General features: G+C 71.0%; 56 protein-coding genes, 1 other RNA gene, 1 pseudogene and 2 riboswitches (2 of these 60 only partly in view). Of the genes and pseudogenes, 35 read left to right on the top strand and 23 right to left on the bottom strand.

Going from position 1 to position 54,619, the window contains the following annotated elements:
* Positions 1-998 carry the 5' portion of a prenyltransferase/squalene oxidase repeat-containing protein gene (locus tag ACIRF9_RS07705; RefSeq protein WP_403817878.1) on the bottom strand. The gene continues 265 nt to the left of window position 1, outside the view, so the window shows 998 of its 1,263 coding nt (coding positions 1-998); it begins with the start codon at positions 996-998; its stop codon lies off the left edge, out of view.
* 123 nt (positions 999-1,121) lie between these two features.
* Positions 1,122-1,251: riboswitch (cobalamin riboswitch) on the bottom strand.
* A gap of 180 nt (positions 1,252-1,431) precedes the next feature.
* Between ACIRF9_RS07705 and ACIRF9_RS07700 the strand changes: the two genes are divergently transcribed.
* On the top strand, positions 1,432-2,004 hold the full coding sequence (locus ACIRF9_RS07700) for a phosphotransferase family protein (protein ID WP_403817875.1): 573 nt from the start codon (positions 1,432-1,434) through the stop codon (positions 2,002-2,004).
* Here ACIRF9_RS07700 and ACIRF9_RS07695 read toward each other — a convergent pair.
* The 5 genes from ACIRF9_RS07695 to ACIRF9_RS07675 all read right to left on the bottom strand — a co-directional run bounded on the left by ACIRF9_RS07695 (position 2,001) and on the right by ACIRF9_RS07675 (position 7,235).
* Positions 2,001-2,432, bottom strand: a complete 432-nt coding sequence (locus ACIRF9_RS07695; protein ID WP_403817872.1) for a nuclear transport factor 2 family protein — start codon at positions 2,430-2,432, stop codon at positions 2,001-2,003. The genes ACIRF9_RS07700 and ACIRF9_RS07695 overlap by 4 nt on opposite strands.
* A gap of 157 nt (positions 2,433-2,589) precedes the next feature.
* The gene (locus ACIRF9_RS07690; RefSeq protein ID WP_403817869.1) at positions 2,590-3,615 is read right to left on the bottom strand and encodes an MBL fold metallo-hydrolase; all 1,026 of its coding nucleotides are present in this window, start codon (positions 3,613-3,615) and stop codon (positions 2,590-2,592) included.
* Between the two features lie 240 nt (positions 3,616-3,855).
* Positions 3,856-5,610 (bottom strand): ATP-dependent nuclease, encoded by a 1,755-nt coding sequence (locus ACIRF9_RS07685; protein ID WP_403817866.1) that lies wholly within the window; start codon positions 5,608-5,610, stop codon positions 3,856-3,858.
* A gap of 324 nt (positions 5,611-5,934) precedes the next feature.
* Complete coding sequence (locus tag ACIRF9_RS07680) at positions 5,935-6,480, bottom strand: AAA family ATPase (protein ID WP_403817864.1); 546 nt, start codon at positions 6,478-6,480, stop codon at positions 5,935-5,937.
* On the bottom strand, positions 6,477-7,235 hold the full coding sequence (locus ACIRF9_RS07675; protein ID WP_403817861.1) for a GntR family transcriptional regulator: 759 nt from the start codon (positions 7,233-7,235) through the stop codon (positions 6,477-6,479). Before ACIRF9_RS07675 ends, ACIRF9_RS07680 begins: the two co-directional genes overlap by 4 nt.
* 414 nt (positions 7,236-7,649) lie before the next feature.
* Between ACIRF9_RS07675 and ACIRF9_RS07670 the strand changes: the two genes are divergently transcribed.
* The 16 genes from ACIRF9_RS07670 (at position 7,650) to ACIRF9_RS07595 (ending at position 21,257) form a co-directional block, all read left to right on the top strand.
* Positions 7,650-8,033 (top strand): ATPase, encoded by a 384-nt coding sequence (locus ACIRF9_RS07670; protein ID WP_403817858.1) that lies wholly within the window; start codon positions 7,650-7,652, stop codon positions 8,031-8,033.
* Positions 8,034-8,115: 82 nt separating this feature from the next.
* Positions 8,116-8,304, top strand: a complete 189-nt coding sequence (locus ACIRF9_RS07665) for a hypothetical protein (RefSeq protein WP_403817855.1) — start codon at positions 8,116-8,118, stop codon at positions 8,302-8,304.
* A 299-nt stretch (positions 8,305-8,603) separates the two neighbouring features.
* Entirely contained in the window at positions 8,604-8,873 is a 270-nt protein-coding gene (locus ACIRF9_RS07660; protein WP_403817852.1) for a DUF6284 family protein, read from the top strand.
* Positions 8,870-9,724, top strand: coding sequence for a protein spdB (locus ACIRF9_RS07655; RefSeq protein WP_403817850.1), 855 nt, complete (start codon positions 8,870-8,872; stop codon positions 9,722-9,724). Before ACIRF9_RS07660 ends, ACIRF9_RS07655 begins: the two co-directional genes overlap by 4 nt.
* A gap of 255 nt (positions 9,725-9,979) precedes the next feature.
* On the top strand, positions 9,980-10,297 hold the full coding sequence (locus ACIRF9_RS07650; RefSeq protein WP_403817847.1) for a hypothetical protein: 318 nt from the start codon (positions 9,980-9,982) through the stop codon (positions 10,295-10,297).
* A gap of 117 nt (positions 10,298-10,414) precedes the next feature.
* A complete protein-coding gene (locus tag ACIRF9_RS07645; protein WP_403817844.1) occupies positions 10,415-12,532 on the top strand; it encodes an ATP-binding protein in 2,118 nt (705 codons plus the stop codon).
* Between the two features lie 204 nt (positions 12,533-12,736).
* Entirely contained in the window at positions 12,737-13,204 is a 468-nt protein-coding gene (locus ACIRF9_RS07640; RefSeq protein ID WP_403817841.1) for a hypothetical protein, read from the top strand.
* A gap of 171 nt (positions 13,205-13,375) precedes the next feature.
* A complete protein-coding gene (locus ACIRF9_RS07635) occupies positions 13,376-14,179 on the top strand; it encodes a hypothetical protein (protein WP_403817838.1) in 804 nt (267 codons plus the stop codon).
* The gene (locus tag ACIRF9_RS07630; protein WP_403817836.1) at positions 14,176-15,072 is read left to right on the top strand and encodes a bifunctional DNA primase/polymerase; all 897 of its coding nucleotides are present in this window, start codon (positions 14,176-14,178) and stop codon (positions 15,070-15,072) included. The genes ACIRF9_RS07635 and ACIRF9_RS07630 overlap by 4 nt, the downstream gene beginning before the upstream one ends.
* Positions 15,069-15,461: a hypothetical protein gene (locus ACIRF9_RS07625; protein ID WP_403817833.1), complete on the top strand. Its 393-nt coding sequence runs from the start codon at positions 15,069-15,071 to the stop codon at positions 15,459-15,461. The genes ACIRF9_RS07630 and ACIRF9_RS07625 overlap by 4 nt, the downstream gene beginning before the upstream one ends.
* On the top strand, positions 15,458-16,867 hold the full coding sequence (locus ACIRF9_RS07620) for a phage/plasmid primase, P4 family (RefSeq protein ID WP_403817830.1): 1,410 nt from the start codon (positions 15,458-15,460) through the stop codon (positions 16,865-16,867). Before ACIRF9_RS07625 ends, ACIRF9_RS07620 begins: the two co-directional genes overlap by 4 nt.
* Positions 16,868-16,929: 62 nt before the next feature.
* Positions 16,930-17,202, top strand: coding sequence for a helix-turn-helix domain-containing protein (locus ACIRF9_RS07615; RefSeq protein WP_403817827.1), 273 nt, complete (start codon positions 16,930-16,932; stop codon positions 17,200-17,202).
* Between the two features lie 75 nt (positions 17,203-17,277).
* A complete protein-coding gene (locus ACIRF9_RS07610; protein ID WP_403817824.1) occupies positions 17,278-18,543 on the top strand; it encodes a tyrosine-type recombinase/integrase in 1,266 nt (421 codons plus the stop codon).
* A 128-nt stretch (positions 18,544-18,671) separates the two neighbouring features.
* Positions 18,672-20,129, top strand: a complete 1,458-nt coding sequence (locus ACIRF9_RS07605) for an aldehyde dehydrogenase (RefSeq protein WP_403817976.1) — start codon at positions 18,672-18,674, stop codon at positions 20,127-20,129.
* 7 nt (positions 20,130-20,136) lie between these two features.
* Complete coding sequence (locus ACIRF9_RS07600) at positions 20,137-20,370, top strand: ferredoxin (protein WP_403817821.1); 234 nt, start codon at positions 20,137-20,139, stop codon at positions 20,368-20,370.
* 88 nt (positions 20,371-20,458) lie between these two features.
* Positions 20,459-20,634: riboswitch (TPP riboswitch) on the top strand.
* 32 nt (positions 20,635-20,666) lie between these two features.
* Positions 20,667-21,257: a hypothetical protein gene (locus ACIRF9_RS07595; protein WP_403817819.1), complete on the top strand. Its 591-nt coding sequence runs from the start codon at positions 20,667-20,669 to the stop codon at positions 21,255-21,257.
* Here the strand turns inward: ACIRF9_RS07595 and ACIRF9_RS07590 are convergent, their stop codons facing one another.
* Entirely contained in the window at positions 21,258-21,920 is a 663-nt protein-coding gene (locus tag ACIRF9_RS07590; RefSeq protein WP_403817817.1) for a TetR family transcriptional regulator, read from the bottom strand.
* A gap of 210 nt (positions 21,921-22,130) precedes the next feature.
* On the opposite strand from ACIRF9_RS07590, the gene ACIRF9_RS07585 reads away from it, so the two are divergent.
* From ACIRF9_RS07585 to ACIRF9_RS07575, 3 genes are read left to right on the top strand one after another with little or no spacing between them, the layout of a single operon-like run.
* Positions 22,131-23,588, top strand: coding sequence for a glycosyltransferase family 4 protein (locus ACIRF9_RS07585; protein WP_403817815.1), 1,458 nt, complete (start codon positions 22,131-22,133; stop codon positions 23,586-23,588).
* Complete coding sequence (locus ACIRF9_RS07580) at positions 23,582-24,316, top strand: class I SAM-dependent methyltransferase (RefSeq protein ID WP_403817812.1); 735 nt, start codon at positions 23,582-23,584, stop codon at positions 24,314-24,316. The genes ACIRF9_RS07585 and ACIRF9_RS07580 overlap by 7 nt, the downstream gene beginning before the upstream one ends.
* Positions 24,313-25,383, top strand: a complete 1,071-nt coding sequence (locus ACIRF9_RS07575) for a prenyltransferase (protein WP_403817809.1) — start codon at positions 24,313-24,315, stop codon at positions 25,381-25,383. Before ACIRF9_RS07580 ends, ACIRF9_RS07575 begins: the two co-directional genes overlap by 4 nt.
* Before the next feature lie 130 nt (positions 25,384-25,513).
* Here the strand turns inward: ACIRF9_RS07575 and ACIRF9_RS07570 are convergent, their stop codons facing one another.
* The 7 genes from ACIRF9_RS07570 to ACIRF9_RS07540 form a co-directional block, all read right to left on the bottom strand.
* A complete protein-coding gene (locus tag ACIRF9_RS07570; RefSeq protein ID WP_030797962.1) occupies positions 25,514-25,807 on the bottom strand; it encodes a hypothetical protein in 294 nt (97 codons plus the stop codon).
* Between the two features lie 249 nt (positions 25,808-26,056).
* Positions 26,057-27,067, bottom strand: a complete 1,011-nt coding sequence (locus ACIRF9_RS07565; protein WP_403817805.1) for an LLM class F420-dependent oxidoreductase — start codon at positions 27,065-27,067, stop codon at positions 26,057-26,059.
* 108 nt (positions 27,068-27,175) lie between these two features.
* A complete protein-coding gene (locus ACIRF9_RS07560; RefSeq protein ID WP_403817802.1) occupies positions 27,176-27,985 on the bottom strand; it encodes a DUF5336 domain-containing protein in 810 nt (269 codons plus the stop codon).
* Positions 27,986-28,154: 169 nt separating this feature from the next.
* Positions 28,155-29,153, bottom strand: a complete 999-nt coding sequence (locus tag ACIRF9_RS07555) for an N-acetylmuramoyl-L-alanine amidase (protein ID WP_403817799.1) — start codon at positions 29,151-29,153, stop codon at positions 28,155-28,157.
* A 103-nt stretch (positions 29,154-29,256) separates the two neighbouring features.
* Complete coding sequence (locus ACIRF9_RS07550; protein WP_403817796.1) at positions 29,257-30,084, bottom strand: hypothetical protein; 828 nt, start codon at positions 30,082-30,084, stop codon at positions 29,257-29,259.
* Positions 30,084-30,626: a SigE family RNA polymerase sigma factor gene (locus ACIRF9_RS07545; protein ID WP_403817793.1), complete on the bottom strand. Its 543-nt coding sequence runs from the start codon at positions 30,624-30,626 to the stop codon at positions 30,084-30,086. The genes ACIRF9_RS07550 and ACIRF9_RS07545 overlap by 1 nt, the downstream gene beginning before the upstream one ends.
* Before the next feature lie 155 nt (positions 30,627-30,781).
* Positions 30,782-32,227 carry an MFS transporter gene (locus ACIRF9_RS07540; protein ID WP_403817790.1) on the bottom strand — a complete coding sequence of 482 codons (1,446 nt, stop codon included), beginning with the start codon at positions 32,225-32,227 and terminating at the stop codon, positions 30,782-30,784.
* A gap of 192 nt (positions 32,228-32,419) precedes the next feature.
* Between ACIRF9_RS07540 and ACIRF9_RS07535 the strand changes: the two genes are divergently transcribed.
* Entirely contained in the window at positions 32,420-34,135 is a 1,716-nt protein-coding gene (locus tag ACIRF9_RS07535; protein ID WP_403817787.1) for an MFS transporter, read from the top strand.
* 228 nt (positions 34,136-34,363) lie between these two features.
* A complete protein-coding gene (locus ACIRF9_RS07530) occupies positions 34,364-35,026 on the top strand; it encodes a class I SAM-dependent methyltransferase (protein WP_403817785.1) in 663 nt (220 codons plus the stop codon).
* A 25-nt stretch (positions 35,027-35,051) separates the two neighbouring features.
* Here the strand turns inward: ACIRF9_RS07530 and ACIRF9_RS07525 are convergent, their stop codons facing one another.
* Both ACIRF9_RS07525 and ACIRF9_RS07520 read right to left on the bottom strand, forming a co-directional pair.
* Complete coding sequence (locus ACIRF9_RS07525; RefSeq protein ID WP_403817973.1) at positions 35,052-35,684, bottom strand: response regulator; 633 nt, start codon at positions 35,682-35,684, stop codon at positions 35,052-35,054.
* Positions 35,685-35,716: 32 nt separating this feature from the next.
* On the bottom strand, positions 35,717-37,057 hold the full coding sequence (locus ACIRF9_RS07520; RefSeq protein WP_403817782.1) for a sensor histidine kinase: 1,341 nt from the start codon (positions 37,055-37,057) through the stop codon (positions 35,717-35,719).
* Positions 37,058-37,473: 416 nt separating this feature from the next.
* On the opposite strand from ACIRF9_RS07520, the gene ACIRF9_RS07515 reads away from it, so the two are divergent.
* The 3 genes from ACIRF9_RS07515 to ACIRF9_RS07505 are packed head-to-tail and all read left to right on the top strand — an operon-like array spanning position 37,474 to position 40,416.
* On the top strand, positions 37,474-38,331 hold the full coding sequence (locus ACIRF9_RS07515; RefSeq protein ID WP_403817779.1) for a MaoC/PaaZ C-terminal domain-containing protein: 858 nt from the start codon (positions 37,474-37,476) through the stop codon (positions 38,329-38,331).
* Between the two features lie 55 nt (positions 38,332-38,386).
* Positions 38,387-39,463, top strand: coding sequence for a Zn-dependent alcohol dehydrogenase (locus tag ACIRF9_RS07510; RefSeq protein WP_403817777.1), 1,077 nt, complete (start codon positions 38,387-38,389; stop codon positions 39,461-39,463).
* A gap of 14 nt (positions 39,464-39,477) precedes the next feature.
* Positions 39,478-40,416 carry a 3-oxoacyl-ACP reductase gene (locus ACIRF9_RS07505; RefSeq protein ID WP_403817774.1) on the top strand — a complete coding sequence of 313 codons (939 nt, stop codon included), beginning with the start codon at positions 39,478-39,480 and terminating at the stop codon, positions 40,414-40,416.
* 114 nt (positions 40,417-40,530) lie between these two features.
* Here ACIRF9_RS07505 and ACIRF9_RS07500 read toward each other — a convergent pair whose 3' ends face one another.
* Positions 40,531-40,689 (bottom strand): hypothetical protein, encoded by a 159-nt coding sequence (locus ACIRF9_RS07500; protein ID WP_403817771.1) that lies wholly within the window; start codon positions 40,687-40,689, stop codon positions 40,531-40,533.
* 96 nt (positions 40,690-40,785) lie between these two features.
* Positions 40,786-42,000, bottom strand: a complete 1,215-nt coding sequence (locus ACIRF9_RS07495) for a hypothetical protein (protein WP_403817768.1) — start codon at positions 41,998-42,000, stop codon at positions 40,786-40,788.
* 210 nt (positions 42,001-42,210) lie between these two features.
* Between ACIRF9_RS07495 and ACIRF9_RS07490 the strand changes: the two genes are divergently transcribed.
* From ACIRF9_RS07490 to ACIRF9_RS07480, 3 genes are read left to right on the top strand one after another with little or no spacing between them, the layout of a single operon-like run.
* Complete coding sequence (locus tag ACIRF9_RS07490; RefSeq protein WP_403817765.1) at positions 42,211-43,068, top strand: Nif3-like dinuclear metal center hexameric protein; 858 nt, start codon at positions 42,211-42,213, stop codon at positions 43,066-43,068.
* Positions 43,065-43,808, top strand: coding sequence for a zinc ribbon domain-containing protein (locus ACIRF9_RS07485; RefSeq protein ID WP_403817970.1), 744 nt, complete (start codon positions 43,065-43,067; stop codon positions 43,806-43,808). The genes ACIRF9_RS07490 and ACIRF9_RS07485 overlap by 4 nt, the downstream gene beginning before the upstream one ends.
* Before the next feature lie 11 nt (positions 43,809-43,819).
* Positions 43,820-45,172 (top strand): bifunctional RNase H/acid phosphatase, encoded by a 1,353-nt coding sequence (locus ACIRF9_RS07480; protein WP_403817762.1) that lies wholly within the window; start codon positions 43,820-43,822, stop codon positions 45,170-45,172.
* Here the strand turns inward: ACIRF9_RS07480 and eda are convergent.
* Entirely contained in the window at positions 45,144-45,806 is a 663-nt protein-coding gene (gene eda, locus ACIRF9_RS07475) for a bifunctional 4-hydroxy-2-oxoglutarate aldolase/2-dehydro-3-deoxy-phosphogluconate aldolase (protein ID WP_403817759.1), read from the bottom strand. The two genes, ACIRF9_RS07480 and eda, sit on opposite strands and share 29 nt — an antisense overlap.
* A gap of 85 nt (positions 45,807-45,891) precedes the next feature.
* Positions 45,892-46,674, bottom strand: coding sequence for a peroxide stress protein YaaA (gene yaaA / locus ACIRF9_RS07470; RefSeq protein WP_403817756.1), 783 nt, complete (start codon positions 46,672-46,674; stop codon positions 45,892-45,894).
* Between the two features lie 73 nt (positions 46,675-46,747).
* Here yaaA and ACIRF9_RS07465 point away from each other — a divergent pair, with 73 nt between their 5' ends.
* Positions 46,748-48,184, top strand: a complete 1,437-nt coding sequence (locus ACIRF9_RS07465) for an RNB domain-containing ribonuclease (RefSeq protein ID WP_403817753.1) — start codon at positions 46,748-46,750, stop codon at positions 48,182-48,184.
* Here ACIRF9_RS07465 and ACIRF9_RS07460 read toward each other — a convergent pair.
* The gene (locus ACIRF9_RS07460; protein ID WP_403817750.1) at positions 48,171-48,656 is read right to left on the bottom strand and encodes a hypothetical protein; all 486 of its coding nucleotides are present in this window, start codon (positions 48,654-48,656) and stop codon (positions 48,171-48,173) included. The genes ACIRF9_RS07465 and ACIRF9_RS07460 overlap by 14 nt on opposite strands.
* Positions 48,657-48,830: 174 nt before the next feature.
* On the opposite strand from ACIRF9_RS07460, the gene ACIRF9_RS07455 reads away from it, so the two are divergent.
* The 6 genes and pseudogenes from ACIRF9_RS07455 to ACIRF9_RS07430 all read left to right on the top strand — a co-directional run bounded on the left by ACIRF9_RS07455 (position 48,831) and on the right by ACIRF9_RS07430 (position 53,686).
* Positions 48,831-49,409 (top strand): Uma2 family endonuclease, encoded by a 579-nt coding sequence (locus tag ACIRF9_RS07455; RefSeq protein ID WP_403817747.1) that lies wholly within the window; start codon positions 48,831-48,833, stop codon positions 49,407-49,409.
* Positions 49,410-49,449: 40 nt separating this feature from the next.
* Complete coding sequence (locus tag ACIRF9_RS07450; protein ID WP_403817744.1) at positions 49,450-50,271, top strand: AraC family transcriptional regulator; 822 nt, start codon at positions 49,450-49,452, stop codon at positions 50,269-50,271.
* A 19-nt stretch (positions 50,272-50,290) separates the two neighbouring features.
* Positions 50,291-51,070, top strand: a pseudogene (locus tag ACIRF9_RS07445) (DMT family transporter); the annotation flags it as partial.
* Positions 51,071-51,185: 115 nt separating this feature from the next.
* Positions 51,186-51,590, top strand: an RNA gene (gene rnpB / locus ACIRF9_RS07440) — RNase P RNA component class A.
* 358 nt (positions 51,591-51,948) lie between these two features.
* Positions 51,949-52,446 (top strand): pyridoxamine 5'-phosphate oxidase family protein, encoded by a 498-nt coding sequence (locus tag ACIRF9_RS07435; RefSeq protein WP_403817742.1) that lies wholly within the window; start codon positions 51,949-51,951, stop codon positions 52,444-52,446.
* 529 nt (positions 52,447-52,975) lie between these two features.
* Entirely contained in the window at positions 52,976-53,686 is a 711-nt protein-coding gene (locus ACIRF9_RS07430; protein ID WP_403817740.1) for a hypothetical protein, read from the top strand.
* 418 nt (positions 53,687-54,104) lie between these two features.
* On the opposite strand, the gene ACIRF9_RS07425 is transcribed toward ACIRF9_RS07430, so the two are convergent.
* Together ACIRF9_RS07425 and ACIRF9_RS07420 are read right to left on the bottom strand one after the other, a co-directional pair.
* Positions 54,105-54,461: a MazG-like family protein gene (locus ACIRF9_RS07425; RefSeq protein WP_403817737.1), complete on the bottom strand. Its 357-nt coding sequence runs from the start codon at positions 54,459-54,461 to the stop codon at positions 54,105-54,107.
* A 100-nt stretch (positions 54,462-54,561) separates the two neighbouring features.
* Positions 54,562-54,619 carry the final stretch of a DoxX family protein gene (locus ACIRF9_RS07420; protein WP_403817735.1) on the bottom strand. The gene runs 512 nt beyond the window's last position, so the window shows 58 of its 570 coding nt (coding positions 513-570); its start codon lies off the right edge, out of view; its stop codon occupies positions 54,562-54,564.

Raw genomic sequence — 54,619 nt, 5'->3', positions numbered from 1 at the left:
TGGGCGTAGGCGGCGGGGCCGCTCTGCTTCGCCCAGGACGCGGAGTTCCGCTCCAGCCACCGCAGCGGCTTCTCCGCCCGCGCGGCCCCGCCCTGCGCGGCGAGCGCGACCACCGCGTCGGCGGTGTTGCCGTAGTCGGGCTGGTCCTCGGCTCCAGGCAGGACGGACTTCAGATACCCGTCCTCGGTGAGGGCCCCCGCGAGGTAGGAGGCGCCGTTGGCGGCGGCCTGCTGCGGGGTCGGGTAGCCGGCGTCGGCGCAGGTCGCGGCGGCCTGCTTGCCGCCCTTCACCACCAGCCCCTTGCCGAGCGCGCCCACCACGCCCGCCGCCGTGGCGTCCGCGTTGGCGGCGAGCCCGCCCTTCTTGTCCGGCTGGTAGGCGAACGCGCCCGCCCCGTCGCCCTTGCACGGCAGGGCGAGCTTCACCAGGGCGTCGTACGGGGACCGGTCGTCCTTGCGGACCTTGCCGGGCTGCTCTCCCACGGCGGTCAGCGCGCCGACGACGACGGACGTCGAGTTGGTGTCGCTGGCCCCGCCGGGGGAGTAGCCCCAGCCGCCGTCCTCGTTCTGCACGGACTTCAGCCAGGCGACGGCCTTGTCGGTCACGGCGTCGTACCCGCCGAGGGCGGCCAGGGCCTGGACGGCGGCGGCCGTGCTGTTGGTGTCGGTCAGGAGCTTGGCGTCGCAGGACTTGGCGGCGTCGGCGCGGAACGGTGCGAACGCGCCGTCGGCGCACTGCTGCCCCGCCAGCCACTCCACCGCCTTGTCGGCCGGGGTCACGCCCACCGTGTCCTGCGCCAGCAGCGCGAGCGACTGGCGCCACACGCCGTCGTACGTGGGGTCGGCGGTGCCGTACAGGCCGTCGGGTAGCGCGACCGGCGCGGAGGGCGAGGGGGTGGCGGCGACGGAGGGGACGGCGGCACCCAGGACGACGGCGGTGCCGGCGGCCACGACGGTGGTGGTGGCGGCCAGGGCCGTGGCGCTGCGGCGGAACTTCATGATCGGCGGGTGCCTCTCCCGGTCGGGAGATCCGGGGAGCCGGGCAGCACGGGACGCCCCGGCGGCTCGGCTCCGTAGACCTCGACGGTGCCGTGCGACGGCGGGTTGCCGTGCACGTGAGCCGGTCAACGTCCCGTACGGGGCAGTCCGGCTCGCCACCGGCGTGGTGGCTCACGGTTGCGGGGTCAGCGCCGGAATTGCACCGGCTTCCCCCTGTACGGGTGTGATGACGACCCGGTCACTCTACCCGCAGGTAGCCAAGCGCCTGAGGGGTGGCTGTGAGGGTGACTCCGGGGCCGGTCGGGGCCCGCTATGTTCTGGCCATGACCATCAGGGGGAAGGTGCCCGGCCCGGGCCGACTGCTCGGCTCCGGCCGTACGGCCGACGTGTACGAGATCGACGAGGGGTGGGTGCTGCGCCGCGACCGGGAGGGGTGGTTCGACGCCGCGGCGGAGGCGGCGGTGATCGCGCACGTACGGCGGCACGGCTACCCCGCGCCCGCGGTCCGTCCCGCCGGCTCGCGCACCGACCTGGTGATGGAACGTCTGGACGGGCCGACCATGCTCCAGGCGTTCGGGCCGGCACGCTCGGCCCGCAGGAGGCAGGCGCCGTCCTCGCCCGGCTGCTGCGTGAGCTGCACGCCGTCCCCGGGCGTCTCCCGGACGCGCCCGGCCTGCGCGTCCTGCACCTCGACCTCCACCCCGACAACGTCATCCTCACCGCCGACGGCCCCCGGGTCATCGACTGGGGCACCGCTGAGGACGGCGAGCCGGGCCTGGACTGGGGCATGTCCTCGGTGATCCTCGCCCAGGTCGCCGTCTCCGCCGACCCGGTCGCCGCACCGGCCCACGCGATCCTGGCCTCCCTGCTCGCGGACCCGTCCCGGCTCACCGAGGAGGGCCTCGCGGAGGCGCTGCGGCGGCGCGCGGCCAACCCGACGATGAGCCGGGAGGAGGTCGGACTCCTCGGCGCGGCCGGGGAGTTGATCCGGTCGTTCGCGAGCTAGAGCCGGGGCGTCGGGCCGTCGCAGGGCAGGCGCAGGGTGCGGGCCGCGAGCAGCCAGGAGCCGTCGGGGCCGCGGCGGAGGGTGTCCTCGTAGTGGCCGATCCCGACCGGGGCGGCCGTGACCGGTGCCGGGTCCACCCGGTACGTCGTGAAGTACGAGGTCGCCCTCGCCGTGTCCGGGGACGTCACCTCGACGCGGACGTCGGCCATCAGCCGGCGGGCGTGGCGGTCGGCGGGGTGGGAACCGAAGTGGGCGCGCAGGGCGGCGCGGCCCTTGACCAGGCGGTCGCCCTCGGGCCAGGCCCATGTGCCGTCCTCGGTGAACAGTTCGGCCACGGAGCCGGGTTCGCCGAGGTCGAGACGGCGGACGAGGTCGAGGAGCAGGCGCTGGCAGGCGCGTTCGGCGAGGAGCTGCGCGATCGGGTCCATGGGTGGTGCCCCCAGGGGGAATCCGGGAGGGGTGTGGGGAGCACCGTAGAGCCGGGTCGTGAACGGCGTGGTTCCCTTCCGTGAACGGCACCGCTCACAGCGGACCTTCACGTAACGCTCCGTGAGACCCCCTCCACCTCACCGCGCCTCGCGCCCGTCACACCGCCACGTACCTCACCGGATCGCTTCCCGTCACCGCCTCCGCCCGCCCCAGCTTCACCAGTCGCCGCAGATGGGCCTCCGCCTCCGAGACGGCGATGTTCCGCGACCCGTAGGGGATCTGGTCCCAGGGGCGGTTCCACTCCATGCGTTCGGCGAGCTGCCAGGCGGTGAGCGGGGTGGCGAGCAGGGCGTGGAGGTCGGTGAGACGGGTCTCGTGGTGGGTGAGCAGCTCCTGTACGCGGGACGGGGCGTCGGTGAAGGCGTACTGGTGGGCCGGGAGGATCTCGGCGGGGGCGAGGCGGCCGACGCGTTCGAGGGAGTCGAGGTAGTCGCCGAGGGGGTCGGTGACGGTGGTGTCGTCGGGGTCCTCGTAGAGGCCGATGTGGGGGGTGATCTCGGGCAGGAGGTGGTCGCCGGAGAACAGCCGTCCGTGCCCGGGGAGCCGGGCCGGGTGGTCCTCCTCCAGGTGGAGGCAGACATGGCCGGGGGTGTGGCCCGGCGTCCAGATCGCGCGCAGCCGGCGGCCGGGCAGGTCGAGGAGTTCGCCGGGGGTGATCTCGCGGTCGGGGAGGGCGGGGGAGAGCCCGGGGAAGGTGCGGCGCCGGGCCGTGCGCAGGGGTGCGATGTGCTCGTCGGGGGCGCCGGCGGCGGCCAGCTTGTCCGCCATGTACGTGTACCAGCGCTCGGCTCGGGTCTCCCGGGTCCGCCGCACGATCGACGCGTCCGCCGCGTGCATCGCGATCCACGCCCCGGAGGCCTCCCGCACCTTGCCGCAGAGGCCGTGGTGGTCGGGGTGGTGGTGGGTGACGACCACCCCGTGCACCTCCGACACCGCCGTACCGCACGCCGTGAGACCCGCGGCGAGGGAGTCCAGGGACGTCGGATCGTCCCACCCGGTGTCGATCAGCACGGGCCCCCGGTCGGTGTCGACGACGTACACGAGAGTGAACCCGAGCGGGTTGTCCGGGATGGGGACCCGCAGGGACCGCACACCCCCGCCATGATCGAACGTCCTCGTCATCTGCCCTCCGTTCCACGGCCATTGCCCACTATAACTAGAACTGATGAAGTGTCAGATTGGCCAGGGGGGAGGCCTGAGCGGGGCGCTGTGACCAGCCGTGGAGCGGCCGTTGTCTGTCGTTATTGGTCGTTGTCGGCCGCCCTGGGACGGCCCAGGGGCGGCCCGGCTAGCGCCCACTGCGCTGTGCGCGCTTCGGTGCCGTTTGGGTGGGGGAGGGCTCCACGTTCGAGTGATGTCCTGTCAGTTGGATGGCAGCGCGCGTCCGTTTCGCGGGGGCAGTACCAGCCTCTTCAGGTGATCCTGCGCCGCCTCCTTTCGGTGGTAGCCGTCTTTAATGGCCGCAGGAACCCACTCGGGTCCTTTCCTGACATTGAGTGTGGGTGCAAATTTCTCAAGCTCACCAACACGCACTGCCACGATTCCGAGGGAATCCAGTTTATTCAAAAGAGTGGTAGCTGCTTGGGCTGCAGCTGGATTCTCATTCCACGCTGCAACCCCATACCTCTTCAAAGCTCTCCACGGACTTTCCTTTGCGCGCACCAAAGTGCGAAAGTCTTCTGCGACCGCCGCGTCGAAGGTGTCGTTGAGGCGATCTCTAAAGAATTCATTCAAGGATTTCAGGACTACCGATACCTGGAACTTGTCTCGTGGCTGCCTAAAGGGTTGAGTGGCTTGATCGTAGAGTTTTTCGAACGCTGCCCAGTCCCCACCGAATGAAGAGATAAGACGTTTTACAAAGTCCTTGTCGTCGAGGAAGTCCAGATCTGGACTAGCGACAATAGGAACACTGGCGGAAGACAGGACGTCGATCAGTAGCGGAAGTCCTCCTTTGCCGCCGGATGGCACAAAGAGAACGTCGGACGGAGACAGGGGAAGTTTCTGCTGCGTGTCGAGGTGCTCCAGAGTGGCGTTGAAGAATGTGCAGTCTCGATCCCCTTCGGCCAAAACTGTCAGTTTGTGAAACAGGCCCTCTAGCACGTTCGTGTGACGCAATACGGGATCAGCCCAAATGCGCTTCAGGTTTGGAACGCTCAACTGGTGTGCAGTTGTGGCATTATCAGAGGTTCTATCCAGTCGAACAATCGAGATGTCGGCTTCAGATTGCAGCAGGCCGGAAAGTACGTTCTTGTCATGGGTCGCCATGATCACCTGCACTTTTTTCTGCCGTGCCAAATCCCCCAGGATCTTACCTAGTTGCGTGGCCTGAGGGGGGTGCAGGAATGCCTCTGGCTCATCAATCATGATGATCTGATAACTTGCCGTAATGAGCGGTAGCATCAATCCGATGAAACTGCGCATGCCGTCCCCTTGGTTTTCGAGGCGCGGCAGATCTGAAAGTGCTGTCCTGTATTCTTGTGTGACTTGATCCACGGGGGGAGCTTCAACGGTAGGCTTGCCTACTCGAATGTTCATGCTTTTGCTCAACGTGTCCAGTGTTAGTGGGCGCTGAAAGACTCGTTCACATAGCTCGCTCAACTCCGAGAATAGACCAGTGTCGTCCTGAAGGGCATGGATTGCGTGTGCGGGGGGCTGTTCGATCATGTCCCGCATTTCTGTGGGTCCTACGGAGCTGAGTCTATTCCATGGATCGCCGTAGAAAACGACGAAAGTCTGAAGGCTCCCTAGTCCTCGGTTGTTTTTCGCGCCTGAGAGAAAGTAAGGAACTTGTTCACTGCGCAACTGTGGGCTATTCGGCTTATTGAAAGTCTCGAGATCGTTTTCTCCCAGCGACCGGGAGTGCTGTCGAAGCCACGAACGGGCATCGTCGATTCCCCCGGAAATCTGGAGGGTCATTCCTTCTACGAGTCTAGGTGCGTCACCCGCATGCCCTTGGACGCTCGTGGCGATCATTTGTCGCAGTACGGTTGATTTTCCCACGTTGTTTGGTCCTACGAAAACGGTGACACCTGGCGAAGGGAGGGTGATCGTTTGTCCCGTCGGAATGGTGACATCGGTAAAACTGACTGCGAACTCCTCCGAGTTGGCAACGTGCATTTCGTGAGCTTCCAAGGCGCACCCCCTGCATGGACGGGTCTGAGCCCGCATATCTCATGACTTGGGGCACATCATGCCGCACCACCCGCAGCCTGTGGGGCGTTCAGTAGAACTCAGCAGCGCGGGTTATCGTGCCCGTGAGCCATCGCGCGGAGGGGCGCACCCTGGGCCCGGAATCTTCATGAAGGGTGGCGTTCGTTGCTTGCCGACCTTGAAGGAGTGGTCTATCCCCTGACTGGGTCCCTACTTGCCGAGCCGCTGCCACGGCGGTGGAAGCGCTGTGTCGGAGTTGCCAGGAGGGCGCGCGGGCGCCGGTTGCACCTCCTATCTCTCTTGCAGGGACTTCAGTACCGACTTGGGGTCCCCGTCGTAGACGAGGTGCGGTTCGTCCGGCCCGGGAGGCATGAACCGGGTCCTGTAGCGCAGCAGGTCACTTTCGGCGAAGTAGATCGAGTTTGGATCGGCTTCATGCTGGGCATTACGCCTGCTCACGCGGGACCAGAGTTCTTCGTGACTCGCTTCCAAGTAGACCAGCACCGTGCTCGCACCGGCGTCCGTCGCAATCGAACACCAATGAGCGCGGTCATCCGGCGTCCAGAAACCGTGATCGACCACCACGTCATGACCGGCCCGGAGTTGCTCGCGCAGTTCCTCTGAGATTTCTTCGAGGACCGGCTTTTCGAGGGTCGGAAAGACGCCTCGCGGGAAGTCGACTCCGTATACGCCGTGTCGACGGAACATCTCTTCGTCCGGGCAAAGCCTTACGAAGCCACGGTCTGTGAGCGCGCGGGAAAGTGTCGTCTTGCCTGAGCCGGGGAGTCCTGCCATCAGCACGCAGAACGGCCGGGAGGCGCTGTTGGCGCCTGTCACTGGGCGACTTCCGATTCGGTGCGCCATGTACGGCCGGGACCGCCTAGGTCAACGCCGTACTCCACAACGTTGCTCTCACTGTCAACGAACTTTGCCGTCATCACGACTACCGGCTCGGCCGGCGGGTTCGCGGAGTTCAGCTCCAAGAGTTCCGCGTCCTCGGGCGTCAGTAGGCGCGCTGATGCGGTGTCGATTCGATGGGTGATCGGTCGGCCGGTGGCCTGGGTGATGAGTTGTAGCGACGTTCCGCCCGTCAGGCGGGCGCTGTTCATCAGCTCCGGGATCAACTTCCCGTACCGGACGGGGATCCACGACGTGGAGTGCGCGACGATCCCGTGCCGGTCGCGGTACACGCGCCGTCGCCTGATTACATCCGAACCGGTTGTGACGTCCAGTGCGGCCGCCACGTCTGCGGGTGCAGGCACCACAGCAGCCTGATGCGAGTCGGACCGTTCGCCCGTCCCCCAACTAGATCCGGTACGGCGCCCCCGATCTTGGCGCTGGGCCCCAGAAGACATCGGAGCCGGCTGGTCCAGGACCTCTGTTCCGATTCCGTGGATCCCTCGGACAAGACCCTCGTTGCGCAGCTTGCGCAGGGCTTTCTCGGCCGTCGCGGTGCTCACCTGCCACTCTTCCGCGAGGTTCTTGATGCTCGGCAAGAGCGATCCCGGCTGTAGCTGACCAGACGTAATCAGCTCCGTGTAGTGGGCGGCGATCTTCGCGTACGGCGCCCGATTGTCAGCCTGGCCTGCCATGTCGCTGGCTCCTTGTCGTCACTTCCCTGAGGTTCCCTAGCTTACCGCTTGACACCGCAGGGAACCCTAGGGAACCTTAGGGATGCCCGCCGGTCGCTTCGGGGAGCGGCGGTCGCTGAACTTCGGCACACCTCTGTGTGCAAAACGGGCGTGAACCGAAGGTTGCGTCAAACGCCCGGAGGGCCCCGTGAAACGGGCTCGAAGGAAGCGATAGCAGCTTGAGAACTCAACAGCGTGCTTGGGAGGCCGTCCCTCCCCTGCCAGCAAGAGGACGGATGCGTGCGGGTGCGCCCCGTACGCGACTGCACGACCAGCCTCCGCAGCGCTTCGCTGCGGCCGGTTGCCTCCGCTGCACGTCTCGCACGTGCGGCGCTGAGGGGAGCCGGATCAACCCCTTCGTTTCTTGGAGTTCGCATGCCCGCGACTGTCGAGATCGTTTCGTTCGGTTACCTGCACGACGCGCCCCCGGCGGCGCATCTCACGATCGACCTGCGTCACCACTTCCGCGACCCGCACGTGTCGCCGGAGCTCCGGTACATGACCGCCGACGACGCGCCCGTCCGGGCCGCCGTGATGGGCACCCCGGGCATCGCCGCCCTGGTCGAGGCGACCGCCACGGCGGTGGCCGCGTTCGCCGCCGGTCCCAGCGCCGGAACGGTCACGGTCGCTGACGGATGCGCCGGCGGCCGCCACCGCGCGCCGACCTTTGCCCGCGCCCTCGCCGACCGGTTGACCGCCGCCGGCCACAGCGTGAGCGTCCGCCACCGCGACATGGCCAAGGACGTCGTCCAGCGCTGACCGGCTGCCCGATCCGCCCGTCTCGCACGGGCGGTGAGGGGAACCGCCCAGCGTTCCGCCACCCACCCCGAGAGGAACCCAGATGTCCCGCTACCAGGAGAACAAGATCCGTTCGCAGGAGCTGGCCGCAGCCACCGCCCGCGAGTACCAGGCGGTGGCCCGTGCCACAGGCGACGAGCAGGCTCTGCGCAGCGCCACCCGCAGGCTGGACACCGCCCTCGACAACCTCAGCGACCTTTACACCCTCGACCGCTACCGGGCGAAGGACTGATCGCGTTCCCTGCGGTCCCCTTCCTGGCTTCGCAGCGCCTCATGCTGCGGCCGGCTGCCTCTCCTGCCCGTCCGATCCGGCCCACGATGCGCCGGATCGGACGGACGGGAGCGCGGGGAGTCGGAATCCGCCTGCTCCAGACCCCGGACCGTCCCCCGCGTCCACACGCGGCGGGAACAGACGTCCAACCCGCCGCGCGCCCCTGTGCGCGGTTTCACCCCCAACGGCGCGCACCCCCGGAGAGGCAACTCCGGGGGTGCTGTTCGGGCCGTTCCACCCTGTGAAAGGAACCACGACCCATGAAGCACATCGGTGCTGCTCAGGTGGTTGTTACCGCCGACGGGTTCGACCGTGAGCCGTCGCTTGCGGAGCTGGACGCGATCGAGCTGGAGTCCCCGCTGATCCTGGCGGAGGTCGACCTGCTCGACGCGCAGATCAAGACCCTCGACCGCCCCGCGAACGAGGTCGACGCTCGCCGGATCCGCCGTGCGCAGAACCGGGTGCTCGCCGCGCGGCGGGACCTGGCCAACCGCACGGTCGGCGCGAGCGCGCCGGGGGGTGCGGCGTGAAGGCCAAGACCGCAATGCCCGCCGTCGCGATGACGGCGGTGTCCATGGTGCTCACCCTCGCCGTAGTGGTGATGTGGCTGGGCACCGCGATGCCATGGCCCGTCGCCCTGGTCGTCGGTCTCGGGATCGACGGCGGATGGCTGGCCACCCTCGCCTATGAGCGCCGCCTGGCTGCGCAGGGCGACCACAGCCCCACCGTGACCGCCGTCGGCTGGTTCTTCGGCCTGATCGCCACAGGCGTCCTGATCGCCCACGCCCTGCTCGCCGAGGAGTCGTCCGGGGCGTGGCTCGCCGTGGCGTGGCTTCCCGTCGCGGCCAAGGCCCTGTGGCTGGTACACGGATTGTGGGAGCGCACCGCGCTGACCCCCGGCGCCCTCGGTGCGATCCGGGGGATCCAGCAGGAAGCCCGCGACGAGGCGGCCGTGGCCCGTGCCCGGCTGCGCGCGGAGGCCTCCACCGAGGAGACGCGGCTGACGGCCGTGACGCAGGCTGGCGCGCGCGTCGCCCGCGTCCAGGCCAAGACCGCCGCAACCCTCGCCGGGGCGTGGTCGACGCTGGAGACGGCGCAGCAGGGCGAGGGCACCGGTAGGGCGCTGACCAGCGTGACGGCCCGCGTCACGCCCGACGTCACACCCACCTGGGAGCTGCCCGTCTGGGGCCCTGTGGAGCCTGTTGGCGTGCTGGAGGCGGGTCCCGCGCTCACCGATGCTCAGCTTGACGTCCTGGTCGATGAGATCCGGCACAGCGAGGTTCCGGCCCTGTCGTACCGAGAGATGGCCGCCCGCTTCCGCACCGCCGGCCACTCTGCCTCTGAGGTCCGCCTGAGGGCGGCATGGAAGCGCGTCGTCTGACGGGGCGCCGCCCATGACCGGCTAGAGGCCGTCCAGGAAGCGCACGACCGCCGACAGAACCCCATAGCGACGGCGGTGCGCCCTGCTGCAAAACCGGCGCCGGCGCCAACGGCTCCGTGGCTGGCGTACCGGTGCCTGGCACCACTTGCACGGCCGCGTCTCGTGCTCTGGTCCCCCGCCCACACGCCCACCGTAGCGGGCCATTGCCGGGGCGCCCTATCCAACGATCGCTCATTCCCGAGGGAGCTCCTGACTATGGGCAAGCCCGACACCCGCAGCATCGACCGCGAGATCAGTAAGACGAACCGCAAGCTCGAGGCGGTCCGCCGGGGCGAGATGTGGCCCCTGAACAGCTCCGAGCGGCGCGCCGTGCTCGGTGCGCTCGCCGGCGGCTCGTACCGGGTCCTGCGCGGAAAGAGCACCACCCGGCAGGAGAACCGGCTGGAGTCCGTCTCGGAGCAGGCGGTCACCCGGCTGACGGCCGAAATCACCGCGCTGCACATCGAGCGTCAGCGCATCGTGCGCGAGTACGCCGCCGCCAAGGCCGCCAAGAAGTCGTCCAGTTGGTGGTGACCGCCCGCACCGCCTGAACCACCCCGCCGGGACGGCCCGCCCCCACCCGTCCCGGCCACTCACCCTTCCCGCTCGCCCTTTCCCGCCCCGCATGGGGGCGTTGAGGAGACGTCACGCATGTCCGAGAACGTCATTCACCTGCACAAAGACACCACCCCCGGCGAACCGACCGTGCTGACCGTCGTACCCGACCCGGCGCCGACGGCGCCCGTCCCGCTGTGGGTCCGCTCCGGCCGCGCGGTGAAGACCGCCATCACGCACGAGAACACCAAGACGACCGCCCGCGCGGTCGCCCGCCACGGCCTGTACGTGGTGGGCGGGGCGCGGATCGTGGGCCGTCGCACCTGGGACGGCAAGACCGCCGCCCGCTACGAGCGGTTCATGCGCACGGCGGAAGCCGCGGGCGACATGGACGCCGCGATGGAGTGGGAGGAGCGGGCGCAGCGCTACCGCGACGCCCGCCACCGCCGCCGCATGGACCTCCTGCACTCGCCCGTGGACGCGGCCAAGGGATTGGCCGTCGGTACGGGGACGGGCATCGGCTCTCTGGTCGCCCTCGGGGTCGTCATGGCGATCGCCACGAAGGACGTGAAGGACGTCGTCACGCCGCTCATGGCCGTCGTGGAGTTCATCAACCTGCTGATCACGATCGTGCAGGTGGTGTGGGGCCCGCTGGTCACACTCGGGCCGTTCCTGGCCCTGCTCGCGCTGTGGGCGGTCGGCAGCAAGCAGCAAGCCGCGCCGGCGTGGGTCATGCCGGATCGGGTCCGCAACGGCGAGGGTGAGCCGATCACGCCGTCCATCGTGGTCAAGGCCCTGCGCGACCTCGGTGTGCCCGCGCTGCGCAACGCCATCAAGGAGATGGGCGACGCCGGCGCATCGATGCTCGGTCCGATCCGGATCGCCGGATGCGGCGTGGAGGTCGACGTCACGCTTCCGTCCGGGGTGGCCACGAACGAGGTGCAGGGCAAGCGGCGCAAGCTTGCCGAGAACCTCACCCGGCATGAGCACGAGGTGTTCATCACGATCCCGGAGGCGGCCCGTACGGTGCGGCTGTGGATCGCCGACTCCGGGGCGCTGGACGAGCCGATCGGCCCGTCCCCGCTGGTCACCGACGAGACGATGACCGCGAACTACAAGACCGGCAAGGCTCCGTGGGGGCAGGACCTGCGCGGCGACGCCGCCATGATCAGCCTGTATCAGCGGCACCTGCTGGTCACGGGTCTGTCGAACCAGGGCAAGACCGCCGCCGTGCGCGCGCTCGCTCTGTGGCTGGCGCTGGACCGTACGGTGCAGTTCTGGATCGCCGACCTGAAGGGCATCGGCGACTGGGCCATGTTCGACGGCATCGCCGAAGTGCTGATCGAGGGCCCCTCCGACAATCACTGCATCCAGGCGACCGAGATGGTCGAGGACGCCGTCACGGAGATGAACCGGCGGATCGAAGCCCGTCGCAAGGACCCGAGCATCGTGTTCCCGCCGCTGATCGTGCTGGTGGACGAAGCGCAGAAGGCGTTCATGTGCCCGGCCAAGGGCGAGGACGGCCGCCCCTACGGCGGGTCCAAGGCCACGTCCCGCTACTTCATGGCCGTCCGCGAGATCCACAACCAGGGCCGTGCGGTCGACGTGCTGATGTGGCAGGGCACGCAGGACCCCACCGACCAGAACCTGCCCAAGCTGGTCCGCGAGGGCGCCCACACCCGCGCCTCCCTCGTGGTGGGCACCGAATCCCAGGCTGAGATGGCGCTCGGAGCCAAGGCCGTCAACGCCGGCGCCGCCCCTCACCTGCTGCGGCAGGGCCTGGACAAGGGAACCCTTGTGGTCGCCTCCGACGGCATCACCATCCCGGCGGGACAGCCGTCCATCACCGTGCGAACCCACTTCATCGACGACGAGCCGGCCGCCGAGGTCGCCGAGCGGGCCAAGGCCCTGCGCGACGGCGTCGCCACCCTGCGCGTGGTCGACCAGGGCGAGGAGCGGGACGCGCTCGCCGACGTGGCCGCCGTCCTCGGCGACACGCCCCGGCTGCGGACCAACGAGGTCCTCAAGCGGCTGCACGCCCTGGACCCGGGCACCTACGGCGAACAGTGGACCAACGACCGGCTCAAGAGCCTGTTGGAGGAGCACGGCGAGATCCCGAAGAAGTCGCACGGGGTCATGGTCATCCACCGCGATCACGTCCTGCGGGCGCTCGCCAACCGCGACGCCGATGGTTCCGCTTCCGCCACCGAGTAGCGGGGAGGCACGGCCGTCCGGCCCGGGGAGGCGGGGAGAACTCCCCAACCCCCTCCCCGGGCTACCTCCCCCACGTTGATCAGCGAAAACACTGCTTCGGGGAGGCGGGGAGGCACCCCAGCTCAGGCCCCTGAAACCCCCTCCACAGCGACCCCGGCAGGGGATGTCCCTGCCTCCCCAACCGAGCACCGGAAGGGATTCCACATGTACCCCGAGACCGCCCCCAACGCGCCCGCCGTGCGGGCCCCGGACGTCCACCACCCCACCCCGATCGCCCCCGCCGTGACTCCGTACGCGGCGCCCCTGGTCCCGGTGCAGCAGCAAGGCGTGCCTACGGTCGCGAGCGTCGTCCTCCCGGACGGCCGCGTCGTCACCGGCTACGCCATGAGCCCCGTCCAGCCGGAACCGTTCGCCGCCAAGTCGGCCGTGTCGCGCGCGGCGGTGAACGTCGCCCTCGGAGGCGTCGGGTTCCTCGGCGTGAGCGGCGGACTGCTGCTGCTGACCACGTTCATCACCGCGCTCACCACGCTCATCACCCAGCTCATCACGCTCGCCGCCGTCATCTTCGGCGGATGGATCGCCGTGCAGATCTTCAGCGCAAACGGCCACAAGGGCGGGACCACGGTCAACATCCGCAAGGCCGTCATCAAACGCAACCGCTTCTACCAGTAACTACGCCAAGGGCGACCCCCCCGTCTCGCCAAAGAACCGGGGTCGCCCTTGCCAACCAGCCCACTACAGACCTGTTGGAGGTCTCCCAGCATGACGCAACCCGCCCCCTTACGGCGAGCCTTAAGGCCGGCCGCTGCTGTCTCCGAGTCGGGAGCTCCCGCCGCACCCCGGATGCGGTTCTACCTGACCACCCACAAGCGGCACTGGCTGCGCCTCACCGATGTGCCGCTGTTCCTGAAGTCCGAGCACTGGGACCGCGCCATCAAGTGGGACCAAGCCCGCGGCCCCTACGCCATCGACTCCGGCGGCTTCATGGAGCTGAAGGACAAGGGCATGTGGACCCGCCCGCCCCGTAAGTACGTCGATGACCTGCGCCGCATCTGGGAACACGTCGGCCCCTACGACTGGGCCGCACCACAAGACTGGATGTGCGAGGACGCCATCATCAACGGCGGCTGGTTCGGCGGACAGTACTTCGTCGGCACCCACCTGAGCGTCGCCGAGCACCAGCGGCGCACCGTTGAGAACTTCCTTGAACTGCGCTCCCTCGCCCCCGACCTGCGCATCGCCCCCGTCATCCAGGGCGACAACGTGCCGGCCTACGAGCGGTGCGTGGAACTGTACGAGCGGGCCGGCGTGGATCTGCGGGCCGAACCGGTCGTCGGGCTGGGCTCGGTGTGCCGGTTGCAGTCCACTCGCCAGGGCGCCGCGATCGTCACCGCCATGGCCGCGCACGGCTTCAAGCTCCACGGCTTCGGCTTCAAAACCCTCGGCCTGGAACGCGTCGGCCACCTGCTCGCCTCCGCCGACTCCGCCGCCTGGAGCTCCCATGCCCGCCGCCGCCCCCCGCTCCCCGGCCACACCCACAAGAACTGCGCCAACTGCATCGACTACGCCCTGCGCTGGCGCCGGCGCGTCATCAACGCCATCCCCACCCACGGCCAGATGCTCCTGACCGACCGGAGCGCGGCATGAACCAGCACCTCATGCGGGCCGCCCTGGACGCGGCCGGACGCGGCTGGCGCGTTTTCCCCCTGCGACCCGGCACGAAGCGCCCCGCCTTGCACGGCGAGGCCACCTGTTCCCGTACCGGCCCATGCTCGCGTGGGCACCGGAAGTGGGAGGAGCGCGCCACATGCGACCCCGACCGCATCCGCGCCACCTGGTCTACCGGCCCGTTCAACGTCGGCATCGCCACCGGCCCCTCCGGACTGGTCGTGGTCGACCTGGACGTTCCGAAGGACAAGGGCAGTTCGGACGCGCCTAACGGCGCGGCATCCTTCGGAGCGCTCTGCGAGCGCGCCGGCCACGCTGTCCCCACCACCTACCGCACCCGGACCGCGAGCGGCGGAACCCACCTGTACTTCACCGCCCCGGACGGTGTCCGGCTCACCAACACGGCCCGAACCGTGGGCGAGTTGGTCGACACCCGGGCATGGGGCGGATACGTCGTCGCCGCCGGATCCCACACCCCCACCGGAGCCTACGAGGCGCTGTGCGGCCCTGAGGCGGCCCCACTGCCCCGATGGCTGCAAAGCATCGTGCAACCCGCCCCCAAGCCGCCTCAGGGCCTCTCGGAGGCCGTAGCGGGGCAATCACGTCGATATGCTGATGTAGCACTCGCCTCCGAGACGCGGAACGTCGCATCGGCCCAACCCGGGGCGCGGGAAGCGACGTTGTTCCGCGCGGCGCGCGCCCTGGGGCGTTTCGTCGCGTGGGGCGACCTCCCTCGCCACACGGTTGAGCAGGCTCTTCAGGAGGCGGGGGAGGCGGCCGGCCTCGCCGTGTCCGAGTGCCGCTCCACCATCCGCAGCGCCCTCAACTGGTCCATCACCCACAACCAGCGCCGCACCGGGCGGACGGCATGAGCACCCCTCCCCGCCCCCCTCTGAAGAGCGTCACCCCCAGCGTGACCGGGCCGCAGGCCGCTCCACAGCCTGTGGACACACCGGCCGTGGGCGGGCCGAAGGTCGCCGCCCGCAAGGGCGTCCTTTCATCCCTTCGCTCTGACCCGACACCCGACCGCCCCGGGATCCGCATCTACGCCCCGCCGGTCTACCGCCACCACTACGACGGCACCCGCTGGTCCAAGCGCTACGGCGACACCCCCACCGCCGCCTACGCCTGCCCCTGCGGCCACACCGAGACCGCCACCGGCCAGCACGCCGTGGCCGCCCTGATCGCCGAGTACTACGCCCACAAGACCGCCTGCACCGGCACCCCTGCCGCGCTCCCCGAAGGGAGGACCGCAGCATGACCGACCACCCCGCCCCCGACACCGAGGAACTCCCCGCGCCGTCCCACCCCATGGCCGTCGCACGCCGGCTGCTCCCCGACTGGCAGACCGAGGACGGACAGCTTGTGTGCCGGCGCTGGCGCGCGTCCTGGATGCGGTGGAACGGCACCTGCTGGCGCGAGGTCGACGAAGCGCAGGTGCGCAAGGCCATGTACGAGCGGCTGGAGCACGCCGTCTACCGGGTCCCCGGCAAGGACGGCGAGACCGAGGAACGCGACTGGGCACCGACCAAGCCGAAGATCAGCAACCTGCTCGACGCCCTCGGCGCCGTCACTCTCCTGCCGACCGACACCGACGCGCCCGCCTGGCTCGATGGCGAGCAGGACGGCGGGCCGATCGTCGCGTGTGAGAACGGCCTGCTCAGGATCCGCGACCGGGAGCTCCTGCCGCACACGCCCGGCTTCTTCAACCTGGTGTCCGTCCCGTTCGCCTACGACCCCGCCGCCACGGCGCCGGCGTGGGAGCACTTCCTGTCGCAGATCTGGCCCGACGACACCGACGCCATCACCGCCCTACAGGAGTGGTTCGGCTATGTCCTGTCGGGCCGCACCGACCTTCAGAAGATCCTGCTCATCGTTGGCCCCTCACGTTCCGGCAAGGGCACCATCGCGCGGGTGCTGAAAGCACTGGTCGGCAAGGAGAACCTTGCCGGGCCCACGCTCGCCGGGCTGGGTACGAACTTCGGGCTGTCGACGCTGGTCGGCAAGTCGCTGGCGGTCATTTCCGACGCCCGGCTTTCCGGCAACGACAACAGCCAAGTCGTGGAGCGGCTGCTGACCATCTCCGGTGACGACACGATCGACGTGGACCGCAAGTACCGCGAGCAGTGGACCGGAAAGCTGCCCTCGCGGCTGATGATCCTGTCCAACGAACTGCCGCACTTCGGCGACTCCTCCGGCGTCATCGCCAACAGGTTCGTCCTGCTCAGCATGCGGGTGTCGTGGCTGGGCAAGGAAGACCCCACCCTCACCGACCGCCTCACCGCGGAAATGCCCGGCATCCTCAACTGGGCACTCGAAGGACTCGCCCGACTCCAGCGCACCGGCCGGCTGACCGAGCCCGCCTCCAGCCGCGACGCGGTCACGACCATGCGCGACACCGCCTCACCGACCAGCGCATTCGTCCGCGAACGCTGCGCCACCGGCCCCACATGCAGCGTGCCCGTGGACACCCTGTGGCACGTCTGGCGGGACTGGGCCGAAGACAACGGCGTCAAGCCAGGCACCAAGCAGGTTTTCGGCCGCAACCTGCTCTCCGTCATCCCGCAACTCGCCCGCACCCGCCCCCGCGACGCCTACGGCCAACAGGTCGCCACCTACACCGGAATCACGCTGAACACGTCCGCACCACATCTGCCTGAGTCGTGACTCATCGCGGCTCAACGCCCTTCCGAACCGCTCTGAGTCGCGATGAGTCACGACTCAGAGCAATGTCACTCCAACATGTGGAGGATGCAGTGCGCGTGACCGCCCCTCCTTCGGCAGACCCCCGCACGACCCTTCGGGGCGGTCTCCCGGACCGGTATCTCACCCCCGACGACGTCGCCGAGATCTTCGGCGTCCCCGTCGAGACCGTCTACCAATGGCGCAGGAAGCGCACCGGCCCGCCGGGCTTCCGCATCGGCAAGCACCTGCGCTACGACCCCGCCGACGTACGCGCCTACGTCGACCAGCGCAAGCACGCCGAAGACACCGCCGCCTAACCGAACGCACACCACACGGCAGGGAGAGCCGCCCCCGCGGCTCTCCCTGCCGCATGTCGAGAGGACTACTGCCTGATGGCAGGCCACATCCAAGACCGCTGGTTCAAGACCGAGACCGACGACAACGGCAAGACCGTCCGCGTGAAGACCGACCGCCACGGCACCGGAATGCGTTACCGGGCCCGGTACGTCGGGCCCGACGGCACTGAGAAGTCCAAGAGCTTTCCCGACGGACAGAAGCGACTCGCTGACAAGTGGCTCGCGCAGATCGAGGCCGACATGGCGCGCGGCCAGTACATCGACCCGAAGGCGGGCCGGACCACCTTCCAGCAGTACGCCGAACGCTGGGTTGCCGCCCAGACGACGGACGTGTCCACGCGAGCGGGCACTGAGTCTCGGCTCAGGCTTCACGCCTATCCGCACATCGGCTCGCGTCCGCTCGGATCCTTCCAGCCGGAACAGATCCGTGAGTGGTCCCGAGTGCTGGAGGGCAAGGGACTCGCCGCGTCCTACCGCCGGGTCATCTTCGCCAACGTGTCGGCCGTGTTCACGGCCGCCGTGGACGATGGACTGATCAGCAAGAACCCGTGCCGCGCGGCCTCCGTGAAGGCGCCGGCCATGGTGCCCAGTCGGGTGCGGCCGTGGACGCCTGAGCGCGTGTTCGCCGTACGAGCGGCGCTCCCCGAGCACTACCGCGCCATGGTGGACACGGGTGGCGGCTGCGGCCTGCGACAGGGCGAGATCTTCGGGCTTCCCGTCGATGAAGTCGGCTTCCTGACCGGCTGGTTGCACGTCGGCTATCAGGTGAAGTTGGTCGACGGGCAAGCCGTGTTCGCACCGCCGAAGCGCGGCAAGGTGCGCGACGTGCCCTTGCCCGAACGCGTCGGCCAGGTGCTCGCCGCCCACATGAAGCGCTTCCCGCCCAAGGACGTGACGTTGCCGTGGCTGGTGCCGGACGGGCGGCCCGTCACCAAGAGACTGTTGTTCACCGCCCCCGAGGGCGGCGCCCTCGTCCGGAACAACTTCAACGTGCAGGCGTGGAAGCCCGCCCTCGTCGCCGCCGGCGTCCTCCCGCAGCCTGAGCCAGGCCAACGGATCGCAGAGTCCCGAGAGGACGGCATGCACGCGCTCAGGCACTTCTACGCCTCCGTGCTGCTGGACGCGGGGGAGAACGTGAAGGCGCTGAGCGGGTACCTGGGGCATGGCGACCCGGGGTTCACGCTGAGGGTCTACACGCACCTCATGCCGAGCAGCGAGAGCCGCACGCGGAAGGCGGTCGACGGCATGTATCGGGCCGCCGGTGAGGGCAACGACGGCCCACAGACGGCCCAAGCGGCATGACGGCACTCCCCACCGGCGGGAAACCCGCTGGTGGGGGCCTATTCGGCAGCGACTCTGGCCTAGTTTAACTAGAACTGGTATCAGTTCCTGAAACACCGTCAGAAACGATGCAGACGAAGGCAGTGGCCATGGCCGAGTTCGTGGAACACGGAAAGCTGTTCATCGGCGGAGAGTTGACGGACCCCCTGGGCGATGCCGTCATCGAGGTGATCTCGCCGCACACCGAGGAGGTCATCGGGCGGGTGCCCCATGCCTCGACGGCCGATGTCGATCGCGCGGTGGCCGTCGCCCGGCGGGCCTTCGACGAGGGGCCCTGGCCGCGGCTGTCCCTGGACGAACGGCTCGCGGTCGTCACCCGCATCAAGGACGGGATCGCCCTGCGCCACGAGGAGATCGCCCGCGTGATCTCCTCCGAGAACGGCTCCCCGTACTCCTGGAGCGTCCTCGCGCAGGCCCTCGGCGCGATGATGGTGTGGGACGCGGCGATCACGGTCGCGCGGAACTTCACGTACGAGGAGCGGCGCGACGGTGTGCTCGGGAAGATCCTCGTCCGGCGTGAGCCGGTCGGCGTGGTCGCGGCCGTCGTCCCCTGGAACGTCCCCCAGTTCGTCGCCGCCGCCAAGCTCGCGCCCGCGCTGCTCACCGGCTGCTCGGTGATCCTCAAGCCGTCGCCGGAGTCGCCGCTGGACGCGTACATCCTGGCCGACATCGCGCGGGAGGCCGGGCTGCCCGAGGGGGTGCTGTCCGTCCTCCCGGCGGACCGCGAGGTGAGCGAGTACCTGGTCGGGCACCCCGGTGTCGACAAGGTGTCCTTCACGGGGTCGGTCGCGGCCGGCAGGCGGGTCATGGAAGTGGCCTCACGCAACCTCACGCGCGTGACCCTGGAACTGGGCGGCAAGTCGGCCGCCGTCGTCCTGCCGGACGCGGACCTCGCCACCGCCGTCCCCGGGATCGTCTCCGCCGCCTGGATGAACAACGGACAGGCCTGTGTGGCCCAGACCCGCATCCTCCTGCCGCGTTCGCGCTACGACGAGTTCGCCGACGCCTTCGCCGCCGCGGCGAGCGCCCTCGTCGTCGGCGACCCGCTGGACCCGGCCACCCAGGTGGGCCCGCTGGTGGCCGAGCGGCAGCAGCGCCGCAACCTCGACTACATCCGGATCGGGCAGAAGGAGGGCGCGAAGGTCCTCACCGGCGGGGGCCGTCCGGCGGGCCTGGACCGCGGCTGGTACGTCGAGCCGACGCTCTTCGGCGACGTCGACAACTCCATGCGGATCGCCCGCGAGGAGATCTTCGGCCCGGTGATCTGTCTCCTCCCCTACGGCGACGAGTCCGAGGCGCTGAAGATCGCGAACGACTCCGACTACGGGCTGAGCGGCAGCGTGTGGACGGCGGACGTGGCGCACGGCGTCGAGATCGCCCGGCAGGTCCGTACGGGGACGTACTCCGTCAACACCTTCAGCCTGGACATGCTCGGCCCGTTCGGCGGCTACAAGAACTCTGGGCTCGGGCGGGAGTTCGGACCGGAGGGGTTCGGGGAGTACCTGGAGCACAAGATGATCCATCTGCCGGCCGGCTGGGAGGGCTGAGGCCGCCATGGGGGATCGCTGGCACGTCGAGGTCGACCGCTCCCTCTGCATCGGTTCCGCCCAGTGCGTCCACCACGCCCCGGACGGCTTCCGCCTCGACTCCGCCCGTCAGTCCCACCCGGCCGACCCGGACACGGACGCGAACGAGCGGGTCCTGGCGGCGGCGGAGAGCTGCCCCGTGGAGGCGATCACGGTCACGCTGGTGGGCAGCGGGGAGGCGGTGTTCCCGCCGGAGGACTGAGATCCCCTGGACCCCCTGAGAGAAGGAAAAAATCTTCCCTCAGGGGGGTTCCATCCGCTTCTGTCCGGCTTATCCTGGTATTGGCCTACGAGGCGAGTGAGGGAGTTCGACCGGAGTAGCCGACTTTGGCGAGACGCGAAGGCATCCGCTGAGGCCGACGTCGACGGTCGGGCTGAGAGGCCGGAAAGCAGCAGTAGGGCTGGAAGGCGACCCCCATCACCTGATCCGGGTAATACCGGCGAAGGGAACCCGTCTCGTAGGTTTTCGCATGTCGTGCGCTGCCGTAGCGTGCGGCCATGACCGACCACCGGTACGACGCGGCCGACATCCGGATCATCGAGGGTGGCGAAGCCGTGCGCCGCCTGCCGGGCATGTACTTCGGCGTCGGCCTCGACAGCCCGGAGCTGCCGACGCGCGCGTTCGCCGCGGTCGTGGGCTGGTCCCTGCACCCGGCCACGCGGGTCGCCCCCGTGCACGCCCTGTGCGTCGAGGCGGAGATCCTCGGAGACCTCGCCTTCTCCGTCTCCGACACGGCGTCCGACGCCCTGGGTGAGGACGGAGTGCCGATCATCGGCTTCGGTTCGTTGATCGGCTCCGGCCGTTGGTGCGGCTGGGCCGTGTCCGCCGTGAGCGCGCGTACCGTGGTCGAGGTCTGGCGGGACGGTCGCGGCCTGCGTCAGGAGCTGGCGGGTGACCTGCCGCTCGGGGAGCCGGAGGAGTTCGTACCGCCGGCCGGGGCGGGAACGCGGATGGAGTTCGCGCTCGACGGGGCGTTGCTCGCGCCCGGCGCGGTGATCACCGCCGACCTGGGCTCGCTGGACCTGCACGGGCCGGGGTGCGAGGAGCCGGACGGACCGGTCCGCCTCCGCCTGCGCGACCTGCGGTGATCAGCCCGACGACCGCTGCTCCGGGTCCGTCACGTCGATCAGGCGGCACACCGTTTCGATGTCTATGCGTACCTGGGCGATGGACGCGCGGCCGGAGAGCCAGGTGATCAGGGCCGAGTGCCAGGTGTGCTCGATGACGCGGACCGCCGAGAGCTGTTCGGGGGTGGGGTCGGTCAGGCCCATCGCGTCCAGGATGATCGCCGTCGTCTGACGGGAGACCTGGTCGACCTCGGGGGAGACGCTGCGGTCGGCGAAGGTCAGGGCGCGGACCATGGCGTCGGCCAGGTGCGGCTCGCGCTGCAGGGCGCGGAAGGCGCGCATCAGGGTCTCCGCGACGCGCTCGGCAGGGCGGTCGCCGGACGGGGGCTTCTTCCGCAGCGTGCCGTGCATCTGCTCCAACTGGTCCTGCATGGTGGCCACCAGCAGGTGCACCTTGGAGGGGAAGTAGCGGTAGAGCGTGCCGAGGGCGACCTGCGAGGACTCCGCGACCTCCCGCATCTGCACCGCGTCGAAACCGCCCCGGCTGGCCAGCTGCGCGCTCGTGTGCAGGATGCGCCGGCGGCGGGCCTCCTGCCGCTCCGTGAGGGGGGAGGGTGGGGGTCCCCCCGGTCGAGCGGAGCCGAGACTGGGGGAGGGGCGCTGGGTGGAGTCTTCCGCAGGCATGGGTCCCGTTCCGTGACAGTCGGTGAGGGTCGGTGATCGCACAGCATGACAGGGGGTGCCGGTCGTGGCGTGAATCACCTGATCCACTGCTCCCAGCACTCTTACCTGCCGGTAGATTCAGAGCCTCCCGAACGATCAAGTCTGAAACTTGTTCTAGATTAGCGTCCCGTCGTAGTCTCGCGGGACATCGCAGGCAGAAGGGGGCCCGGAGTGACCGCTGAGGCCAGTCAGGCGGGGTCCCGGCACGACCTCGCGGCCGACGGCGAACGACCGCTCAACATCGCGCTCCTCACCTATAAGGGGAACCCGTTCTGCGGGGGCCAAGGCGTCTACGTACGGCATCTCTCACGGGAGCTGGCCCGCCTCGGCCACCGCGTCGAGGTGATCGGGTCCCAGCCGTATCCGGTGCTCGACGAGGGCCACGACGACCGGCTCTCCCTCACCGAACTGCCCAGCCTCGACCTCTACCGCCAGCCCGACCCCTTCCGCACGCCCGGACGCGACGAGTACCGGGACTGGATCGACGCGCTGGAAGTCGCGACCATGTGGACCGGCGGCTTCCCCGAGCCGCTGACCTTCTCCCTGCGCGCTCGCCGCCATCTGCGCGCCCGCCGCGGCGAGTTCGACGTCGTGCACGACAACCAGACCCTCGGATACGGGCTGTTGGGAGACGTCGGCGCACCCCTCGTCACCACCATCCACCACCCCATCACCGTCGACCGGCAGTTGGAGCTGGACGCCGCCGAAGGATGGCAGCGGCGGTACTCCGTGCGCCGCTGGTACGCGTTCACCCGGATGCAGAAGCGCGTCGCGCGCCGGCTGCCGTCCGTGCTCACCGTCTCCGGCACCTCCCGCCAGGAGATCGTCGACCACCTCGGCGTCCGCGACGACCGGATCCACGTCGTCCACATCGGCGCCGACACCGACCTGTTCTCGCCCGACCCGTCCGTCGCCGTCGTACCGGGCCGGATCGTGACGACGTCCAGCGCGGACGTGCCGCTCAAGGGCCTGGTCTTCCTCGTCGAGGCGCTGGCGAAGGTGCGCACCGAGCACCCGGGCGCCCATCTCGTCGTCGTCGGCAAGCGCCCCGCCGAGGGCCCGGTCGCCCAGGCGATCGAGCGGTACGGCCTCGAAGGCGCCGTCGAGTTCGTCAAGGGCATCTCCGACGCCGAACTCGTCGACCTGGTGCGCTCGGCCGAGGTCGCCTGCGTGCCGTCCCTGTACGAGGGCTTCTCGCTGCCCGCCGCCGAGGCCATGGCCACCGGGACACCGCTCGTCGCCACCACCGGCGGGGCGATCCCCGAGGTCGCCGGACGGGACGGGGAGACCTGCCTCGCCGTACCGCCGGGCGACGCGGGCGCGCTGGCGGCCGGGCTCGGCCGGCTGCTGGGCGACGCCGGCCTGCGCGCACGGCTCGGCGCGGCCGGACGGCAGCGGGTGCTGCGGAACTTCACCTGGGCGCGGGCGGCCGAAGGGACCGTGGCCCGGTACCGCGAGGCCATATCCGGGGGCGCCCGTCGGCCCGCGTACCCGGTGCCCCAAGATGTTGACGTCGTCTCCCCGGCGTCGGACGCATCCCGCGCGTCCGGCACACCCCGGGCGTCCGACGCCTCCCGAGCATCCGAAGCAACCGACGCATCCGATCGCGAAAGCAGGGCCACGTGCTGACCGTCGACTTCTCCCGGTTCCCGCTCGCGCCGGGCGACCGAGTCCTGGACCTCGGCTGCGGGGCCGGCCGGCACGCCTTCGAGTGCTACCGGCGCGGCGCCCAGGTCGTGGCCCTCGACCAGAACGGCGAGGAGATCCGCGAGGTCGCCAAGTGGTTCGCGGCGATGAAGGAGGCCGGCGAGGCACCGGAAGGGGCCACCGCGACGGCCATGGAGGGCGACGCCCTCGCCCTGCCCTTCCCCGACGAGTCCTTCGACGTCGTCATCATCTCCGAGGTCATGGAGCACATCCCGGACGACAAGGGCGTCCTCGCGGAGATGGTCCGCGTCCTCAGGCCCGGCGGCCGGATCGCCATCACCGTCCCGCGCTACGGCCCCGAGAAGGTCTGCTGGACGCTCTCCGACGCCTACCACGAGGTCGAGGGCGGCCACATCCGCATCTACAAGGCGGACGAACTCCTCGCCAAGATCCGCGAGGCGGGACTGAAGCCCTACGGCACCCATCACGCGCACGCGCTGCACTCGCCGTACTGGTGGCTGAAGTGCGCGTTCGGCGTCGACAACGACAAGGCGCTGCCGGTACGGGCGTACCACAAGCTGCTGGTCTGGGACATCATGAAGAAGCCGCTGGCCACCCGGGTCGCCGAGCAGACGCTGAACCCGCTGATCGGCAAGAGCTTCGTGGCGTACGCGACCAAGCCCCACCTCCCGCAGGTGGCTGACCGGTGACCACCCCCCGGACAGAACACCTCGTCCTGCCCGGGGTCCTCACCGCCGAGCAGGCCGCCACGACCGTCGAAGGCATCCTCGCCGTACAGCGGGAGGACGGCGCGATCCCCTGGTTCCGGGGCCATCATCTCGACCCGTGGGACCACACCGAGGCCGCCATGGCCCTGGACGCGGCGGGCGAGCACGAGGCCGCCGAACGCGCCTACCTGTGGCTGGCCCGGCACCAGAACGAGGACGGCTCCTGGTACGCGGCCTACGCCGACGGGGACTTCGACGACGTCACCGACCGGGGCCGCGAGTCGAACTTCGTCGCCTACATCGCCGTAGGCGTCTGGCATCACTACCTCTCGACCGGCGACGACACCTTCCTGGACCGCATGTGGCCGGCCGTCTACGCGGCCGTCGAGTGGGTGCTGCGGCTGCAGCAGCCCGGCGGGCAGATCGGCTGGCGCCGCGACGACGACGGCACCCCCACCGCGGACGCGCTGCTCACCGGCTCCTCCTCGATCCACCAGGCGCTGCGCTGCGCGCTGGCGATCGCCGAGCAGCGCGAGGAGGCGCAGCCGGACTGGGAACTGGCGGCGGGCGCGCTGCGGCACGCCATACGGCGCCACCCCGAGCGGTTCCTCGACAAGGACCGCTACTCGATGGACTGGTACTACCCGGTGCTGGGCGGCGCGTTGACGGGCGCGGACGCCAAGTCCCGTATAGAGGCGGACTGGGACCGGTTCGTCGTCCCCGGGCTAGGGGTGCGCTGTGTCGTGCCCAACCCGTGGGTCACCGGCGGGGAGTCGGCCGAACTCGCCCTGGCCCTGTGGGCGATGGGCGAGTCCGACCGCGCGCTGGAGATCCTGCAGTCCATCCAGCACCTGCGGGACACGGAGTCCGGGCTGTACTGGACCGGCTACGTCTTCGAGGACGAGGCGATCTGGCCGCAGGAGCTGACCACATGGACGGCGGGATCGCTGCTGCTGGCCGTCGCCGCGCTGGGGGGTCATGAGGCCACGTGTGCGGTGTTCGGCGGTGAACACCTGCCGCTGGGCCTGGACCCCGACTGCTGCGGGTAGCCTCCGGCGGGTGGGGGCGCCTGAGAACTCGGGTGTGCGGGTCGGACGGCGGGTGCGGGCCGCGAGTGGCTGCTCGCGCCCCGCGCCGGGGCCGTATATCGATCCAGCCCCGCGCCCCTTCAGGGGCGCTTCAGTGGCGGTGGACTCGATTGGCGATCGCGTGTCCCACGAACAGGTACACCACCGCCGCCAAGCCGTACCCGGCCACCACCCTCGCCCACGCCTCGTCGAACGTGAACAGATCGTGCGACCAGCCCGCCAGCCAGCGGGCCACGTCGTGGACGAACTGCACGAAGTCGTTGCCGCGGTTGGCGTCCAGCAGGTACATCAGGATCCACAGACCCAGGATCAGGGCCATGACGTCGGCCACCACGGCGATCACCGTGCCGGCCTGGTTCGCACCGTTGCGATATCGAGGGGACATGCCCGACGGGTAGCCCTCGCGGCACCTCCGAAACCTGCTCTCCGAGGGGCCGTCATTTCGCTCCCGTTGGGATGGATTTGATCCTTCCGGGGGGACTGTTCGAAGGGGTCCTCGATGATCCTGCCCCCTTGAGGGGGGAGAGGACGTCCGGCGACCCCGACGACCCGTTCCGCCGGGTCTCCTCACCTCACCGAAAGGACCGTCCCTGCGGGGGAAGTGAGCCGAGGGCTCCACGCATCGCCGAGGGCTCTATGCGTTGAGGTCGGCCAGCACCCGCAGCGTGTCCGGGTCCGGCGCCACCACCAGCAGGTCCGTCACCGGGCCCTTGCGCCAGGACTCCAGCCGCTCCGCGATCCGCTCCCGCGGGCCCACCAGCGAGATCTCGTCGGCGAACGCGTCCGGCACGGCCAGCACGGCCTCCTCCCGCCGCCCCGCCAGGAACAGCTCCTGGATCCGCCGCGCCTCCTCCTCGTACCCCATGCGACCCATCAGATCGGCGTGGAAGTTACGGGTGGCGTGCCCCATGCCGCCGATGTAGAAGCCGAGCATCGCCTTGACGGGCAACAGCCCCTCGGACACATCGGCACAGACCCTGGCCCGGACGAGGGGAGCGACGACGAACCCGTCCCGCACCTCGGCGACCCCCGGCCCGTACGCGTCCGGCCGGCTCGGCGACCAGTACAACGGCAGCCACCCGTCGGCGATCCGCACGGTCTGTGCCACGTTCCTCGGCCCCTCCGCACCGAGCAGCACCGGCAGATCGGCCCGGAGGGGATGAGTGATGGACTTCAGCGGCCGGCCGAGCCCGGTTCCGTCCGGGCCGCGATAGGGCTGCGGATGGAAGCGCCCGTCCAGCTCCACCGGCGCCTCCCTCGCGAACACCTGCCGTACGACGTCCACGTACTCCCGGGTCGCGGTCAGCGGGGACTTCGGGAACGGCCGCCCGTACCAGCCCTCCACGACCTGCGGGCCCGACAACCCGAGCCCCAGCATCATCCGTCCGCCGGAGAGGTGGTCCAGGGTGAGGGCGTGCATGGCGGTGGTCGTGGGGGAGCGGGCCGCCATCTGCGCAACGGCCGTCCCCAGCCTGATCCTTGAGGTCTGCGCCGCGATCCAGGTGAGCGGCGTGAAGGCGTCCGACCCCCACGACTCCGCCGTCCACACCGAGTCGTACCCCAGCCGCTCCGCCTCCCGCGCCAGCTCCACATGGCCGGGGGAGGGGCCACGACCCCAGTAACCGAGCGCGAGACCGAGCCGCATACCTGCCTCCTGACGATCCGTCAGATACGGGGGCTGCGACTGTACGGCAACGGCCCCCCCGCCCGGAAGGGCGAGGGGCCGTTCACGCAGGTGCACGGGCCTGCTGGCTCAGCCGCGCTGGATACCGGAGGTGTCCCGCAGAACACCCCGACGACCGTCCTGCGTCTGGGCGATCAGACCCTGGGCGCCCTGCTCGACCGCGAGATACCAGGTGCCCGGCGCCAGCTCCGCGATCGGCATCGGCGCGCCGTCCTCCGCGTACAGCGGACGCGGCACCGGCACCGCGAACCAGAACGGCGAGAAGTCCGGCGCCGGCGGCTGCGCGACCGGACCCGGCTGCGCGCCGAACGGCTGACCCTGCTGCGGCTGACCACCGAAGGCCGTCGGCTGCTGCGCACCCGGGTAGCCGTAACCGGCGGGCGGCTGCCCGCCGTAGGGCTGGGGCTGCGGGGGCTTCGGAGCCGGGATGAGGCCCGCCTGCAGGGCGGGGACGAGAGGCGTGGCGACGGCCGCGGCAGCCATGAGCAGAGTGGCGATGAGGGCGATGATCAGGCCGGTGCCCGCGGACGGGGCACCGGAGCTGTCACCGATGTTGTCCAGGCCGCCGACCGGGTCGATGACGTTGCCTAGGGCGCTCCACGCGGCGAACAGCGCGAACGCGACGCCGAAGGGGCCGAGCTCCAGGCCGACGACCTTGCGGGGCTGCGGCAGAGCGCGCGAGACGACGACGAGCGCGGCACCGATGAGGCCCGCCAGGACGACACTGAGCAGGACCGGTCCGCTCGACCACAGGCTCGGGATGTCGATGCTGTCGGAAACGCCGTCGTACGAGTAGTTGTCGAGGAACGACGCGATGAACAGCAACACCGCTGCTCCGATCACCACGCCGTCGCCTCGAGTGAGGGAGCGGATATTCACTTCAAGGTCCTTCGGTCAGTCGTCTCGTCATCGGTACGTCCGGTAGAGGCGTCGCTGTCACCATGTCGCCATCAGGCCCCGGTGTGAAGCGCGGGGGTGCCCCCTGATCGTAGGGACGACACTATCGTCCACGCGATCGGACTGTCCGCCGGGATCAGCGCGCGGATCACTACCCCCGCAGGAAACTCACGATTCCCTCAGAGATCCCTTGCGCCGCCTTCTGCCTCCAGGCGCCGCTGGTCAGCAGTGCCGCGTCCTTGGTATCGCGCATGTTGCCGCACTCGATGAACACCTTGGGAACCGTTGACAGATTGAGACCGCCCAGGTCCTGACGCGTGACGAGTCCGGTGCCGTCGCCGATGTAGTTGGACGGCGAACTGCCCGTGCTGCGCGCGAAGTCGTCCGCGATCAGCTTCCCGAGGTCCTTCGACGGGGCGACGATCGCACGGGTGTCGGCGGCGCCCTCGTGCACCGAGGCCGGCAGGATCACATGGAAGCCCCGGTTGCCCTCCGCGGAACCGTCGGCGTGGATCGACACCACCGCGTCCGCGTGCGCCGCGTTCCCGATCCGGGCCCGCTCGTCCACACACGGCCCGAACGGCCGGTCCCCGTCCTGCGTCAGCTTCACCGTCGCGCCCTGCTCCCGCAGCAACGTCCGCAGCCGGTGCGCCACGTCCAGCGTGAACCTCGCCTCGCTGTACCCCGAGTCGGTGGACGTCCCCGTGGTGTCGCACTCCTTCCGGTTGGTGCCGATGTCCACCTTGCGGTTGATCTCGGCGGTGTGCTGGGAGTTGGTGACGTTGTGGCCGGGGTCGATGACGACGACCTTGCCCTTGAGGGGGGCGGCCTCCTGACTGGGGGAGGCGGAGAGGGTGCCGGGGGTGTCGGAGGAGCCGGAGCCGGAGTCGGACGGTGAGCCGAGGCTGCCTGTCGGGGTCCCCGCCCCCACCCCCGCCCCCGCCGCCCCGTTCGATCCGCCGTCCCCGCCGCTCTCCGCACCGCCCAGCGTCTCGTACGCCAGCCACCCCAGCAGCGCCCCGGGCACCAGCGCGGCCAGCGCCACGGTCAGCGGGCGGCGCAGCGGCGAGCGGCGGGGACGCGGGGAGCCGTAGGGGTCGTACGGGTCCGTGGGGCCGAAGGGGTCGGAGTGCGGGCCGGAGTAAGACACGCCTGCCACCCTAACGGCACCCCCGCCCAGGCTCAGGAGACCGCGGCCCGGGGGCTGCGGGGTGCCGCCCGGCGGCCTGGCCGCCCCGCCGGTGGCAGTCCCGCTATCCCGTCACCTCCGCCGACTTGTACGCGGTGCCCTGCGGCGCCAGGCAGACGAACCAGTTGTACGGGGAGCTCTCGGTCGTACGGATGGTGGGCTCGTCGTCGTTGATGCCGGCGTCCGCGGGGCCCCTGCGGACCTCGGTCTTCGTGCCGTCCTTCCAGGTGCAGGCCACCCGCTGGACGGTCTTGGCCACATAGCCGATCACCAGACGGTCGGGCCCTTCGCCGGTCGGGGTGAGCGGGAACGCGACGGCGTTGGCGTCCTTGCCCGACACGGTGTCGCCCTCTTCGGTCAGACCCTGCAGGATCAGATGCTCCCAGCCGATGCTGTTCTCCCCGGTGCCGCGGTGGATGAAGTAGGCGCTCTTGCCGACCAGCTCGGCGGGCGTTTTCACGCCGACCGGGGCCTCGCCGTACTCCGCCATCGCCTTCATCAAGGACCGGGCGTCCCGCACGTCGACGGGCGCCGGCCAGACGTCGAGGGTGACCTGCCACTTCTTGCCCCCGTCGGTGCCGGCCGCGAGGGTGACCCTGCTCTGCGGCTGGAACGGTGTCGCGGTCTCGGTGACGGCCGGCTGTGTCGCCGGGGGCGCCGCCCGGTCCTGGTCCCCAGGCAGCCCGGTCAGCGCCAGCGCCCCCGTGGAGCCCGCGGCCACCAGGGTCGTGGCCGCGGCCACCGCCCAGCGGCGGGCCCTGCGGCGGCGGCCGCCGCGGATCAGTGCCTGGGTGGGGGCTATACCGATCTCGACCTCGTCCGCGGCGTCGGCCAGCAGGAGGGCGATGTCGTGGTGTGTCATGTGGTGGTTCGTCTCCCGGTCCGCGCTCATCACTTCCGCCCTCCGTGCGTCACCATGTCGGCCAGTGCCGGTATGGCGCGCAGTTTCGCGAGCCCCTTGGCCGCGTTGCTCTTCACCGCGCCGACCGAGCAGCCCATCGCCTCGGCCGTCTGTGTCTCGGTCAGGTCCTCCCAGTACCGAAGGACCACCGCCTCTCGCTGTCGTGGCGGCAGCTCGGCCAGTGCCTTGAGCAGGGCGTGGCGGTCGTCGGCCTGGGCGATGCGGTCGCCGGTGTCGGCGATCTCGTGGGCCAGGCCCTCGTCGTCGTCCCTCGGGGCGAGGAACTCGCGCAGTTTCCTGCGGTACCTGCGGGCATGCGCGTTTATCATCACGCGCCGTACGTATGCCTCCGGGTCGTCGGCCGAGGCGACTCTGCGCCAGGCCGCGTAGACCTGTTCGAGTGTCGTCTGGACCAGGTCCTCGGCGGCGTGCTGCTCCCCCGTGAGAAGAAACGCCGTGCGCATCAGCCGCGGCCAGCGGCTGATGACGAAGGCCTGGTACTCGCTGTCCCTGGCCTGCTTCAGATCCCCCATGTGCTCCTCCTAGATAAACAATGGAGGCCATGAGGGGCCCGGATCGTTGCCTCGGACGGCGGGCGGGTGTGCGGAGATCTTCCGGTGTCGGGCGGAGGCCCGGTGCGCGGAGATCTTCCGGTGTCGGGCGGAGGCCCGGTGCGCGGACCCGGGCTTCAGGCGGAGGCCGGCTGCGGGGAGGCCTTCCGAGGCAGCCACACCAGCATCAGCACCGCTCCGGCCAGCAGCACTCCCGTGCCGGTGCGGAACGCCAGCGCGTACCCCTCCGTCAGTGCCTGCGGGGTGCCGCTGCCGTCCGTGCGGGCCGCCGCGAGGGTCGAGAGCACCGCGAGGCCCAGTGAGCCGCCCATCGTGCGGGAGGTGTTGACCAGGCCCGACACCAGGCCGGCCTCGCCCGGCGCGGCTCCGGAGGTGGCCAGAGCGGCGAGCGGGGTGGACGACAGGCCCGCGCCCAGCATCATCAGCACGCCCGGCAGCATGATCCCGGTGACGTACCCGGCGTCCGCGCTCATCGTCGACTGCCAGCCGAAGCCGGCCGCCGCGATCAGCGTGCCCAGCACGGCCACATTGCGGGCGCCGGCCGTCCGCATCGCGCGGGGCGCGAGCTTGGAGCCGAGGACGATCGCCAGCGAGCTGGGCACCAGGGCGAGTCCGGCGTCCAGCGGGTCGTAGCCGAGCACGTTCTGCGCGTACAGCGTCATGAAGAACCACATCGAGAACATCGCCGAACCGCACACGAACATCGCCGCGTTCGCCGCCGACACCGACCGCAGCCGGAACAGCCCGAGCGGCATCAGCGGGGAGGCCGTGCGGGCCTCGACGGCGAGGAACAGCCCGATCAGCGCGAGCCCGGCGGCCAGCGGGACGAGGGTCGCGGGCGCCGTCCACCCCTCGGCCTCCGTCTGTGAGACGCCGTAGGCCAGGGTGGCGAGGCCGGCGGTGACCAGCAGGGCGCCGGGGAGGTCCAGACGCCGTCCGTCGCCGGCCCGGCTCTCGGTCAGCCGGCGCAGGGAGCCGGCCAGGACCACCGCCCCCACCGGCACGTTGATCAGCAGCACCCAGCGCCACGACATCAGGTCGACCAGCGCCCCGCCGACCAGCCCGCCCGCCGCTCCGCCGCCCGCGCCGACCGCCGTCCAGGTCGCGATCGCCCGGGCCCGCGCGGCGCCCTCGGGGACGGCGGAGGTGACGATCGTCAGCGTCGACGGGGCGAGCACCGCCGCGCCCAGGCCCTGCACGGCCCGCGCGAGCAGCAGCTGCCAGCCCTCCTGGGCGAGCCCTCCGGCCAGGGAGGCCAGGGTGAACAGGGCGAGCCCGGTCAGGAACATCCGCTTGCGGCCGTAGAGGTCACCGGCCCGGCCGCCCAGCAGCATGAACCCGGCGAAGGCGATGGCGTACGCGTTCACCACCCATTGGAGTCCGGACGGGCTCGTCCCCAGGTCGGTCCGGATGGACGGCAGTGCCACGTTCACTACGGACACGTCCAGGACGACGAGGAACTGGCCGGCGCACGCGAGGGCGACCACCAGCCAGGTGGGGGCGGGGTTGCGGCGGGATGTCCGGGGGCGGGTGGTGTCGGCGGCTTCCAGCATGGGCGTCATGGTCTCAACCGGCTTGTGCCCCTTGCATCGGGATTTCGGCCTAGGGCTCCGGTCGGGGGGTCTCGCCCTCTGGGGTGTGAGTCAAGAGAAGTTAAAGAAATTGTTAGTAAGCCGAAGCATCGGAATAGTTGCCCATGCATACAGGTTCAGCTCCCACGTAACCCGAACCAGCCGCCCGGAGGCCCCCACCCCATGACGCCCACGACGACCGACCGGCCGACCCGCCAAGCAGGCGGAGCCGTCGTCCCGGTGCTCGCCTTCGCGGGCATCGTGGTCGCGGTGATGCAGACCCTGCTCGTCCCGGTCATCAAGGACCTCCCGCAACTGCTGGACACCGCGCCCAGCAACGCCACCTGGGTCCTGACCTCCACCCTGCTGTCGGGTGCCGTGGCCACCCCGATCATGGGCCGCCTCGGCGACCTGTACGGCAAGCGGCGCATGCTCATCCTCAGCCTCGCCGTGATGGTCGTCGGCGCGCTGGTCAGCGCCCTCACCAGCGCCCTGCTCCCGATGATCGTGGGCCGTACGCTCCAGGGCTTCGCGATGGGCGCGATACCGCTCGGCATCGGTCTGATGCGCGACATGCTGCCCAGGGAGCGGCTCGGCTCGGCGATGGCCCTGATGAGCTCCTCGATCGGCGTCGGCGGCGGCCTCGCGCTGCCCGCCGCGGCCCTGGTCGCCCAGCACGCCGACTGGCACGCCCTCTTCTACGGTGCCGCCGGCCTCGGCGCCCTCTCCATCGCCCTCACCCTCCTCGTCGTACCGGAGTCCCCGGCGCGTGCCGAGGGAACCTTCGACCTGCCGGGCGCGCTCGGCCTCTCCGCCGGCCTGGTCCTCTTCCTCCTCCCGATCACCAAGGGCAGCGACTGGGGCTGGACCTCCGGCACCACGCTCGGCCTGTTCGCCGCCTCCGCCGTCGTCCTCGTCCTGTGGGGCGTGATGGAGCTGCGCGTCGCGGCACCGCTGGTGGACCTGCGGACGACGGCCCGCCCCGCCGTCCTCTTCACCAACCTCGCCTCGATCATGGTCGGCGTCAGCTTCTACGTCGTCTCCCTCGTGCTGCCGCAGCTCCTCCAGCTGCCCACCGCCACCGGCTACGGCCTCGGCCAGTCCATGGTCGTCGCCGGTCTGCTCGTGGCGCCGCTCGGCCTGACGATGATGGTCACCGCGCCCGTCTACGCCCGGCTGTCCGCCAAGTACGGCCCCAAGGTCACCCTGATCATCGGCATGCTGATCATCGCGATCGGCTACGGCGCCGGCCTCGGCCTGATGAGCGCCGCCTGGCAGAGCCTCGTCATCGCGGTCGTGCTGGGAGCGGGCATCGGTCTCGCCTACTCCTCGCTGCCCGCCCTGATCGTCGGCGCGGTCCCGGCCTCCGAGACCGGCGCGGCCAACGGCCTCAACACCCTGATGCGGTCCATCGGTACGTCCGTGTCGAGCGCCGTCATCGGCATGGTGCTGGCCAACACCGCGAACACCGTGAACGGCGTCGCCGTCCCCACCATGCACGGCTTCCGCGTCTCCTTCCTGATCGCCACCGCCGCCGTCGCCGTCGGGCTGCTCCTCGCCCTCTTCCTGCCCCGGCAGCAGCGTCCGCCGGCTGCGCCGCAGCTGCGCTCCGGCAGCGAGGAGGCCCTGCGGGGCTTTCGCGGGCGGGTCCTGGATGCGGACGGTGTCCCGGTCGCCCGGGCCAAGGTCACTCTGATCGACCGTCGGGGTCGCCAGGCCGGCGCCACCGTCTCGGCCGAGGACGGCTCCTACACGCTCGCCGTCCCGACGCAGGGGGCGTATGTGCTGGCCGCGAAGGCCTCCGGGCACGGGCCGCTCGCGTCGTCCGCGTCCCACCATGGTGGGGAACGGGCGGTCGAGCTGGATCTCTCCTTGCCGGGCGAGGCGGTGACCGCGTAGCGCCTGCTCGGGTGCCGCCTCGCGCCGTACGGCGTCTGCGGCGGCGTTGTGGCTGGTCGCTCCCCCACTCTCGGCTTCGCTCGCGCGGGGGGACCCCCATCGCGGCGGAGCCGCAGGTCGGTACAGCCCCGCGCCCCTGAGGGCGCTACACGTACCCCCTGTCGACCGAGTGACAGGGGGTACGACAGCATGGGGCGCCGAGAGCGTCGTACGACCGAAAGGACCGCCATGCCCGCGGCCGCCCCCAAGCCCGAGATCCTGGCCGCGTTCGAGGCGGCGAAGGGCTTCATGCCCGTGGACGAGGGGCTCGCGCTGTATGCGGCCGCGGGGGAGGCCGGGCGGCTCGGGCTGCCGCTGCTGGAGGTCGGTACGTACTGCGGGCGCTCCACGGTGCTGCTCGCCGACGCGGCTCGTGAGGCCGGGGTCACCGCGCTCACCGTCGACCACCACCGGGGCAGCGAGGAGCAGCAGCCGGGCTGGGAGTACCACGACCCGGAGACCGTCGATCCCGAGCTCGGCCTGATGGACACGCTGCCCACCTTCCGCCGGACCCTCCACCGGGCCGGCCTCGAGGAGCACGTCGTCGCCCTGGTCGGCCGCTCCCCCCAGATCGCGAAGATCTGGAACTCGCCCCTCGGCCTCGTCTTCGTCGACGGCGGCCACACCGACGAGCACGCCACCGCCGACTACGAGGGCTGGGCCCCGCACCTCGCCGAGGGCGGCCTCCTCGTCATCCACGACGTCTTCCCGGACCCCGTCGACGAGTTCACCGGCCAGGCCCCCTACCGCGTCTACCTCCGCGCCCTGGAGTCCGGCGCCTTCATGGAGGTCTCGGACACCGGCTCGCTGCGGGTGCTGCGGCGCACGGGACCGGGGATCCAGGTGTATTGATCCGCACCTGTCCGTCTGCCGGCCGCTACAGCCAGCCCTGTCGGCGGGCCTCCCGCACTGCCTCCATGCGGTTGCGGGTGGCTGTCTTGCCGATGGCGGAGGAGAGGTAGTTGCGGACGGTGGATTCGGACAGGTGCAGTCGGGCGGCGATGTCGGCGACCGTGGCGCCGTCCGCCGAGGCCTTCAGGGCGTCGCACTCGCGGGCGGTGAGCGGGTTCGGGCCGGCGCCGAGCGCGGCCGCGGCGAGCGCGGGGTCGACGACCGTCTCGCCGGTCAGCACCCGGCGGATCGCCTCCGCCAGCTCCTCCACCGGACCGTCCTTGACCAGGAACCCGGCGGCTCCGGCCTCCATGGCCCGCCGCAGATAGCCGGGCCGGCCGAACGTCGTCAGGATCAGCACCCGGCAGTCGGGGGCCTCCTCGCGCAGTACGGCGGCGGCGTCCAGGCCGCTCATGCCGGGCAGTTCGATGTCGAGGAGGGCGACGTCCGGGCGGTGGATCAGCGCCATGTCCACGATCGCGTCCCCGGCGCCGACCTGTGCGACGACCTCGATGTCCGGCTCCATCCCCAGCAGCAGGGCCAGCGCCCCGCGCATCATGCCCTGGTCCTCCGCCAGCAGGACCCTGATGGATTTGGCGGGGCGGCGGTCACGGGGCATCTCGTTCACGGACCGGCCGTCGGGCGTGTCGTTCACGGCCTCAGCGTAGGGCCGGCCGGCAGGGACGGCACTCCCCCTGCGCGTGCGGAGGAACCGCTGGTCCCAGCCGCCCCCCGCGGCACCTGCGTCACCTCGGAGCTTGCCTCCACGGGGAGTTCCGCCGTCACCGTGAAGCCGCCGCGCGGACCCGGGCCCGCGGTCAGGGAGCCGCCGGCCGCGGCGAGGCGCTCGCGCAGGCCGGTGAGGCCCGTGCCGCCGCCGCTGCCGATCGCGCGGGCGTCCGAGCCGGCCTCGCCGCCGCCGGTGCCGCCCTCACCGGCGCCCGTGCCGTTGTCGGTGACCGTGAGCCGGACCCGCTCCGGCGAGCCCGACACCGCTATCCGGCAGCGGGTGGCGCCGCTGTGCCGGACGACGTTGGTGACCGCCTCGCGCACCACCCAGCCCAACAGGGCCGCCGTCTGCGGTTCCGTGGGAGCCCCCGACCGGCTGATGGACGGCTCGACGCCGGCCGCCGTCAGGGCGGAGCGGGCCCGGTCCAGCTCGGCGGCCAGACTGCCCTCGCGGTACCCGGTGACCGCCTCGCGTATCTCCGTCAGCGCCTGGCGGCCCACCGACTCGATGTCCGCGACCTGCGCGAGGGCCGCGTCCAGATGGCCGGGCGCCAGCCTGCGGGCCGCCTCCGACTTCACCACGATCACCGACAGGGTGTGCCCCAGCAGGTCGTGCAGATCGCGGGAGAAGCGCAGCCGCTCCTGCTCCACCGCCTGGCGGGCCAGCTCCTCGCGGGCGGCGCGCAGATCCCGTACAGCCTCGGAGAGGCTCAGGATCACGGCCGTCACGATCGTCGAGATCCACGTGGCGTAGGCGGTGTCGAGTCCGCCCCAGCCGTCGTGGGAGAAGGCGACCGCGCCCGCGACCAGGGCCAGGACGAGCCCCGCGATCCGCAGATGCCGGCCGCGCAGCGAGGCGCCCGTGGCGAGACCGAGCAGCGGGAAGAACAGCACCCAGCTGCCGCCGTACCCGAGGGCGAGCCCGCAGGTCACCACCGCCATGATCGCCAGCGCCACCCGGGTGGAGACCGACTCCCGCTTCTCCTTCACGAACGCGCGGACGGCGACGTAGATGTAACAGGAGTTGAAGGTGAGCACGCCCAGGCCGCCGAGCAGCGGGTTGGGCGTCTCGCCCTGGAAGAGGTTGGAGAAGGCGCCCATCCCCAGCAGCAGCCAGGGCAGCAGGGCGAAGGGGTGGGGCGGCGGGCCCGGGGGCTCGCACTCCTTGTGCTCCGCGTCCGGCCATGCCCGCCTGCGCCACGCCTCCCGGTGGCAGGCGATCCCGCGCCGCCACTTCGACCAGAGCGTCCCCGACCTCGTCATCTCTGCTGCCCCCCGTCCCAGCGATGTCCACCTCTTCGACGTCTTCGACGCTACGGCTCCGGGCGGGCATCCGGCAGGCCCGGATGTCATCAACCGGGCAGTACAAATGTCACGGCCTCCCGCGCCGCGCCCACTGCGACACCGGCTTCTGACACCCCGTCAGGAGCCTTCACAACTGTCGAGCGCTCGGCTATACAGAGGGCGCCGGACTGGAACGCGTTCTAGATCGGCACCGCGACGGCCTCGGTGCGCCCGACGGTGCGGACGGTCGCACCGAGGTCTTGACCGGCCCGTGCCGGGCCCTAGGGGGTGTGGTGAAAGTCCCGCACAGCACCCGCGGCGCCCGGCACGCACCGGACACCGCGGGCACCGCACTGGACTTTCACCACACCCCCTAGCCGTGACCAGGGAGCCCCATGCCCATCGACGCAGCCAAGGCGCTCGCCGCCGAACCCCGCTCCGGCGAGATCTCCTGGACCCCGAAGGACGTCCAGCTCTACCACCTCGGCATCGGCGCCGGCATCCCCGCCACCGACCCCGACGAGCTGCGCTACACCCTGGAGTCCCGGCTGCACGTCCTGCCGAGCTTCGCCACCGTCGCGGGTGCCGGCTCACCCGGGGTGATCAGCGGACTGTCCATGCCCGGCGTCGAGGTCGACCTCGCCCGCGTCCTGCACGGCGGACAGCGCTTGGAGATCCACCGCCCCCTCCCGGCTCAGGGCCGGGCGACCGCCACCGGGCGCATCGCCGCCGTCCACGACAAGGGCAAGGCCGCCGTCCTCGTCATGCGCACCGAGGTCTCCGACGCCGACGGCCCGCTGTGGACCAACGACGCCCAGATCTTCGTCCGCGGGGAGGGCGGCTGGGGCGGCGACCGCGGCCCCTCCGCCCGCCTCGAACCGCCCACCCGAGCGCCCGACAGGGTCGTCGAACGGGCCGTCCGCGAGGATCAGGCCCTCCTCTACCGCCTCTCCGGCGACTGGAACCCGCTGCACGCCGACCCCGAGTTCGCGAAGCTCGCCGGCTTCGAGCGGCCCATCCTGCACGGACTGTGCACCTACGGGATCACCCTGAAGGCGGTCGTCGACACCCTGCTCGACGGCGACGTGACCCGGGTGCGGTCGTACGCCACCCGCTTCGCCGGGGTCGTCTTCCCCGGCGAGACCCTGCGCATCCGGATGTGGCGCGGGGAGGGCGAGGTGCGCGTCGCCGTGAGCGCCGTAGAGCGGGACGACGCGGCGGTCCTCGCCGACACCGTCGTAGAGCACTCCTGAACCACCCATTTCCGTCAGGGGAACCGCCCGTAAGGGGATCGAGGGGAGCCGCACCATGCGCGCAGCCGTACTGCACGAGATCGGCCAGGACAAACTGGAGGTCCTCGACGACGTCGAGGCGGTGGGCTTCGGCCCCGGCCGGGTCAGGATCCGGGTCCGGGCCACCGGGCTGTGCCACTCCGACCTCTCCGCGATGGGCGGGGTGCTGCCGCAGCCCGCGCCGTTCGTGCCCGGACACGAGGGCGCGGGCGAGATCCTGGAGGTCGGGGAGGGCGTCACCCGGGTGAAGCCCGGCGACCGGGTGGTGGTCTGCTGGCTGCCCGCCTGCGGCGCCTGTCCCGCCTGCAAGCGCGGCCAGACCGAACTGTGCCTGGCCGGGTTCATGAACGCCGGCACGCCCAACTTCCGCCGCACGAGCGGGGACATCTTCGGCTTCGCCGGGACCGGCACCTTCGCCGAGGAGGTCGTCGTCGACGCCGGCTGCGCCGTACCGATCCCCGACGACGTGCCCTTCGACATCGCCGCGCTCATCGGCTGCGGGGTGACGACCGGCCTGGGCGCCGCGCTCAACACCGCCGACGTGGAGGCCGGTTCGTCCGTCGCCGTCATCGGCTGCGGCGGCGTCGGCATCTCCGCGATCCAGGGCGCGCGACTCAAGGGCGCCGCCGAGATCGTCGCCGTCGACCCCGTCGCCTCACGCCGCGAGGCCGCCCTCAGGTTCGGTGCCACACAGGCGGTGGCACCGGAGGAGCTGCCCGGGGCGAAGCAACTGGTCACCGGCGGCGAGGGATTCGACTACGTCTTCGAGGTCGTCGGCCGCTCCGCCACCGCCCGCACCGCCTACGAGAACACCCGGCGCGGCGGCACCCTCGTCGTCGTGGGCGCCGGAGCCATGGACGACTTCCTCCAGCTCAACATGTTCGAGCTGTTCTTCGACGAGAAGCGGATACTGCCCTCCATGTACGGCGGCGGCGACGTCCTGCGCTCCTACGAGCGGACCGTCGCCCTGTGGCGGGCCGGCCGGATCGACCTCGCCGGCCTGATCACCCACCGTGTCCCGCTCGCCGAGGTCAACGAGGCACTGGACCAGATGCGTACCGGTACCGCGCTGCGGACCTGCATCGAGATCTGAGGGGGCGCGACCGGATGGCACTGCCACTTGAGGGGCTGGCCGCGATCGTCACCGGTGCCGGGCGCGGGCTCGGGCGGGCCGAGGCGCTGGAGCTGGCCCGGCTGGGCGCGGCCGTCGTCGTCAACGACTACGGACAGCCCGGACGGGACGGCTCGGGCGAGGCCTCGGCCGCTCCGGCGGAGGAGGTCGCCGCGGAGATCCGGGCGGCGGGCGGTACCGCGCTCGTCCACACCGGGGACGTGTCCGACTTCCGGCAGGCCCGTGAGCTCGTCGAGGCGGCGATCGGGGAGTTCGGCAAGCTGGACGTCGTCGTCAACAACGCGGGCATCCTGCGCGACCGCATGGTCTTCTCCATGGCGGAGGAGGAGTGGGACTCGGTGATCCGGGTCCACCTCAAGGGCCACTTCAACACCACCCGCTTCGCCGCCGCGCACTGGCGGGAGCGGGCCAAGGCGGCGGGCGCCCCGGTGTACGGGCGGATCGTGAACACCTCTTCGGAGGCGTTCCTCGCGGGGTCGGCCGGACAGCCCAACTACGCGGCCGCGAAAGGCGGAATCGTCGGGCTCACGACCTCCACGGCCCTCGCGCTCGCCAAGTACGGCGTGACCGCCAACGCGATCTGCCCGCGCGCCCGCACCCGGATGACGGCGGACGTCTTCGCCGGGTTCGAGCAGCCGGGCGAGGGGCTCGACCCGCTCGCCCCCGAGCATGTCGCCCCGCTGGTCGGGTACTTGGCGTCACCGGCCGCCGCGCGGATCAACGGACAGCTGCTCGTCGTGCACGGCGGGATGGTCGCCGTCGTCGAACGGCCGCGGGTGCAGGCGAAGTTCGACAGCAAGGGGGACGTGTTCAGCTTCGAGGAGCTGGACTCCGTGCTCGGCGGGCACTACATGGACCGGCCGGCCGGGGAGACGTTCGCGGCGGCGGAGGTGCTGGGACTGCGACGGGGTTAGGGAAACCTCGGCGGGACCGGGCAGACGCCGGCGGGGTCAGGGAAACGTCGGCGGGTCAGGGAAATGTGAAGGGGCGCGACCGTCCATGGACGGTCGCGCCCCTTCGGCGTACTGTCAGGCAGCCGCCTCGGCCCTGTCCTCGGCCGGCTTGCGGTGCCGGCCGCTGGGAGTCGCCTCGCCCTCGTGGGACGAGACCGGGCCCCGGTGCCGGCCGTGACCGGCCGTCTCCTGGGCGTCCGCGGACAGCGGCTGCGTGGTGCTTGCGTCGCTCATCTGGTGAGTTCACCCCGTCAACATGATCTTTCGTACAGCCGGGCGAGTTTATCCGGCACACCATGGGGCGAATCCAGGCGGGCACGCCAACCGCAGCTAGTTCGTTACAAGTCGGCCGAGTGGGGCTTGTTGCAGGGGGACGGGACGAGGGGTGGCGGGCTCGCGGGGTGTGGTCGGTTCCGGTTGCGCGGGAGGCGAGTCGGGGGCGGATTCGGGGGTGGCCGTGGGGGGCGGTGGCGCGACCGGCGGGGTCAGCCGCGCCACCCCGCAGGGCTCGCTCTCCGTGGCGTACGGCAGCCGCAGGACGCCGTCCCGCGTCCACAGGCCGCTGCCCGCCAGCCAGCCCGCGGGAGCCGCGAGGTGGTGGAGCTGCCGTTCCGCGGGACGCCAGGTGCCGACCCAGCTGCCGAAGGGGCCGTCGATGCGCAGCGCCACGGCGCAGCGCTCCGGGAGCAGCATCTGGCCGGGCTGGATGGCGAACGGGGTGAGCGTGCAGTCGGGCAGGCGCAGGGACTCCGGGAAACGGACCGGCAGGGTGCTGCCGAGCACGCCCCAGCCCAGCCGGGACTCGCCGGGGGACGGGGCGTCCGAGCCGATCAGCAGCAGGCCGCTGTCGAGGTCGCCGAGCAGGAGGCGGTCGTCGCTGTCGGCGGCGATCTGCAGCAGCGGGGAGACCTCGCCGTCGCGCTCCAGGTCCACCACGATCGCCTTGGTCCGCCCGCCGACCTCACGGTCCAGGGCGAGCATGCGGCCCGTACGGTCCAGCCATACGCCGCCCGAGCAGCGGCCCGGGAGCTCGGCGAGGTGCTCGGGGCCGAAGGCGCCGCCGGCCACCAGCCACACGGCGGTGGTGTGCCGGCCCACGGCGAGGGCGTACGCGCGTTCGCCGCAGGGGGCCGGGGGGAGCAGGCGCAGGCGGGTGCCCTCGTCCGGGCACTCCACGGCGCCCAGCGGGAGTTCGCCGGTGCCGGGGTCGGTGGGGTAGAGGAGGGAGAAGGTGTGCCGGTCCTGGACGAGCCGCCGTACCAGGACCCGGCCGTCGGACAGGGGCTGCACCTCCGTGCCGGGCTCCTCCGGCTGGTTGGCGGGGAGCGGTACGGCGTAGGGCTCGGGGCCGTCGAGGGTCCAGCGCTCCGGGAACCAGGCGTCGGGGTGGGGGCCGCGGGTGAGGCGGGCGGCGTAGGCGCCGTCCGTGGTGATCACGCAGGGTGTGGGGGAGTCGGGCGGTGTGTGGTCCTCGTCGCCGTCCGTCTCGTCCGTACCGGCGTCCGCTCTGTCCTCCGCGGTGGGTTCGATCGCACAGGCCGTCATGGTTCGGTCACCTCCGGCGACGAAGCTAGTTTTCGTATGCGCGGGGGTGGAAGCGGGGGGCGGGGGCTTCCCTCGTAAGAGTGGTGCAGAAGCGATTCGCCTGAGGTGGGTGCGGGGGGTGTGCATCTTTGGGCGTCCCACCGGCAGGGGACCGGCGGTGGCCGCACCGCGCCGGTGCTGCCCCGCAGAAGGGCCAGGTAGCCTTGCCCCGTGCCCCGTCTGTCTGAAGTCATCGCCGCTCTGGAGAACCTGTGGCCCGCCGAGCGGGCCGAGTCCTGGGACGCGGTCGGTACCGTCGTGGGGGAGCCTGGCCAGGACGTCTCCCGGGTGCTGTTCGCCGTCGACCCGGTGCAGGACGTCGTAGAGGAAGCGGTGAAGCTGGGCGCCGATCTGCTCGTCACCCACCACCCGCTCTACCTCCGGGGGACCACCACCGTCGCCGCCTCCACCTTCAAGGGGCGGGTCGTGCACACCCTCATCAAGAACGACATCGCCCTGCACGTCGCCCACACCAACGCCGACACCGCCGACCCGGGCGTGAGCGACGCCCTCGCCGGCGCCCTCGACCTGCGCGTCGCACGGCCCCTCGTGCCGGACGCGAGCGACCCCGAGGGGCGGCGCGGCCTCGGCAGGATCTGCGAGCTCGACCACCCGCTCACCGTCCGCGAGTTCGCCGCCCGCGCCGCCGAGCGGCTGCCCGCCACCGCGCAGGGCATCCGGGTCGCGGGGGACCCGGAGGCGGTCGTACGGACCGTCGCCGTCAGCGGCGGCTCCGGGGACAGCCTCTTCGAGTACGTCCGTGCCGCCGGCGTCGACGCCTTCCTCACCGCGGACCTGCGCCACCACCCCGCCTCCGAAGCCCGCGCCCACAGTCCTCTCGCGCTGCTCGACGCGGCGCACTGGGCCACCGAGTGGCCCTGGTGCGAGCTGGCCGCGAGCCAGCTCGACGAGATCTCCGACCGGAACGGATGGGGCCTGCGGGTCCACGTCTCCCGCCTGGTCACCGACCCCTGGACCGCCCACGCGGCGTCCAGCCCCACCTCTAGCGCAATGGGAGCCCCCAACTGAACGCCGCGCCCGCCGACCAGATCCGTCTTCTCGACGTCCAGGCCCTCGACGTCCGTCTGCAGCAGCTCGCGCACAAGCGGCGGTCGCTGCCCGAGCACGCCGAGATCGAGTCGCTGACCAAGGATCTGACGCAACTGCGCGACCTGCTCGTGGCCGCGCAGACCGAGGAGAGCGACACCGCCCGCGAGCAGACCAAGGCCGAGCAGGACGTGGACCAGGTGCGCCAGCGCGCCGCCCGCGACCAGCAGCGCCTCGACTCCGGCGCGGTCACCTCCCCCAAGGACCTGGAGAACCTCCAGAAGGAGATCGTCTCCCTCGCCAAGCGCCAGGGCGACCTCGAGGACGTCGTCCTGGAGGTCATGGAGCGCCGCGAGGCCGCGCAGGAGCGGGTCGCCGAGCTGACCGAGCGCGTCGGCGCCGTGCAGGGGAAGATCGACGACGCGACCGCGCGCCGGAACGCCGCCCTCGAGCAGCTCGACGGCGAGGCCGCCACCGTCACCAAGGAGCGCGAGGTCATCGCCGGGTCCGTCCCCGCCGACCTGCTCAAGCTGTACGACAAGCTGCGTGAGCAGCAGGGCGGCATCGGCGCCGCCAAGCTGTACGCGCGCACCTGCCAGGGCTGCCGCCAGGAGCTCGCCATCACCGAGCTCAACGAGGTCCGCAAGGCCGCGCCCGACACGGTCGTCCGGTGCGAGAACTGCCGTCGGATCCTGGTGCGTACGTCGGAATCCGGTCTGTAAGGGGTCTGCGGGTGCGGGAGTTCATCGTCGAGGCCGACGGCGGGTCGCGGGGCAACCCGGGGCCCGCGGGCTACGGCAGCGTGGTCGTCGACGCGGCGACGGGCGAGACGCTCGTCGAGCGCGCCGAGTACATCGGGGTGGCCACGAACAACGTGGCCGAGTACCGGGGTCTGCTGGCCGGCCTGCGCGCCGCCCGGGAGCTCGACCCGTCGGCCACGGTGCGCGTCCGGATGGACTCCAAGCTCGTCGTCGAGCAGATGTCGGGCCGCTGGAAGATCAAGCACCCCGACATGAAGCCGCTGGCCGCGGAGGCCGCCCGGGTCCTGCCGCCCGGGCAGGTCACCTACGAGTGGATCCCGCGCGAGCAGAACAAGCACGCCGACCGCCTCGCCAACGAGGCGATGGACGCGGGCCGGCGCGGTGAGCAGTGGGACCCGGCCGCGTCCCGCGCCGCGCTCGACGCCGCCGCGGCCACCAGGGCCGTACCGGAGCCGTCCGGTCCTCCCGGAGACGCGGCGGCGGGCGCGGCGAAGGCCCGCGAGGCACTGGCCCAGGCCCGCCCGACGGGCGCGACGACCGCCGACCGTGACCTGCGTGCGGCCCGTACCGTCGCCACCCCGGCCACTCGAACGGAAACCACGGAGACCATGGGATCCACGGAAACCCAGGGAGCCTCGGACGCCACGGGCTCGACGACCGCCAAGCCCTCCGTCGGCTGGGGCGCCGCCCCCGACCTCGGTGCTCCCGCCACCTTCGTCCTGCTCCGGCACGGCGAGACCCCCCTCACCCCGCAGAAGCGATTCTCCGGCAGCGGCGGCACCGATCCCTCCCTCTCCGACGTCGGCCGGGAGCAGGCCGAGCGGGTCGCGGCCGCGCTCGCCCGGCGCGGGACGATCCAGCACATCCTCGCCTCCCCGCTCACCCGCACCCGCGAGACCGCCGGCGCCGTCGCCGCCCGCCTCGGTCTGGAGGTCACGATCGAGGAAGGGCTGATCGAGACCGACTTCGGCGCCTGGGAGGGACTCACCTTCGGCGAGGTCCGGGAGCGCTACCCCGACGACCTGAACAAGTGGCTCGCCGACCCCGAGGCCGAACCCACCGGCGGCGGCGAGAGCTTCGCGGCCACCGCCACCCGCATCGCCGCCACCCGCGACAAACTGGTCGCGGCGTACGCGGGCCGCACGGTCCTGCTGGTCACCCACGTGACCCCGATCAAGACGTTCGTACGGCTCGCCCTGGGCGCCCCGCCCGAGTCGCTGTTCCGCATGGAACTCTCGGCGGCCTCGCTCTCGGCGGTGGCGTACTACGCCGACGGCAACGCCAGCGTCCGCCTCTTCAACGACACGTCCCACCTGCGGCCCTGAGGGACGAGGCGGCGCGCGCCAGGCCCTCGATCCGCTGCCAGTCCCGCGCCGCCACCGCGTCCGCCGGAACCATCCAGGTCCCGCCCACGCACGCCACGTTGGGCAACGCCAGATAGTCGGCCACGTCGGCGGGACCGATCCCGCCCGTCGGGCAGAAGCGGGCCTGGGGGAGCGGCCCGGCGAGCGACGTCAGATACGCCGTCCCGCCGGCCGCCTGAGCCGGGAAGAACTTCATCTCCCGCACCCCGCGCTCCAGCAGCGCCACCACCTCGGACGTGGTCGACACCCCCGGCAGGAACGGCAGCCCCGAGGCCCGCATGGCCGTCAACAGGACGTCCGTCCAGCCGGGGCTCACCAGGAACCGCGCCCCCGCCGCCGCGCACGCCGTCACCTGCTCCGGCGTGATCACGGTCCCGGCCCCGACCACGGCCTCCGGGACCGCCCCGGAGATCTCCCGGATCGCTTCCAGCGCGACCGGCGTGCGCAGCGTGACCTCGATCGCGGGCAGCCCGCCCGCCACCAGCGCCCGCGCCAGCGGTACGGCGGCGGAGACGTCGTCGAGGACCACCACGGGCACGACGGGGGCCAGATCCAGTACCGAGGCAGCCGGAGGGGAGGGCAGGGGTGAGGTCATGGGCCTCATCCTGCCCGCGCACTGCAGCACGCGCAAAGGTCGTTGCGCATGTTGCAATCACCCTGATGGGGTCGCTGGTATGGCCTCAGTGCACCTCGTCCACCAGCACATCCAGCGTCCAGGCCGTCCCCGCCCGCGCCGGCTCCCGCACCTCCACCACATACCCGAGCTCCCGCAGCGCCTCCACCAGCTCCGCCGGCCCCTTCGGCGCGATCCCCGCCGTGAGCAGACTCCGTACGATCCGCCCCTTCGTCGCCTTGTTGAAGTGGCTGACCACCTTCCGGGTCGGCGCGTGCAGCACCCGCACGGTCGCCGTCCGCGCGGCCACCTCGCCCCTCGGCTTCCACGCCGACGCGTACGCCGCCGACCTCAGGTCGAGCACCAGCCCGTCCCCGGCCACCCCGGGCAGCACGGCCGCCATCGGCGTACGCCAGTGCGCGCCCAGCGCTCCGAGCCCCGGCAGCTTCACCCCCATCGAGCAGCGGTACGACGGGATCCGGTCCGTCACCCGGACGGCACCCCACAGCCCCGAGAACACCAGCAGCGACCGGGCCGCGCGCTTCTTGGCCGCCGCGTCCAGGGAGGCCAGGTCGAGGGCGTCGTACAGGACACCCGTGTAGATCTCCCCGGCCGGCCGCGCGCCCGCCGTCGGCAGCTCCGCGTTCTTCGCCAGCTCGCCGCGCAGTCCCTCACTCAGCCCGAGCACCTCGCGCGCCTTCTCCTCGTCACCGGCGCACAGCTCGACCAGCTCGCCGAGCACGGCCTCCCGGGCGGCCGTCAGCCCCGGCAGGGTCAGCGACTCCAGCTTCAACGGCGCGCCACGACCGGACGAGGCCTTTCCCTCGGAGGGCGGCAGCAGGACAAGCACAGGGTCTCCTTCTGTTGAGCTCTGCGACAGCGTACGGCGTGCCGCTTGCCGACCCCGGTCCTACGCTCATTGCATGCCCCGCCGCCACATTCGCGTGACCGGTGCCCCCGACGCCCCGCTCCGGGCCGCGTTCACCGCGCTGCGTGCCGAACTCGGGGTGCCGGTCGCCTTCCCGCTCGGTGTGCTCACCGAGGCGGAGCGCGCCGCGAAGGCCCCGGCGCTGCCGGGACACGACGCCACCGACATCCCCTTCCTCACCATCGACCCGCCCGCCGCCACCGACCTCGACCAGGCGCTGCACCTCTCCCGGCAGGGCACCGGCTTCCGCGTCCGGTACGCCATCGCCGACGTCGCCGCCTTCGTCGTACCCGGCGGGCCGGTGGACGCCGAGGCCCACCGCCGGGTGACCACCCTCTACTTCCCCGACGGAAAGGTCCCGCTGCACCCGGCCGTACTGAGCGAGGGCGCCGCGAGCCTGCTGCCCGGCCGGGACCGGCCGGCCGCCCTGTGGACCGTCGACCTCGACGCGGACGGCCGTACCCTCGCCGTCGACCTCCACCGCGCCCTCGTCCGCAGCCGGGCCAGGCTCGACTACGCGGAGGTACAGCGGCAGATCGACGACGGGACGGCGGAGGAGCCCCTGCGACTGCTCGCCACCGTGGGCCGACTGCGCGAACGCCTCGAAGCGGACCGCGGGGGGATCTCGCTCAACGTGCCCGAGCAGGAGGTCGTCCAGCGGGACGACCACTCCTACGAGCTGACGTACCGCGCCCCGCTCCCCGCCGAGGGCTGGAACGCCCAGCTCTCGCTCCTCACCGGAATGGCGGCGGCCGACCTCATGCTGGCCTCGGGCGCCGGCGTCCTGCGCACACTGCCCGCCGCCCCCGACGGCGCGGTCGGCCGGCTGCGCCGCACCGCGCACGCCCTGCACATCGACTGGCCGCACCACGTCTCGTACGCCGCACTCGTCCGTTCCCTGGACCCGCACCGCCCCGCCCACGCGGCCTTCCTCCAGGAGTGCACGACCCTGCTGCGGGGCGCCGGCTACACCGTCTTCCGCGACGGAGAACTCCCGCCCATCACCACCCACTCCGCCGTCGCCGCCCCCTACACCCACTGCACGGCCCCGCTCCGCCGCCTCGCCGACCGCTACGCCACCGAGCTGTGCCTCGCCGCCGTCGCGGGCGAGTCCCCGCCCGACTGGGTGCTCACCGCACTGGACGCCCTGCCGAAGGAGATGGCCGAGGGCGGGCGGCGCGCGAACGCGGTCGAGCGGGCCTGCGTCGACATCGTCGAGGCCGCGCTGCTCAGGGACCGGGTGGGGGAGGTGTTCGACGGATACGTGGTGGACGTCGACGAGCGGCGCCCGACCGTCGGGACCGTCCAACTGGAGTCCCCGGCGGTCATCGGCCGCGTCGACGGCGACCGCCTGCCCCTCGGCGAACGGCTCCGCGTCCGCCTCACCGAGGCCGATCCGGCGGGACCGGCGGTGCGCTTCACTCCCGCGTGAGAGCCGGCAGGAGAGCCTTGACGAGGCTGTCGGCGTCGTCGGCGTGCAGGCGCACGAGCGAGACCTCCCGGCGGCGGCCGAGGAACGTGAGATGAGGGACCGGGGCGTCGAGTTCGACGGTGACCGACGTCTGTGCGCCCACGGGGAGGTTCAGCTCGCCGTCGGCGGACTCGTGGGTGGCGCGCCGTTCGTGCCGTACCGCCGCAATGCGCTCCAGCGGGACGCGCAGCTCGACGTGGGCGGCGTGACGGACGCGCAGGACGTCGCCGTACAGGACATGCGGGCGGACCGTCCAGGCGGCGTACAGGCCGGCCACGAAGACGACCGTGTACAGGTCCAGGACCAGCACCACCCGGTGTGCGGTGGGCCAGTCGCGCAGCGGCACGGACATGGTGAACGTCTCGACGACGCACACGAACACCGACCCCGCCATCACCGTCCCCTGCCCCCCGGCGAGTTCTCCGATGCGCATGTCGTCCAGTAGAGAGGTTGACGTCGGGGCAAGGTCAAGCGTGGGCGTGGCAGCGCCGTGCCTGACTGCGGCCCTGATCGTGTGCCACGATCGAGGGAACGGTTCCCGATCTCACGGACAGGTGATCCACCGATGCCCGAGTCTGGCGAGCGACCGAAGAAGGAGGGGCGTGACATGACTGCCATGGCCCATGAGCCGCTCACGCAGGAAGAAATCCTGCTGGACGGCTTTCTCGCCCTGGACACCCCGGAGGGTTTCCGGGCGGAGCTCGTCGAGGGGGAGATCGTTGTGACGCCGCCGCCGGACGGGGATCACGAGCACTACATCAGCCGGATCGTCCGCCAAGTGATCAGGCAGTCTCAGACCGACATGGACTTCTCGGGCAACAAGGGACTGAGGCTGAAGAAGGCGGAGGGGTGCCCCAAGGACCATGTGATCCCGGACGGCACCTTCGCGCCCGCGGCTCTGGAGCTCTATCGGGGTGCCGACTCCTGGATGCCGTGCCAGGGCGTCGTCATGGTGCTGGAGGTGACCTCCACCAAGCCCACGGCCGACCGCGAGGTCAAGCGCCGCTGCTACGCCCGTGCGAGCATTCCGCTCTACTTGCTGGTCGACCGCGAAATCTCTGAGGTCACTCTCCTCAGCAACCCGAGGCAGGACGACTACCGCCGCCGCTGCAGTGTCGGATTCGGCAAACCCCTCACCCTCCCCGAGCCCTTCGCCTTCGACCTGGACACCTCGGACTTTCTCTGACCCACCCCGTGTTGCACCCTGACGAGGGAAGGGGCGCGACATGGAACAGGCACGGTGGACCAGGGCACGGCTCGGCCGGTGCGGCCCGCCCCTCGACCTGCTCACCGCCCGCTTCGACAAGCACGTCTACGCCCCGCACGCCCACGACGAGTTCACGGTCGGCGTCTGCGTGGGCGGCTCGGAGGTGATCGACTACCGAGGCGGCCACATCCGCACCGGCCCCGGCTCGATCGTCGTCCTCGCCCCCGGCGAGATGCACACCGGCGGCCCCGGCAACACCACCGACGGCTACGCCTACCGCGCCCTGTACGCCGGCCCGGCCCTGCTCACCGACGGCACCCTCGGCGGCCTCCCGCACTTCCGCGAACCGCTGATCGACGACCCGGAGCTGGCCGCGGCCTTCCGTGCCGCCCACACCGACCTGAGCGCCCGCCCCGACCCGCTGGAGGCCGAGTCCCGCCTCCCCTGGCTGCTCACGGCCCTGGCCCGCCGCCACTCGACGGCCCGCCCGGCGGGCGATTCCGTCACCGGCGCCCATGGCATAGCGCTGGCCGTCCGCGACCGCCTGGCCGACGAACTCCTCGCACCCCCGACCCTCGCCGACCTGGCCGCCGACCTGGACCTGTCCCGCTACCAGCTCCTGCGGGCGTTCCGTACGACGATGGGCGTACCGCCGTACGCCTGGCTCGCCCAGCACCGGGTGCACAGGGCCCGGACCCTCCTGGACGCCGGACTGCGTCCGGCGGAGGTGGCCCCCTTGGTCGGCTTCGCGGACCAGGCGCACCTCACCCGCTGGTTCCGCCGCGTCCTGGGCGTGACGCCCGCGGCGTACCGCAACAGCGTTCAAGACAGCAGCTGGTGACGCGGCCGAAAGTGGCCCCATGACTGCACGCGGCTGGTTCCTGTTCTCCCTGATGGGAGTGGTCTGGGGCATTCCCTATCTGCTGATCAAGGTGGCGGTGGAGGACCTCTCCCCGTCCATGGTGGTGTTCACGCGATGTGCCCTGGGCGCGCTCCTCCTGCTCCCCTTCGCGCTACGCCAGGGCGGCCTGCTGCGGACCGTACGGACGCACTGGGCGCCCATGCTGGCCTTCGCGTGCATAGAGATCATCGGCCCGTGGTTCACGCTCACGGACGCCGAGCGGCATCTGTCGAGCTCCACCGCAGGTCTGTTGATCGCGGGCGTCCCGATCGTGGGCGTGGTGGCGGCACGCTTCTTCGGGGAGGGGGAGGTGCTGGGCGCTCGAAGGATGACGGGCCTGGCGGTCGGCCTGGCGGGCGTAGGAGTCCTCACGATCCCCCACCTGAACGGCGGAGATGCGAAGTCCCTGGCCGAGGTGCTGCTGACGGTGGTGGGCTACGCGACGGCCCCGCTGATAGCGGCCCGCCGTCTGAAGGACGTCCCTACTCTGCAGCTGATCGCCCCGTGCCTGACGCTTTCCGCCCTGGTCTACGCGCCGGCGGCGGCGATGACCTGGCCGGCCGAGACACCTTCCGCATCGGTCCTCGGCGCCCTCGCGGCCCTGGGCGTGATCTGCACGGCGTTGGCCTTCGTCGCCTTCCTGGAACTGATCAAGGAGATCGGCCCGACCCGCTCCACGGTCATCACGTACGTCAACCCGGCCGTGGCGGTGGCGGCGGGCGCTCTGTTCCTCGACGAACCGCTGACCGCCGGCATCCTGGCGGCCTTCGCCCTGATCCTGGCGGGCTCGGTGCTGGCGACGGCGGCTGGTCCCCGACGGGACAGGCGCCCGGTAACATGGTCGACACGGCAGACGAGCCGGGCGGACGGCCGCGTGGAGTCCCCCTAGGGGGCTTCCCGAGGAACGTCCGGGCTCCACAGGGCAAGGTGGTGGCTAACGGCCACCCGGGGTGACCCGCGGGACAGTGCCACAGAAAACAGACCGCCGAGCGCTCCGGCGCTCGGTAAGGGTGAAACGGTGGTGTAAGAGACCACCAGTGCCCAGGGTGACCTGGGCAGCTAGGTAAACCCCACCCGGAGCAAGGTCAAAAGGAGCGCCGTGAAAAGCGCTCTGCGCGGACGTTCGAGGGCTGCCCGCCCGAGTCCGCGGGTAGACCGCACGAGGCCGGCGGCAACGCCGGCCCTAGATGGATGGCCGTCTCCCCGGCCGCCGCGAGGCGACCGGGCGACAGAACCCGGCGTACAGCCCGACTCGTCTGCCGCTCCGAACCGCTCCACGTCGCCGGTTCTTTCGGCGTGGGACTTGTGGCGCGCGACGGAGGCGTTCGTCGGGGCAAGGAATTCCCGGACCACGTCCGCGAAACCGGCCGGGTCGTTGGCGTACAGGAAGTGGTCCGCCCCCAGTTCGACGAGACGGGTGCCTGGCCGCTGAGCGGTCTGTGGACCTGGTCCTCGGATTCGTAGATGTCCTTGGGGCGGAAGTGCAGGCCCCACGTTCCGTGTATGAACTTCGGGGCGATGCAGTCGGCCGCCCCGACTGGTCGCCGGCCTCGGTCGCTGGGAGTAGGTCCCGCGCCTCAGGCGCGCTTCGCGCCTGCTTGGCTAGGGTCGGTCCTCATGGAGACCACGGGAATCGTTCGTCGCCAGACGGCGGAGCGTGTGCGCGACGCTCTGGAGCGGCTCGTCGCCGAGCGGGACGTATGGGTGTCGACGGCTCACCCTGATCACGGGCCGCACCAGGTGCCGCTGTGGTTCTTGTGGGACGGGCGAGCGGTGTGGATGTGTACCAGTGCCGCTTCCGTGACTGCGCGGAACGTCCGCGGAGAGCCGCGCGTGCGCCTGGCGCTACCGGACACTTTCGACGTGGTGCTCCTCCAGGGTGAGGCGGAGTGCTTCCCGGACCAGGAGGTGCCCGGAGAAGCAGCGGAGGCGTTCGCCGACAAGTTCGGGTGGGACCCGCGCGTGGAGGAGGGTTCCTTTCTGTATGTCCGCGTGGTCCCGAGGACGGTGCGCGCTTGGCGCGGCGAGCCGGAACTGCGCGGGAGAGTCATCATGCGCGACGGGATGTGGCTGGAACAGCGGCCGTTCCTCGCCGACGCGCCGCCCGCCACTTAGCGGCCCGTGAGGTCCCCGCCCCGGCGCCCGAGAAGCTCGGCGAGCTCCGTTCGGCGCCAGTCCCAGCGCCGCCTCCATTGACTGGCAGGACACGTAGATCGCATGGGGTTCTTCCGCGATCCTCTGCCTCACGTCCTCGACCTCCTCGGGCTCGAAGTCCGAGAGGACACCGCCCGAGAAGTCCAGGGCGTAGGAGTTCCCGTTCCAGTGCAGGAAGTCTCCGTCACCGAGCGGGTCCCTTCCGGCACCGAGGGACCGCACCTCGGCCTCGAGCGCGGCGCACTCCTGCGCGCTCGCCGGCAGGACCACTGAAGGCCAGGACATGGCCGCCTCCGCCCTCGCTCAGAGCGATCTGTCGATCCTCAGGTGTTCCCGGCCAGGAGGCGGGCCACCGCTCGAGTGCCGCGACGATCTCTTCGAGGCGGGCCTCGAAGTCCGCGGAGGTCGAGTTCTTTGCAGCCATGCTCCACCTCTCCTGTGCGACGGCCACGCACCGAGCTCGACCGCGGCTTGGTCGTACGATTCCGGTGTGGAAGAGCTCCTGCACCCCCGAAGCGACAGCGTCCGGCGTTTTCTCCGCCGTTGGTACGGCATAGCCGACGAATCAGCGGAACCCGCCTTCCCGGAATTCGAGGACGTCCCTCGTGAACTGGTCGAATGGCACAAAGCGGCTTCTTCGACCGGGACGCGGGTCACCTTCCAGGACCATGCGGTGATACCGGCTGATCTGAAAAGGGAAGCCACCGGAATGCTGGTTTTCTGGATCGAGAACCAGCACGGCTACTACTGGGCCGTGGATCCGGAATCGACGGACCGGCAGGTTTTCGACCGCACGAACACCTCCGACACATGGAGGCCCACCGGCGAGAACCTCGAGCGGTTCCTGCTGCATCGCACCGTGCACGAGGCTCTGCTGGGAACGGAGGCGAAGTTCTCCGCCGTGGTACCGACCGAGGTGCTCGAATCCGGCGCATTGAACGGATTCTCGGCCTTGCCCTTCGCCCCCGCGGTCAACGAGTCCCCGTCGACCCGTTGGCTGTGCAGCGGCGACGCCCTGGCCAGGATCGCCCCGCCGCCGGCCGGCTACGCCCCGCCCGGCCACGACAGCCGGATGCTCACCGTCGCCGCGGCGCCGGGTGCCGACCTCCAGAGGTACCGCGCCGGCCTGGAACCCCACGTTCTTGAAAGTCCACGCCGCGAGGAACGGCCCGACGAGCCGATTCCAGCGCCCCCTTTCTGACTATCCGAAACCTTGGATCTGCGCCGGAAAGCACGTCTGCCGGTGGAGCGTCCACACGCTCCACCGGCAGACCGGTCACGCTAGATCACCGGGGATCATCTGCGGTTTCCGCGGAAGTAGCTCGTCCCCCCTCCGGCAACGGTGACCCAGAGCTCCGCGCCATGGGGGAGGGCGTCTTCGATACGTGTGATTACCGTGAATGCGCCGCTGGAACTGGCACCTCCGGTCTGACGGCGCTCCGGGCAAGACGGTCTGGGCGGAGTGTGAGCTCACGCCCCCCAATCGACCGGAGGCATGACCAGTGCACGGCCTTGGCGGGTCGCACCCGTACCCGAAGCCTGGGGTGGGTATCCCGTCGGCCCGTGACAGGCTCACTCCGTCCCGCACGAGCCTGGTTGCGTCCAGACGGAGCCACGGCTCAACTGCCCAGCGACCGCTCCGCCACCCGCGCCAGATGCCCCGCGAACACCCCCTCCGGATCCGACGTCAGCGTCCGCAGGGCCACCAACGCCGTGATCACCACGTCGCACAGCTCCCCCTGCACGTCCTCCCACGTGTGGGTGGTGCCCTTGCGGGGGTTCTGGCCGGTGGCGCCGATGACCGCCTGGGCGACCTCGCCGACCTCCTCGGAGAGTTTCAGGATGCGGAGGAGCAGGCCCTCGCGGCCGGAGACGGGCTGGTCGGTCTCCAGCCAGGTCCACAGGGCGTCGACCGTGGCCCAGGTGTCGGGAGTGGGGGAGGGAGAGGTTTCGGGAGGGGTGGCGTGGTCAGTCATGCGGGCAGCTTGGCATGGCTGCCGCCGCCCCAGGTCACTGCTTCCCGAACAGCGCCTCCCGCTCGTCTCACTGCTCCCCGAACAACGCCTCCTGCTCGTCTCACTGCTCCCCGAACAACGCCTCCTGCTCGTCGAACAGCGCCGCCTGTTCCCCCTGT

Source organism: Streptomyces sp. NPDC096132 (assembly GCF_044763345.1).
Lineage (GTDB): Bacteria > Actinomycetota > Actinomycetes > Streptomycetales > Streptomycetaceae > Streptomyces.
The sequence above is the reverse complement of the archived record's forward strand: the minus strand, read 5'-3'. Positions and strand labels throughout refer to the sequence as shown.

What these genes read in the sequence shown, in the direction of transcription:
- ACIRF9_RS07695 (WP_403817872.1), bottom strand. Translation starts at nt 2,432, where the DNA reads ATGGACCCGATCGCGCAGCTCCTCGCCGAACGCGCCTGCCAGCGCCTG.
- ACIRF9_RS07690 (WP_403817869.1), bottom strand. Translation starts at nt 3,615, where the DNA reads ATGACGAGGACGTTCGATCATGGCGGGGGTGTGCGGTCCCTGCGGGTC.
- ACIRF9_RS07685 (WP_403817866.1), bottom strand. Translation starts at nt 5,610, where the DNA reads ATGCACGTTGCCAACTCGGAGGAGTTCGCAGTCAGTTTTACCGATGTC.
- ACIRF9_RS07675 (WP_403817861.1), bottom strand. Translation starts at nt 7,235, where the DNA reads ATGGCAGGCCAGGCTGACAATCGGGCGCCGTACGCGAAGATCGCCGCC.
- ACIRF9_RS07670 (WP_403817858.1), top strand. Translation starts at nt 7,650, where the DNA reads ATGCCCGCGACTGTCGAGATCGTTTCGTTCGGTTACCTGCACGACGCG.
- ACIRF9_RS07665 (WP_403817855.1), top strand. Translation starts at nt 8,116, where the DNA reads ATGTCCCGCTACCAGGAGAACAAGATCCGTTCGCAGGAGCTGGCCGCA.
- ACIRF9_RS07660 (WP_403817852.1), top strand. Translation starts at nt 8,604, where the DNA reads ATGAAGCACATCGGTGCTGCTCAGGTGGTTGTTACCGCCGACGGGTTC.
- ACIRF9_RS07650 (WP_403817847.1), top strand. Translation starts at nt 9,980, where the DNA reads ATGGGCAAGCCCGACACCCGCAGCATCGACCGCGAGATCAGTAAGACG.
- ACIRF9_RS07645 (WP_403817844.1), top strand. Translation starts at nt 10,415, where the DNA reads ATGTCCGAGAACGTCATTCACCTGCACAAAGACACCACCCCCGGCGAA.
- ACIRF9_RS07640 (WP_403817841.1), top strand. Translation starts at nt 12,737, where the DNA reads ATGTACCCCGAGACCGCCCCCAACGCGCCCGCCGTGCGGGCCCCGGAC.
- ACIRF9_RS07635 (WP_403817838.1), top strand. Translation starts at nt 13,376, where the DNA reads ATGCGGTTCTACCTGACCACCCACAAGCGGCACTGGCTGCGCCTCACC.
- ACIRF9_RS07630 (WP_403817836.1), top strand. Translation starts at nt 14,176, where the DNA reads ATGAACCAGCACCTCATGCGGGCCGCCCTGGACGCGGCCGGACGCGGC.
- ACIRF9_RS07625 (WP_403817833.1), top strand. Translation starts at nt 15,069, where the DNA reads ATGAGCACCCCTCCCCGCCCCCCTCTGAAGAGCGTCACCCCCAGCGTG.
- ACIRF9_RS07620 (WP_403817830.1), top strand. Translation starts at nt 15,458, where the DNA reads ATGACCGACCACCCCGCCCCCGACACCGAGGAACTCCCCGCGCCGTCC.
- ACIRF9_RS07615 (WP_403817827.1), top strand. Translation starts at nt 16,930, where the DNA reads ATGTCACTCCAACATGTGGAGGATGCAGTGCGCGTGACCGCCCCTCCT.
- ACIRF9_RS07610 (WP_403817824.1), top strand. Translation starts at nt 17,278, where the DNA reads ATGGCAGGCCACATCCAAGACCGCTGGTTCAAGACCGAGACCGACGAC.
- ACIRF9_RS07605 (WP_403817976.1), top strand. Translation starts at nt 18,672, where the DNA reads ATGGCCGAGTTCGTGGAACACGGAAAGCTGTTCATCGGCGGAGAGTTG.
- ACIRF9_RS07600 (WP_403817821.1), top strand. Translation starts at nt 20,137, where the DNA reads ATGGGGGATCGCTGGCACGTCGAGGTCGACCGCTCCCTCTGCATCGGT.
- ACIRF9_RS07595 (WP_403817819.1), top strand. Translation starts at nt 20,667, where the DNA reads ATGACCGACCACCGGTACGACGCGGCCGACATCCGGATCATCGAGGGT.
- ACIRF9_RS07590 (WP_403817817.1), bottom strand. Translation starts at nt 21,920, where the DNA reads ATGCCTGCGGAAGACTCCACCCAGCGCCCCTCCCCCAGTCTCGGCTCC.
- ACIRF9_RS07570 (WP_030797962.1), bottom strand. Translation starts at nt 25,807, where the DNA reads ATGTCCCCTCGATATCGCAACGGTGCGAACCAGGCCGGCACGGTGATC.
- ACIRF9_RS07565 (WP_403817805.1), bottom strand. Translation starts at nt 27,067, where the DNA reads ATGCGGCTCGGTCTCGCGCTCGGTTACTGGGGTCGTGGCCCCTCCCCC.
- ACIRF9_RS07550 (WP_403817796.1), bottom strand. Translation starts at nt 30,084, where the DNA reads ATGAGCGCGGACCGGGAGACGAACCACCACATGACACACCACGACATC.
- ACIRF9_RS07545 (WP_403817793.1), bottom strand. Translation starts at nt 30,626, where the DNA reads ATGGGGGATCTGAAGCAGGCCAGGGACAGCGAGTACCAGGCCTTCGTC.
- ACIRF9_RS07540 (WP_403817790.1), bottom strand. Translation starts at nt 32,227, where the DNA reads ATGACGCCCATGCTGGAAGCCGCCGACACCACCCGCCCCCGGACATCC.
- ACIRF9_RS07535 (WP_403817787.1), top strand. Translation starts at nt 32,420, where the DNA reads ATGACGCCCACGACGACCGACCGGCCGACCCGCCAAGCAGGCGGAGCC.
- ACIRF9_RS07530 (WP_403817785.1), top strand. Translation starts at nt 34,364, where the DNA reads ATGCCCGCGGCCGCCCCCAAGCCCGAGATCCTGGCCGCGTTCGAGGCG.
- ACIRF9_RS07525 (WP_403817973.1), bottom strand. Translation starts at nt 35,684, where the DNA reads ATGCCCCGTGACCGCCGCCCCGCCAAATCCATCAGGGTCCTGCTGGCG.
- ACIRF9_RS07520 (WP_403817782.1), bottom strand. Translation starts at nt 37,057, where the DNA reads ATGACGAGGTCGGGGACGCTCTGGTCGAAGTGGCGGCGCGGGATCGCC.
- ACIRF9_RS07515 (WP_403817779.1), top strand. Translation starts at nt 37,474, where the DNA reads ATGCCCATCGACGCAGCCAAGGCGCTCGCCGCCGAACCCCGCTCCGGC.
- ACIRF9_RS07510 (WP_403817777.1), top strand. Translation starts at nt 38,387, where the DNA reads ATGCGCGCAGCCGTACTGCACGAGATCGGCCAGGACAAACTGGAGGTC.
- ACIRF9_RS07505 (WP_403817774.1), top strand. Translation starts at nt 39,478, where the DNA reads ATGGCACTGCCACTTGAGGGGCTGGCCGCGATCGTCACCGGTGCCGGG.
- ACIRF9_RS07500 (WP_403817771.1), bottom strand. Translation starts at nt 40,689, where the DNA reads ATGAGCGACGCAAGCACCACGCAGCCGCTGTCCGCGGACGCCCAGGAG.
- ACIRF9_RS07495 (WP_403817768.1), bottom strand. Translation starts at nt 42,000, where the DNA reads ATGACGGCCTGTGCGATCGAACCCACCGCGGAGGACAGAGCGGACGCC.
- eda (WP_403817759.1), bottom strand. Translation starts at nt 45,806, where the DNA reads ATGACCTCACCCCTGCCCTCCCCTCCGGCTGCCTCGGTACTGGATCTG.
- ACIRF9_RS07465 (WP_403817753.1), top strand. Translation starts at nt 46,748, where the DNA reads ATGCCCCGCCGCCACATTCGCGTGACCGGTGCCCCCGACGCCCCGCTC.
- ACIRF9_RS07460 (WP_403817750.1), bottom strand. Translation starts at nt 48,656, where the DNA reads ATGCGCATCGGAGAACTCGCCGGGGGGCAGGGGACGGTGATGGCGGGG.
- ACIRF9_RS07455 (WP_403817747.1), top strand. Translation starts at nt 48,831, where the DNA reads ATGACTGCCATGGCCCATGAGCCGCTCACGCAGGAAGAAATCCTGCTG.
- ACIRF9_RS07450 (WP_403817744.1), top strand. Translation starts at nt 49,450, where the DNA reads ATGGAACAGGCACGGTGGACCAGGGCACGGCTCGGCCGGTGCGGCCCG.
- ACIRF9_RS07435 (WP_403817742.1), top strand. Translation starts at nt 51,949, where the DNA reads ATGGAGACCACGGGAATCGTTCGTCGCCAGACGGCGGAGCGTGTGCGC.
- ACIRF9_RS07425 (WP_403817737.1), bottom strand. Translation starts at nt 54,461, where the DNA reads ATGACTGACCACGCCACCCCTCCCGAAACCTCTCCCTCCCCCACTCCC.